At 53.1% G+C, this 50,443-nt stretch carries 37 protein-coding genes and 1 tRNA gene; 12 read left to right on the top strand and 26 right to left on the bottom strand.

The features are described from left to right. The 7 genes from IEY39_RS21810 to IEY39_RS21780 form a co-directional block, all read right to left on the bottom strand. Positions 1 to 3,337: non-ribosomal peptide synthetase (locus IEY39_RS21810; protein WP_188935627.1), on the bottom strand; the 3,337-nt coding region annotated here is incomplete at its 3' end. A gap of 9 nt (positions 3,338 to 3,346) precedes the next feature. After that, entirely contained in the window at positions 3,347 to 4,705 is a 1,359-nt protein-coding gene (gene hemW, locus IEY39_RS21805; RefSeq protein WP_188935625.1) for a radical SAM family heme chaperone HemW, read from the bottom strand. A gap of 24 nt (positions 4,706 to 4,729) precedes the next feature. Further along, positions 4,730 to 5,479: a class I SAM-dependent methyltransferase gene (locus tag IEY39_RS21800; protein ID WP_188935620.1), complete on the bottom strand. Its 750-nt coding sequence runs from the start codon at positions 5,477 to 5,479 to the stop codon at positions 4,730 to 4,732. A gap of 5 nt (positions 5,480 to 5,484) precedes the next feature. Beyond that, positions 5,485 to 9,684: a non-ribosomal peptide synthetase gene (locus tag IEY39_RS21795; RefSeq protein ID WP_188935618.1), complete on the bottom strand. Its 4,200-nt coding sequence runs from the start codon at positions 9,682 to 9,684 to the stop codon at positions 5,485 to 5,487. A gap of 4 nt (positions 9,685 to 9,688) precedes the next feature. Next, the gene (locus tag IEY39_RS21790) at positions 9,689 to 9,958 is read right to left on the bottom strand and encodes an acyl carrier protein (protein ID WP_188935616.1); all 270 of its coding nucleotides are present in this window, start codon (positions 9,956 to 9,958) and stop codon (positions 9,689 to 9,691) included. Positions 9,959 to 9,971: 13 nt separating this feature from the next. Then, positions 9,972 to 11,324 carry a class I adenylate-forming enzyme family protein gene (locus IEY39_RS21785; protein WP_188935614.1) on the bottom strand — a complete coding sequence of 451 codons (1,353 nt, stop codon included), beginning with the start codon at positions 11,322 to 11,324 and terminating at the stop codon, positions 9,972 to 9,974. Continuing rightward, positions 11,321 to 11,803: a hypothetical protein gene (locus IEY39_RS21780; RefSeq protein ID WP_188935612.1), complete on the bottom strand. Its 483-nt coding sequence runs from the start codon at positions 11,801 to 11,803 to the stop codon at positions 11,321 to 11,323. Before IEY39_RS21780 ends, IEY39_RS21785 begins: the two co-directional genes overlap by 4 nt. Positions 11,804 to 12,151: 348 nt before the next feature. On the opposite strand from IEY39_RS21780, the gene IEY39_RS21775 reads away from it, so the two are divergent. From IEY39_RS21775 to IEY39_RS21765, 3 genes are all read left to right on the top strand, one after another. Next, complete coding sequence (locus IEY39_RS21775; RefSeq protein WP_188935610.1) at positions 12,152 to 12,667, top strand: UpxY family transcription antiterminator; 516 nt, start codon at positions 12,152 to 12,154, stop codon at positions 12,665 to 12,667. Positions 12,668 to 12,669: 2 nt separating this feature from the next. Continuing rightward, positions 12,670 to 15,054, top strand: a complete 2,385-nt coding sequence (locus IEY39_RS21770; RefSeq protein WP_188935608.1) for an ABC transporter permease — start codon at positions 12,670 to 12,672, stop codon at positions 15,052 to 15,054. 76 nt (positions 15,055 to 15,130) lie between these two features. Continuing rightward, positions 15,131 to 15,697, top strand: a complete 567-nt coding sequence (locus IEY39_RS21765) for a hypothetical protein (protein ID WP_188935602.1) — start codon at positions 15,131 to 15,133, stop codon at positions 15,695 to 15,697. A 991-nt stretch (positions 15,698 to 16,688) separates the two neighbouring features. On the opposite strand, the gene IEY39_RS21760 is transcribed toward IEY39_RS21765, so the two are convergent. Further along, positions 16,689 to 17,030 (bottom strand): hypothetical protein, encoded by a 342-nt coding sequence (locus IEY39_RS21760; RefSeq protein WP_188935600.1) that lies wholly within the window; start codon positions 17,028 to 17,030, stop codon positions 16,689 to 16,691. Between the two features lie 87 nt (positions 17,031 to 17,117). Further along, the gene (locus IEY39_RS21755; protein WP_188935598.1) at positions 17,118 to 17,318 is read right to left on the bottom strand and encodes a hypothetical protein; all 201 of its coding nucleotides are present in this window, start codon (positions 17,316 to 17,318) and stop codon (positions 17,118 to 17,120) included. Between the two features lie 152 nt (positions 17,319 to 17,470). Here IEY39_RS21755 and IEY39_RS21750 point away from each other — a divergent pair, with 152 nt between their 5' ends. Then, a complete protein-coding gene (locus IEY39_RS21750; protein WP_188935596.1) occupies positions 17,471 to 17,917 on the top strand; it encodes a hypothetical protein in 447 nt (148 codons plus the stop codon). 20 nt (positions 17,918 to 17,937) lie between these two features. Here IEY39_RS21750 and IEY39_RS21745 read toward each other — a convergent pair whose 3' ends face one another. The 5 genes from IEY39_RS21745 to IEY39_RS21725 all read right to left on the bottom strand — a co-directional run bounded on the left by IEY39_RS21745 (position 17,938) and on the right by IEY39_RS21725 (position 21,937). Continuing rightward, positions 17,938 to 18,633 carry a hypothetical protein gene (locus tag IEY39_RS21745; protein WP_188935594.1) on the bottom strand — a complete coding sequence of 232 codons (696 nt, stop codon included), beginning with the start codon at positions 18,631 to 18,633 and terminating at the stop codon, positions 17,938 to 17,940. A gap of 313 nt (positions 18,634 to 18,946) precedes the next feature. After that, positions 18,947 to 19,033 (bottom strand) — tRNA-Ser (locus IEY39_RS21740). Positions 19,034 to 19,132: 99 nt separating this feature from the next. Then, a complete protein-coding gene (locus tag IEY39_RS21735; protein WP_229689022.1) occupies positions 19,133 to 19,924 on the bottom strand; it encodes a TatD family hydrolase in 792 nt (263 codons plus the stop codon). A gap of 370 nt (positions 19,925 to 20,294) precedes the next feature. Beyond that, positions 20,295 to 20,933 carry a polysaccharide deacetylase family protein gene (locus IEY39_RS21730; RefSeq protein ID WP_188935592.1) on the bottom strand — a complete coding sequence of 213 codons (639 nt, stop codon included), beginning with the start codon at positions 20,931 to 20,933 and terminating at the stop codon, positions 20,295 to 20,297. A 62-nt stretch (positions 20,934 to 20,995) separates the two neighbouring features. Next, the gene (locus IEY39_RS21725; RefSeq protein WP_188935590.1) at positions 20,996 to 21,937 is read right to left on the bottom strand and encodes an ARPP-1 family domain-containing protein; all 942 of its coding nucleotides are present in this window, start codon (positions 21,935 to 21,937) and stop codon (positions 20,996 to 20,998) included. Positions 21,938 to 22,018: 81 nt separating this feature from the next. Between IEY39_RS21725 and gltX the strand changes: the two genes are divergently transcribed. From gltX to IEY39_RS21710, 3 genes are read left to right on the top strand one after another with little or no spacing between them, the layout of a single operon-like run. Continuing rightward, entirely contained in the window at positions 22,019 to 23,707 is a 1,689-nt protein-coding gene (gltX, locus tag IEY39_RS21720; protein WP_188935588.1) for a glutamate--tRNA ligase, read from the top strand. A gap of 10 nt (positions 23,708 to 23,717) precedes the next feature. Next, entirely contained in the window at positions 23,718 to 24,137 is a 420-nt protein-coding gene (locus tag IEY39_RS21715) for a cobalamin B12-binding domain-containing protein (protein WP_188935586.1), read from the top strand. A 12-nt stretch (positions 24,138 to 24,149) separates the two neighbouring features. Next, a complete protein-coding gene (locus IEY39_RS21710; protein ID WP_188935585.1) occupies positions 24,150 to 25,019 on the top strand; it encodes an enoyl-CoA hydratase/isomerase family protein in 870 nt (289 codons plus the stop codon). Positions 25,020 to 25,104: 85 nt separating this feature from the next. Here the strand turns inward: IEY39_RS21710 and IEY39_RS21705 are convergent, their stop codons facing one another. The 3 genes from IEY39_RS21705 to IEY39_RS21695 form a co-directional block, all read right to left on the bottom strand. Next, complete coding sequence (locus IEY39_RS21705) at positions 25,105 to 25,398, bottom strand: hypothetical protein (protein WP_188935583.1); 294 nt, start codon at positions 25,396 to 25,398, stop codon at positions 25,105 to 25,107. Positions 25,399 to 25,516: 118 nt separating this feature from the next. Continuing rightward, complete coding sequence (locus IEY39_RS21700; RefSeq protein ID WP_188935581.1) at positions 25,517 to 25,912, bottom strand: Hsp20/alpha crystallin family protein; 396 nt, start codon at positions 25,910 to 25,912, stop codon at positions 25,517 to 25,519. A 117-nt stretch (positions 25,913 to 26,029) separates the two neighbouring features. Next, positions 26,030 to 28,990, bottom strand: a complete 2,961-nt coding sequence (locus IEY39_RS21695) for a M16 family metallopeptidase (protein ID WP_188935579.1) — start codon at positions 28,988 to 28,990, stop codon at positions 26,030 to 26,032. Between the two features lie 204 nt (positions 28,991 to 29,194). On the opposite strand from IEY39_RS21695, the gene fumC reads away from it, so the two are divergent. Both fumC and IEY39_RS21685 read left to right on the top strand, forming a co-directional pair. Next, complete coding sequence (gene fumC / locus IEY39_RS21690; RefSeq protein ID WP_188935577.1) at positions 29,195 to 30,595, top strand: class II fumarate hydratase; 1,401 nt, start codon at positions 29,195 to 29,197, stop codon at positions 30,593 to 30,595. 75 nt (positions 30,596 to 30,670) lie between these two features. Then, a complete protein-coding gene (locus IEY39_RS21685; protein WP_188935575.1) occupies positions 30,671 to 31,357 on the top strand; it encodes a TapB family protein in 687 nt (228 codons plus the stop codon). Positions 31,358 to 31,379: 22 nt separating this feature from the next. On the opposite strand, the gene IEY39_RS21680 is transcribed toward IEY39_RS21685, so the two are convergent. Together IEY39_RS21680 and IEY39_RS21675 are read right to left on the bottom strand one after the other, a co-directional pair. Then, the gene (locus IEY39_RS21680; protein WP_188935573.1) at positions 31,380 to 32,588 is read right to left on the bottom strand and encodes a glycoside hydrolase family 27 protein; all 1,209 of its coding nucleotides are present in this window, start codon (positions 32,586 to 32,588) and stop codon (positions 31,380 to 31,382) included. Positions 32,589 to 32,596: 8 nt separating this feature from the next. Beyond that, positions 32,597 to 32,977, bottom strand: a complete 381-nt coding sequence (locus tag IEY39_RS21675) for a SnoaL-like domain-containing protein (protein WP_229689021.1) — start codon at positions 32,975 to 32,977, stop codon at positions 32,597 to 32,599. A gap of 157 nt (positions 32,978 to 33,134) precedes the next feature. Between IEY39_RS21675 and IEY39_RS21670 the strand changes: the two genes are divergently transcribed. Both IEY39_RS21670 and IEY39_RS21665 read left to right on the top strand, forming a co-directional pair. After that, complete coding sequence (locus tag IEY39_RS21670) at positions 33,135 to 35,546, top strand: ABC transporter permease (protein ID WP_188935571.1); 2,412 nt, start codon at positions 33,135 to 33,137, stop codon at positions 35,544 to 35,546. A gap of 23 nt (positions 35,547 to 35,569) precedes the next feature. Next, a complete protein-coding gene (locus IEY39_RS21665; RefSeq protein ID WP_188935569.1) occupies positions 35,570 to 36,979 on the top strand; it encodes a serine hydrolase in 1,410 nt (469 codons plus the stop codon). 21 nt (positions 36,980 to 37,000) lie between these two features. On the opposite strand, the gene lepB is transcribed toward IEY39_RS21665, so the two are convergent. The 3 genes from lepB to IEY39_RS21650 form a co-directional block, all read right to left on the bottom strand. After that, positions 37,001 to 38,662: a signal peptidase I gene (gene lepB / locus IEY39_RS21660; protein ID WP_229689020.1), complete on the bottom strand. Its 1,662-nt coding sequence runs from the start codon at positions 38,660 to 38,662 to the stop codon at positions 37,001 to 37,003. 144 nt (positions 38,663 to 38,806) lie between these two features. After that, complete coding sequence (locus tag IEY39_RS21655; RefSeq protein WP_188935567.1) at positions 38,807 to 39,040, bottom strand: hypothetical protein; 234 nt, start codon at positions 39,038 to 39,040, stop codon at positions 38,807 to 38,809. A 116-nt stretch (positions 39,041 to 39,156) separates the two neighbouring features. Beyond that, the gene (locus tag IEY39_RS21650) at positions 39,157 to 40,923 is read right to left on the bottom strand and encodes a PQQ-dependent sugar dehydrogenase (protein ID WP_188935565.1); all 1,767 of its coding nucleotides are present in this window, start codon (positions 40,921 to 40,923) and stop codon (positions 39,157 to 39,159) included. 206 nt (positions 40,924 to 41,129) lie between these two features. On the opposite strand from IEY39_RS21650, the gene IEY39_RS21645 reads away from it, so the two are divergent. Next, positions 41,130 to 43,490, top strand: coding sequence for a T9SS type A sorting domain-containing protein (locus tag IEY39_RS21645; RefSeq protein WP_188935563.1), 2,361 nt, complete (start codon positions 41,130 to 41,132; stop codon positions 43,488 to 43,490). Between the two features lie 48 nt (positions 43,491 to 43,538). On the opposite strand, the gene IEY39_RS21640 is transcribed toward IEY39_RS21645, so the two are convergent. The 4 genes from IEY39_RS21640 to gldG all read right to left on the bottom strand — a co-directional run bounded on the left by IEY39_RS21640 (position 43,539) and on the right by gldG (position 50,219). Continuing rightward, entirely contained in the window at positions 43,539 to 44,240 is a 702-nt protein-coding gene (locus IEY39_RS21640; RefSeq protein WP_188935561.1) for a lipoprotein signal peptidase, read from the bottom strand. Between the two features lie 78 nt (positions 44,241 to 44,318). Continuing rightward, the gene (locus IEY39_RS21635) at positions 44,319 to 46,778 is read right to left on the bottom strand and encodes a bifunctional UDP-N-acetylmuramoyl-tripeptide:D-alanyl-D-alanine ligase/alanine racemase (protein ID WP_188935559.1); all 2,460 of its coding nucleotides are present in this window, start codon (positions 46,776 to 46,778) and stop codon (positions 44,319 to 44,321) included. Next, a complete protein-coding gene (locus tag IEY39_RS21630) occupies positions 46,768 to 47,706 on the bottom strand; it encodes a TerC/Alx family metal homeostasis membrane protein (protein WP_188935557.1) in 939 nt (312 codons plus the stop codon). Before IEY39_RS21630 ends, IEY39_RS21635 begins: the two co-directional genes overlap by 11 nt. Before the next feature lie 14 nt (positions 47,707 to 47,720). Beyond that, on the bottom strand, positions 47,721 to 50,219 hold the full coding sequence (gene gldG / locus IEY39_RS21625; protein ID WP_188935550.1) for a gliding motility-associated ABC transporter substrate-binding protein GldG: 2,499 nt from the start codon (positions 50,217 to 50,219) through the stop codon (positions 47,721 to 47,723). Between the last annotated feature and the right edge of the window lie 224 nt (positions 50,220 to 50,443).

Below are 50,443 nucleotides of genomic sequence, written 5' to 3'. Positions count from 1 at the left end.
CGTGACGGTGGATCACTGCACGGAATGACCGCTCCAACAATGCTTCATCCGGCAAGCCCTTCAACCGGACGACCCATGGTATATGATAATGCCGGCTTCCTTCCAGCCGGTCTACGAACCACAATCGTTCCTGGTTGAATGACAATGGCGGTCGTTCCATCTGCTGCCGTTGCCTTACGATCCCCACCCAGTCCACCTCCGCAGCCGCCTCCCGCTGCCGTAAGAGGATGGACAAGCCCGTTATCGTCGGATAAGAAAAAATATCCTTGATCGACAACTCCAAGCGCCACTGCCGACGTATGGCCGCTATCAATTGCGCTGCGAGCAGGGAGTGCCCTCCCAGGGAGAAGAAGTTGTCGTTGATGCCGATGCTGTCAATCCCCAGCAACCTGGAGAAGGTCTCCGACAGAGATTGTTCCAGCATATCGCGGGGCGCCTCGTAAGAGACGCCCTCCGTCGCTGCGGCCGCCGGTTCCGGCAGGGCACGTTTATCCGCTTTACCGTGCACCGTCAGCGGGATGGTGTCCAACTCCATCCAAAGTGCGGGGATCATGTGATCCGGTAGCCGGTTTCGCAGGTAGTCCGCTATTTCTCCTCTGTTATACTCCGGCCCGGGCACTACATAGGCCACCAGCCTGTGCTGCCCGTTGTGGTCCTCTTTGGCCGTCACCACTGCCTGCCGGACGAGGCCGCTTCGGCGGATGGTGCTCTCGATCTCCCCTGGTTCTATCCGGTAACCCCGGATCTTCACCTGGTCGTCCAGTCTTCCCAGGTATTCGATGTTGCCGTCCGGCAGCCATCGACCCAGGTCTCCTGTCTTGTAAAAACGCAGTCCTTCTTCAAAACCGAATGGATCAGGGATAAACTTTTCCGCTGTCAGTTCCGGTTTGTGCAGGTAACCCTGTGCGACGCCCTCACCGCCCAGCCAGATCTCACCGGCGATGCCAACGGCGCATTGCCGGCCGGCAGGATCGACTATGACGATCCGGGTGTTGGAAAATGGGGCACCGATGGGAACAGTATGGTATTGTTTGCCGGGATCTATCCGGCAAATGGTTTTGCCGATGGTGGCCTCCGTCGGACCGTAGTGATTATACACCGCTCCCACGTACCCGGCCCGGAATACATGGTCCAGTACGAAGGGGGGGAGGGCCTCTCCTCCAAAGATGAGAACCTTACGGGGCAATGGCGTCTCTCCGGCCGATACATAAGACATCCACAGGGAAGGAACAATCTTTATACAGTCGATGGCATGGGCATCCAGGTAAGCGGACATTGCCCTGCCATCGGTCACCAGCGCTTCCGGCAGAATATGGACCACGCCACCTATGGCCAGTGAGGCAAAAAGGATGGAATACCCGGCATCCGCCACCAGTGAGGCGATAAGGCCGAATGAACGGCAATTGTCAAACCTGGCGCTCCGGATCATCCCGGCGAGATGATCGGCCAGGGCCCGGTGTTGTATCATCACTCCTTTGGGTCTTCCCGTGGATCCGGAGGTATAGATCACATAGGCGAGATCTTCCGGATGCAGGGGCTCAGGCGTCCCGGGTCTTGTCTGCACAGCAGGACCGTCTTCACGGATATCCAGCCATTCCACCTTTTCCCCTTCCGCGGTCATCTTTTCCCGCAGCGCGGGATTCGAAAGACAGACGCGGCAATCAATATCTTCTATCAAATAGCGAAGATGCTCCACCGGATATTCGGGATGGATGGGCACGAAGGCGGCGCCTGCCTTCCATATGCCCAACAATCCTACGACCATGTCCAGACTACGTTCTACGCAAACCCCTACCAGGTCGCCCTTGCCTATTCCTCTTGCGCGTAGATTATCTCCCACGCGGACTGCTTGTTGGTCCAGTTCCCGATAGGTCAACCGATGCGTTCCGCAGATAAGCGCGACATCATCTCCGGCCTTCTCCGTCCGAGTCTCGAAAAGTTGCAGCACTGACGAAGACCGGGGATAGTCGACGATCGAATGGCCAAACCCCTCGAGCAAACCGTACTCTGTTGCGGGAATGGGATCTATGGCGCCAACACGATCGAGGGGTTGGTGCACACAGGCTTCGAGCACTTTGCAATACCCCTGGAGGAAAAGATCTACCAGTGTCTGAAACACCTCGTCACACTTCAGGTCCAGGCGCACCCGTACGCAGCGGCCGTCGTCGACGATGGAAAGGCCGATGTCGAATTGAGTGTTGCCTACTTGGGCATTCTCCAACAGTATGTCGGGATATATGGACAGGTCCGTGAAGCCTGTGTCGCCGGCACCTGTTTTGATCATATTGAATACGGCCTGACATAAGGGGACCAGCCCTGTCCTGTCCCTTTGGTTCGCCGCCCGTACCATTTCCTCGTAGGGAAAGTCGCTGTTCCTGAAGCTGCTTATCATATCCGCATTGACCTTGTCGAGGAGGCCGCCGGCGGTATCTTCATCGCTGATATCCTGTATATGGAGCAGCCGTTTTGCAAACAACCCGATGACGTTTCCGTATTGTCTTTTTCCAAACCCGCGCCCGTTCACGACATTGCCGATCGCCAACCGTCCCTGGCGAGAATACTTGTATAAGAAGAGGAAATAGGCAGTCAGGAAAACCGAAGAGTACAACACTTTTTTCTTCAAGGACATGGTGCGGATCGCTTCCGCCAACCCGGCCGGCAGCTGTATCTCCCTGTAGTACATGCGGGGCTGGGCGGTTTTATTATACAACGAAAGGTCCAGGGCCGGCCACCGGCCGGACATGCGATCCATCCAATACTGCCGTTGCCGCTCCCATCCAGGGGATCCGGTCAACGTATGTTGCGCCGAAGCGTATTCCTGGTAGCGTTCGTCCGGGGACAGTAACGGCCCCATATCGCCGGACAGTATCCTGTTATAGCAATGGGCGAGCTGGTTCCAGAACACTTCCATAGACGTTACATCGGTGGCGATGTGATGGATCGTCAGGATAAAAAAATGGACATCGCCGAAATCGAGTACCTTGAATCGCACCAGCGGTCCGTTCTCCAGGTCGAAAGCCTGTAGTTCTTCGCGCGTCGATTCCTCCCGCATGATGTCCAGCATATAAGCGTCACCGTTGCCCTGTAACCGGACATAACGATAGATGTCGTCAAGGCGGGTCGAAGGATGGATCACCTGGTATAAAACGCCCTCCCTGAGCAGGAAGCTCGTCCGCAATGACGGGTTTCCGGCGACCACTGCTTCCAGGGCGCTTTGCAGCGCCTCTTTCCGGAGCAAGCCTTTATAGGCCCGTTTTTGTGTAAAGTTCCAATAGGCAGCGGCTCCCACGGCGGAATGGAACCATATGCCTTGTTGTTGTATCGATGCCGGGATCATATGTATATTTCAATAGGTGAACCCAATGGTATCTTTGGCCAACGCTTCTTTGACTGCAGCTGCCAGTGTCTTGCTCACGAAGTCCCCGAACAACACGCCTTGCCGGGTCAATACCAATTCTTCCTTGTCCGGAGTGATATACCCTTTGCACCGAAGTTCCTCAATGATCTCCGGGACCAACTGGAAATAATCGAATCCGAATTTGTCCACGAACTCTTTTTTGCTGTAGGAGAACAGCCGCACGGCACAAAGCAGGATCTCTTTTACGATCATATCCTTATACGACATGGGAAAGGTGCGGTAGACCGGGATGATCCCTGCCTTCACTTTCTGCACATATTGAGGAACATTATTCAGGTTCTGGTAGTTGAGGTTTCCGAGCTTTCCAAAGGAAGAGGCGCCGTACGCGACCATATCCTGTCCCCTCCAGGTATATTCGATGTATTTGCTTTGGGCGTCGTTCCGGGTGAATGCAAAGGTGCTCCACAGGGTGTATCCTGCACCCAGTATCGCCTGTATCGCTCTTTCCATGAGGTCGATCTCAAAGACATCCGAGGGCAATTGGATCTCGTTGCCATGTACTCCTTTTCTGAAAAAGTTGGTATTGGCGTAGGTCTTCATTTTGTAGACGGTGAGCATGTCCGTTTCCTGCTCTATTGCCGTCGCGACCGACCGTTCCCAGGTGGATACCGATTCACCGGCCAGGCCGCTCAGGAGGTCAATGTTGATCTCGAACCCACCCGTCTCCTTTACGATCTTTATAGATTGGATCGCCTGTGCCGCAGTGTGTTTCCTGCTGCTCAGCCGGATCACCTCATCGTCGAAGGATTGTACGCCCATGCTGAGGCGGTTGACCCCTCCTGCTTTCCACCACTCCAGCTTGCTCCGGTTGAACGTACCCGGTTCGGCCTCGAAGGCAAATTCCGCATCTTGTATACGGTGATACCGGTGAAGCGCTTCGATCAACTTGTTGAATTGCTTTTCCGTCAACACGGACGGAGTTCCTCCCCCTATATAAATGGAGTTTACTTTCCGGTTTTGCAGTCCAAACGTTTCGCTGACCAATTGTATCTCCTGGCACAGGCTGTCCACGTATTCGTCGACCTGTTCTCTGGATTTGATGATCTCCTTCATGTAGAAGCAGTAGTCGCAAATCTGGATGCAAAAGGGAATGTGGATATAGATATTCACCCCTTCTCCCGACAGCAGCCGGTCGTTATGGCTGTTGTTCCAGTATTTGTAGAATGGATAGTTGGTATAGAACTCTTCCCGCGTTGGCAGGCTGCGGTTGCCGTTGAGGTGCAGGGCGATCGCATCGAGATCGGTGGAAGGGCCCGTGATGCGGGCGGAATAGTCAAAGGTTGCCATCTGTTGGGATATTTTTTGATGAGATTACTTCTCTGCGATCATGATCATCGATTTGGCCACGTTATCGTAGGGAGAACCGGCAAAATCGCCGTATATACGGATGCGGGAAAAGCCGGTGTCCTCCAGGTAGCCCTTTAGTTCGGTGGCGGAGTACAAACGGTGATAGGCCACCATTTCCTGTTGCATTCCATTTCGGGTAATCGTCCGGCGGCATTCGAGGCGGTTCCAGTTGTCGAGTATCCTGCTCTTTGCGATGACCTTGCAGTCTTCGAATTCAAGGTGTTCCTCTTCCCGGAAAGTAGCGGCAATCACTTCCTTTCCGAGGATCTCGATCGCGAATTTTCCTCCTTCGCCCAGGGAACGGTATATGTTCCGGAGTACACGCAGGTCGTCCTCTATGTCTTCGAAATAACCGAAGGAGGTGCATAAGTTGACCACCAGATCGTAGGCTCCTTCCCTGTAATATTCCCGCATATCGCTTTGCACGAAGTTGACGGGGAGATCTTCCTTCCGTGCGTTTTCGGCGGCAATGTCCAGGAAGGGCTGAGTGATATCCACGCCGGTGACCTGGAAACCATGTCGGGCAAAATGCAGGGAGTGGCGGCCTATCCCGCAGCATAGGTCGAGTACGCGGCCGCCGGCCGGCAGATCGCCCAGCAGCTTGATCAGTCTGCCTACCTCTAAAAAGGTCAACCGGACGAGATTCTTGTTAAAGATGACCGGACGCCTCAGCACCCAATCGTCCTCCCGTTCGAACCAGGAATCGTTGTTCATACATGCTATATGTTAGTGTTAGGAAAGAGAATAGCTGCGCTTTGGTCTGGCAGACCGGTTTTTGTTCCGTCTTCATGGGCAAGCCGGTGCAGGGTGTCGAAATACATTTTCGTCAGATGCCTGAGCTCCGCTTCCCCGAGTCCGCCGGGTCTGGAGGAAATCCTCAGAGTAAGATCGCCGGGCGTCTCGAAGACTGCCGCCGATAAGATGAGGTTTTCTTTATAGCGAATGGGTATATGCAGGTCGAGGCGTGCTTCCCCGAAGGTGTACGTTTTTCTGTTTTGATGATATCCGAAGAAAACCTGCGCCAGATGGTTGCCGGCATAGCCATTGCCTCTCCAGATTCTTCGCATGTCCTCGAAAGGATACCGTTGATGGCGAAAAGCTTCGAGGACAGCGGTTTTTAGCGCCTCCATCCAAACATCCAGTGGTTGACCGGATATTCTATTCATCCGGACCGGGACCACGTTAGACAATAATCCGACGATGCGGTCCATGCCATTTTCAAACCGATTGTGCACGGGTAGCAGCACACAGAGATCGGTGGCGGCGCTGACATGGTATAGGACCTGGAAATACCCTGCGAGTAACAGTTGAAATCGGGTCAACCTTCGGGTGCGAAGGTATCTGTTCATGTCCGGAAGCAAACCGAAGGGAAAGGGCGTCACGACATAGGTGGCCTCCCGGCCGGTCTCCAGTACCCCCAAAGAAATGGGCGGGATATCCCGGGACAGTTGCTTGGTCCAAAATGATCCGTCTGCGGTGTATGCCGCGGAATGTGTGTAGGCATATACCCGGCGTTGAAAATCGGCAAACTGGGGTTTGGCGGTCTCCTGGCCATCGGTATTATAGGCTGACTCGAGTTCGTCCATCATGATCTTAATCGATTCGCCGTCCGAATTGATATGGGGCAAATCGAGATGCAAATACTGATCGCCGTTGGGGAGCAAAAGGACGAAAGCCCTTAGAAGGGGCGGGCAGCCAAAGTCGAACGGACGGGTGACCTTGCGGATCTCTTCATCGATGTCATCAGAGTTGCATGGTATCCATTCCGGTGTAAATTGAACGTCTTCGGCGGTGCGCTGGCATACCTTTCCCCGGGTGAGATAGTATCCGGTTCGGAGGCTTTCGTTGGCGCGGATGATCCTGGCAAAGGCGGTCGTCAGTCGATCGGGATCGAGTGCCCCTGCTATCTGCAATGTTATGGAGGAATTGGGAAACGTCTCACCGGGATGTAGCTTCTTTTGCAGGAACAGGTCCCGTTGGGTGGGCGAAGCCAGCTGAGGGTCAAAACCTTCCGGTTCCGGCGCTTTTTTTGCAGGGCCTTCCGTCCTGTCGTCAATAAACCGGGCCAGCCGGCCGATGGTTAGCGGCGTCATCAATTCGGCGGATAGCCATTCCAGTGAGAATTGTCTGCTCAGGTCATAGTTCAGCTGCATAAGCTTTAAGGAGTCCCCACCCAGCGTAAAGAAATCGTCATCCGGGTCTATGTGCGCCGTCCCCAGCAGCCTGCACCAGATGTGCCGGAGGATACCGGCGGTGCCTTCTTCCGGGCCGGGTTCCCGGCGATCGTCGCCGGGCTCAGGCAAGGCCTGCCGGTCTATCTTGTTGTTGACCGTCAAGGGCCACTTGTCCAATAGTACCCATCTTGAAGGGATCATATATTCCGGCAGGCGACCGCGTACTGCCTTTAGAAGACCTTCCTTATCAAAGTCCTCCGCAGGCACGATATATCCAGCCAGGTATATCGTGTCGTGAGCGTCTTTCTTTGCCAGCACGAGGCACTGGCGGACCTGGGAATAGGAAAGCAGGGCATGTTCGACCTCTTTCAATTCTATTCTGTGTCCCCGTATCTTCACCTGGTCGTCGTTCCTTCCCAGAAAGGAGATGTGGCCATCCGGATGGCGTTTCACAAGGTCGCCTGTCCGGTATACCCGCTGCGATCCCCATGTGAGAAAGCGCTGGGCTGTAAGATCTTCTTTGTGCAGATAGCCTCTGGCTACGAGGGGCCCTTCTATATACAGCTCTCCTATCGCCCCTTCCGGCACAGGTTCTCCATTCGCGTCGAGGATATGAGACATCACGGAAGGCAGCGGCCCTCCGAGGGGCACGACGTGGAGGAAGTCTTCCACCTGAGATGGGAAGGTATACGTGAGTACCCCTACGGTCGTTTCTGTGGGCCCATAGTGGTTGATGAGTTTGCAGGCAGGAGATAGCAAGGCCCGGACCCGTTTGGCCAGTCCTGCCGGGCAGGGCTCTCCTCCGAGGATCAGTCTCTTTTGTGGAAGTATGCCGGCGGCGCCGGTATTTCCCAGGAACAATTCCAGCAAAGAGGGCGTGATCTTATAGCAGTCTACCGGGTTTGCTTCGAACTGTTTCCATAGACTGGTGAAATCCGTGTAGCGTTTGACGTCGACAATGTGCAATACCGCTCCGGTACACAAAGCCGCGAATACGGCTGTAAGGCCGGCGTCGGCCGAGAAGGTGCCCAGTATTGCGTAGCTTTTGCAGGGGGTAAGATCTAACTCTCCGATGACGTCCATGATATAGGTGTGGATCTGGGCGTGCTCCACCATCACTCCTTTGGGTTTGCCCGTCGACCCGGATGTATAGATGACGTAGGCCAATTCGTCGGGGGCCGGCAAGGGCATCGGAGATATCTCCCCATCGCCGAACATAGGTATGTCCCGGAGCGCACCGGCATCAATCATCCATTTGCAGGCGGTGTCCGACAGTATATAGCCGATCCGCTCGTCAGGGTTGGCAGGGTCCACGGGAACATAGGCCGCGCCTGCCCTCATGATCCCCATCATAGCTACCAGGATGTCTATTCCCGGACCAAGGATCACGGGAACCAGATCGCCTTTTCCTATACCCTTCTCTCTCAAGCAGTGGGCGATCGCTTCGATGCGCCGGACCAGCGCCGCATAGGTGAGGGTGTCGTCTCCACACCGAACGGCAATGGCGTCGGGGTTTTCTCCGGCCTGCCGGAGAAACCGACCGATGACTGTTCTCTCCCTGTCAAGAAAGTCGTTGATCAGTTGGCACGCCACCAATTGAGGCGGCATGGGCATGCTTTTGGACAATGCTTCGATGCGGCGAGCGAATCCTTCCCTTTCGGACAGTACCTGTTCGAGGGCGGCCCGCAGGTTTTCCCGGGTGAGCGTATCCTCAGATAAATGCAGACCGATGCCCAGTTCCGCGATCTTTTCCGCGGTCAGCTGCTGCTCGGGGATAATGGGAATGACGATCATCGGCGTTCGGGCACCAATCGCTTCATGCACACTGGCCATTCCCCCCCGTGTGATGAACACCGCCGCCTTTTCCAGTACTTCCTGCTGATTGGCGAAAGGGACAACGCGAACGTGCCCGGGTATCGGGCCGAGTTCAGCAGGATCAATTCCCGGACCGAGTGACATGATTGCGGGAAGCGGGCATTCTCTTAACACGTCGAGGCAGATATTATAGAGGGGTATGTCTTTGTTCACGATGGTTCCCATAGCCACATAGATCAACTCCCTGGCCGATCGGGTGTAGCTTGCGGAAGATCTTTCAACAGCCAGCGGGTAGCCGACAAACCGAAATTCTTTGCCGAAGAGGGCTCGCAAAGGTTGAAACGATTCGAGGATGAATGAAATATTCAACTGCCCTTTATTGATATAGACATCCCATAGGTCTGGTTTGCCTTCGAACCCAAGACGCGCGTAAAGGGTGTGATATTTCCGCTGAAAACCGACGGCTTCATGAACCTTATTCGTGCTATTCGACCTGCCGGCGTTGATCCGCCGGAAGAAGGGTAACATGATCCGCTGATCCAATACGAAAGTGGAATAGAGAGTAATGGCGGGCAAGCCAAGCCGCCGGGCCAGCAACTTTCCCCAGACGGCGAGGTGAGAATGCATGATGAAATCGGGCCGTTCGCGTCTGGCCTCTTCCAACAGAAAATCCAGGAGTCCGTCTGCGGCTCCCAGCAGTATCCCGCCGAATTGAAAGTAGGATGTATCCTTATCGATCCGGCCTGCGTAGAATCCGTCGAAATGGGAGGGATAAGGGACGACCCTATAAGGCACGGCTTCAGAAAACGCAAACTCCGCAGAATTGTAGTAGACAAGGTCGTGCCCGGAAGCAGCCAGGGCCCTGACAACCGGCGTCAATGTATTATGGACGCTGACAGATGGAAGACCGAAGAAAAAGCCTTTGGACATATGCTTATACCTGTATATTCACCTTGGAGGAGATGAACCTGGAAAGATGGTCGATGCTGCCGAAGATGTTCGAACTGATCTCATGTTCCTCAAAATTGATATCGAACTTCTTTTCGACGAGTACGATGAGATTGATGATGGCGATCGAATCCAGCCCCAGCCCATCGTCGTAAAGGGATATGTCATCCCGCAGATCACGGATGTCGATGTTTGCGTCCAAATCATCGACGATAACTCCTCTCAGCTTTTCCTTGATGCTGTCTAAGGTTTGCATTGCGCTATTTGTTTTAATGATTTTCGGTGTAACGTCTGCTTAGCAGGGCCCTATCGGCCTTGCCGTTGTTCAACCTGGGCATTTCCCGGATAAAGTGGAACTCGTCCGGTATCATTTGTTTGTTCAATTTATCCTTGCATATTTTGCGTACGGTATCCGCGTCGAAAGCACCTTCCTCTGTTACTTCGCAGACGGCAATCAGCTTTGTCGTCAATCCCTTTGTCACGCCGGCATCCAGGACGATCGCCTGGCGTATCCCCTGGAACAGGTTTTCCAGGCAGGATCCTACTTCATCCAATGACACGAGATAGCCCGATCGGTTGACACAATGATCCATTCTTCCGAGTACCCGGAAATTTCCGGCTTCTTCCGCCATCCCAATGTCTTTTGTAGGATACCATTCTTCCGTGGCCGCCGCCAGCAGACGGCCATGGGGGTCTACATAAGACGCAAAGGGTGCGTTGTGCCGGCAACGTACCTGACCATCCGCATCGATCTTCACCTCCACTCCGTCCAACGGCTTGAGCAGTCCATCCGACTTTTTGCCTTCGGTGGGAGAGGTCGCGATGGCGCCCAGTTCCGTACAACCATAAAGGTTGAACAACGGACCGTACGCCGATTCGAAATCCTGGAAGTCTTTAGTGGCGATCTTTTCTCCCGCCGTTATAAACATCCCGTGCCGTCCCTGCCCTTTTGGAAGCAGCAGCAGCATACGGATGACCGTTGGTGTGACCAGGGTGATGTCAGGCTGAAAAGAAGCCAGTTGTTCCTTTAGTTTGATGGCATTATTGCGATCGATCAGCCGGATACTGGCGCCGGCCATGAGGGCGGGTAACAATCCGACACCAAGGCCGTACATATGACCGATCGGGACGGGTATCAGCACCTTCGATGCAGCGGAATACCCAAATCTTTCCATGCAATTCCGGGCGTTGCGCAACAGGTTCTCACCGTCGAAACGGACGTATTTGGGCGTTCCTGTCGTTCCGGATGAGGCGAAGAACACCGCTCCCGATACCGGTGTATCACCGTTTCCCGCAAATTCAGCATGATCCCGGAGGATAGGACGGTCGGGGTGCTCTCCGTCCACGGATAGTATGCGGTCGCAGAAAGCCGGTATGCTCTTGTCGACGGGCGCCTGAGGCGGCAGAAGGAAAACGTTGATCCGCCGTGACAACAGGTAGAGGATCATCAATACTCCGGAGACCGTATTCTCCGTAGCCATCGCCAGACAGGCAATCTGACCCTGGCCGGCAAAAAAGACATCCAGGCGCTGCATGATGCCCTTGAGCTCGTCGTACGTAAGGCAGCTTGTTTGGTCCGCAATAGGGTTATTTCCTGTATGCGGGGGAATCATCTGGCTCATGATCTTCTCAAGGATTCTTCGTTGAAAAATTCGCAGATGTACCCGATCTCCCGATCTCCTACCCAGTAGTCATATTTCTTTTTGAAGATCAGTTCCGAGCTCACATTCAGTAAACGGGCAAGGTCCGGGTTAACCTCCTCCTTTATCTGTACATTGATCTTTTTGATCATATCGGGATGGTTATAGTGATGAAAGACTATCCCTATGGGCATCATGCCCTCTACTAAGGAAACGTATTCGCCCTTGGTCAGCATACTCTTATTCAGCAAACTTTCGCAGTACAACAAAGGAATGTCAGCGGAATCGAAAAAAAGCTTTACGACTCTTTTGATAAACCACTGGGCTTGGATTTGTACTTCTTCCTGTGATTCCAGGGCCACATGTAAGCGACCGCCCCGAATGGATTCCAGGAATAGCGTTGTGGAGCTATTCAGTTCGACGAGCTTATGCACTAAGCTGCGGGTGCTGTTAGACAACATCAGATAATCTTAATTAAGAAAAGGATGGGTGGGGAAATTGTATGAACAGGTTTGGATGTGCAGGATATAGCTACCGCTACACCCGCTCCATTTGACTATTACAAAAAGAGGGAAATCAATCTTTTAGAGGGAACGCAATCCATGACCTTCAATTCCGACTGTTCAAATTTAATAAAAAATGTTATACGACAAATTAAATCTCGTGCCTATCTGCCGCTGCGGCATAACCGCTGTGGACTAGATAGAATCACTTACGACACATAAATATAACCAGTTAAATAAATGGTGAATCGGAAAAATAATTTAGGTTGAAAAAGATCAATTACTCCAGAAATATCGACCTGTGCTATGCCACCATGTTGCCCATTCAATGCGGGATGGTATTTGATATATACCAAGCCCCGTCACGAAAAAAAGGTTCATAACCAATTAACAGATTTCCGCATCACTTCCTTCCTGCCCAGCAAAAAAGTACTGCGAACGTGGTGTGACAGGCGCAGGTACGTGGAGGAGCCTTTGTTCCCGTCCTACGTCTTTATTTACCTGAACGACCGTCAAACCTATACAAGAAGCCTGGACATGCAAGGCTCCTTGTCATATGTCCGGCTGGGCAAAGAGATTGCCCGCGTCAGCGACGCGGAGGTGAACAATATCCGCCTGGCCACCATCCAGCGCTCTGATATTACGGTATCCGACGGGTTTTTCGAGACTGGCAGGAAGGTGGTGATCAGCCGGGGGGCATTAAAAGGACTTTCCTGCGAGATCGTGGAATACGATCACAAAAAAAAGCTGCTGGTCAGAGTCAGCCTTTTACAGCGGAATATATTAATTTCCATACCTGAACACTACCTCATACCAATCTAGATATGTTTAAACACCTTGTAAAGGTCGCCTGGCGGAATTTCGCACGGAACAAGATCTATAGTTCCATCAACATCCTGGGGCTTTCCATGGGAATGGCCATCGCATTGCTCATAGGGTTGTGGATCCATGATGAATTGTCGTTCAACCAATACCACAAGAACTACGACCGACTGGCGCAGGTGATGTCGCATACGACCGCCAACCACGAAATATTTACCTACCCGTATAATCCCAGCCCGATGGGCGACGAGCTGCGGAACAACTACGGAGACGATTTCAAGACAGTGGTGCTATCCTCCTTTACAGAACGTCCTGTCCTGAGGTATCAGGATAAAAAAATCGTCGAAACCGGTGACTTCATGGAACCCGGAGCTCCCGACATGCTGAGCCTGGAGATGGTGGAAGGAAGCGGGCAAAGTCTGAATGACCCGATGTCTATTCTGCTGTCAGCCTCCACAGCCCGGGCATTTTTCGGCGAAGAGGATCCCCTGGGCAAAATCCTGACGGTAGATCAAAAAACGGAGGCCAAAGTAGCCGGCATATACAAGGACATCCCTTATAATTCCGACTTCAAAGATCTTGCCTTCGTGGCACCCTGGAAAATGTATCTGAGCCTGCACCCGGAAGTCAGGGACAATAAGACGCCCTGGGCCATCAACAACTACCAGGTGTTTGTTGTCCTCGCTGACCATGCAGATCTGGACAAGGTCTCGTCCAGTATCAGGGACGTACGGCTGAGACACATGCCGCCGGAGGCTGCCAGGTCGCGCAAGCCACAGGTTTTCCTACATCCTATGCCCAAGTGGCATCTGTATTCTGAATTCAAAAACGGAGTCAACACAGGCGGTAGGATCCAGTTTGTATGGTTATTTGGGATCATCGGCCTGTTCGTCCTGCTGCTGGCTTGTATCAATTTCATGAACCTGAGTACGGCCCGTTCAGAAATGAGGGCTAAGGAAGTGGGGGTTCGCAAGACTATCGGTTCACTTCGCATCCAGCTGATCCTGCAGTTTTTGACCGAATCCATCCTTTCGGTCCTGCTTGCTTTCATTTTCTCGATCTTATGGCTATGGCTTATACTGCCCTTATTTAACGGTCTTGCCGATAAGCGGTTGAATATCCTTTGGGGCGATCCATTGTTTTGGCTGTATTGTCTCGTCTTTTGCCTTTTCACCGGTTTGGGGGCGGGTTTGTATCCAGCTTTCTATCTGTCCTCGTTCAAACCTGTACGGGTACTGAAAGGTGTTTTCCGGAGCGGCCGGAATGCCGCGCTTCCCCGCAAGATACTCGTTGTGCTCCAGTTCACTGTTTCTGTGGTGCTGATCATCGGCACGATCGTCGTCTTTCGGCAGATCAGATATGCGAGTGACCGCCCGGTAGGCTACGACTGGGACGGTCTTATTTCCATAAACGCCAACTCCGACATCATGAACGGTTTCGAAGTTATCCGAAACGAGCTGAAGAGTTCGGGGGCGATCGTGGACATGGCCGAGGCTACCAGCCCCACGACGGATTATTATGCGGACGGCGGAGCATTCAACTGGCAGGGAAAGGACCCGACGATGTCAGTGGACTTTGCCATAAACATGGTATCCATGCAGTACGGCAAGACGGTGGGGTGGCAGATCAAAGAAGGGCGGGATTTTTCAACCGACTTCCCAAGCGATTCCACTGCGGTTATCCTCAACGAGTCCGCCATCAATTTTATGGGTTTAAAAGATCCCGTTGGGCAAACGATCGAATGGACCGGAAAGCCTTACAAAATTGTGGGTGTTATCAAGGACATCATTTATGAGTCGCCTTACCGCCAGGTGAAACCCTGCGTATTTTTCACCACCGGCTTCAGTACTCATGTCATTGCGGTGAGGATCAATACCCGTATAGGTACTACCCGGGCGCTCGAAGAGGTGGGTCGGGTATTCTCGACCTATGACAAGGGGCATCCTTTTGCCTATACTTTCGTGGACGATGTCTACGCCCAGAAATTCAGCAATGAACGTCGTATTGGCAAACTGGCCGGTATGTTTTCGGTGCTGGCTATTTTTATCAGTTGTCTGGGGCTTTTCGGCATGGCATCTTTTACGGCTGAGCAGCGCATCAAGGAGATCAGCGTCCGGAAAGTGCTGGGGGCTTCCGTTTTCATTCTCTGGCGCCTTTTGTCCAAGGACTTTGTTATCCTCGTGTGCTTTGCCCTACTGCTGGCCATACCACTTTCTTACTTCCTGATGTCCCGCTGGTTGCAAGGGTATGCCTATCGGTCTGGTATTTCCTGGTGGATCTTCGTTATGGCCGCTGCCGGAGCGCTCGTCATCACCTTGCTGACTGTCAGTTATCATATCCTGCGGGCGGCGACAACAAATCCTACGAAAAGTCTGAGAACGGAATAGATATGTGGGATTGCCTGCGGCGATTCCTGGGGGGCTTAAGAATTGACTATTTTGCAACAATTTTAAACTGTAGTCAATGGAACAATATCTTGACAGCTTTAACCCTACAATAGAGGAAGTCAGGCGGTGGGGATATGAGGAGGATATGTATTTTATAGAGCAAGACGAAGACCTGGTACTACACTCAGCGGAATATATTTCTATTTTAATGGAACTTTCCTCAGATGCTAATTGTCCAAAAAATATGTATTGTCTTTCCATCTTGACGCATTTCTCACAGATTCAGCTTGCTAACAGAAAACTATCAATGATAGAGGATATATACCATCACGTGAACCAATATATAAAGACAACATCAATCCCGGTTGAAAAGTGGAAATTTGATTTTTTGCAACTGCGTGAACTGATAATTGATCCTCGTTCGATAACAGAGGAGCAATCAGACGCCATTGCCTTTAAGCTCACCGTTGGCGATTATAATCACAGAGAGTTTAAAAAGTTACGAATCTTACCTTCTGGTTTTATAGAATATTTAGCCTCAACCTCCAGTTACAAGGAGTATTTTTATATCAACCCACACACCTCTTTTTGGAAGTCTTCCAGATACTTTCCATCAAGCGACATGGGGTTAGAAGATTTGTAAGCTCCCCTTGTTTGGAAGAATCCGGATTAAATCAGCCTAATTCTTCCCAATTCGGAACGCGCGGACCGGAGGGGCAACTTTCGAACATTTTTATCAGAGATTTATTGAAAATCAATGAATTTCTCTTTAGATCATTAGGTCCAGCAAAGGGCAGATTTTTTAAATAGAAAAATGCCTTCAGAATTTATCAAATCTGAAGGCACTTCTTTGGATTCCCGTGGATTTCGATGGATTCCATTGGATTCCCATGACGATGCGGAGAGAAGGGTACAGGTTTCGAACCTTTTTGTGAAAGATTTAATAAAAATAACTGAGTTTGTCGGCCGATATAAAATTTGCCCGTCTATTCCCTGACCGTAGATTTTAAACATGCTTAAAGATTGTGACAGCTTTTTGCTCAGATAGACCGATTTCAGTACGTGCTACCCTTCCCCGCCCGTAAGAATGCGGGGCTTTTTCGCGGAGTAAACTACCATTCTATGATACAAATAATACCCCTCATCGGCGGCTTGTTATGCTTGCTCGCCTGCTAAAAACAGAACGGACTAGCGCCCAACCAAACCGACACGCTTGGCTATATGGTGCTAGCTAACCCTCCGGCAGACATAAATTTCAGTATCGGTGGGGTGTATTACTTCTTTACGCAACCGGTCACCTACTAAAATTTTGAGAGCTGCATTCAGATTAACGCACTGGATGGGAACGGAGGAACGTTTACAATTTCCATTCCCTATGACAGCAGGACTACTGTAACCACAAAATACGGCTCCCTGCTCTACTCAAAGTCGGGGCTGAATTACTTCGATTACTACTGTAACAATGCGCTATACGCGACCGTGAATTTTAAAAACGATACGATAAGTGGGAGTATTTACGGTACAATTCACTATGATCGCACCTACGCTTATTATCCTCCTGTTCAGGGGGCGTTTTTTAATGTCCTGTTGGCGCAATAAAATATCAAACCCGTTCAAAATGATTTTAATGATTGCTACACTTCAGATCTGGCTTCGAGCAACTGATAATCTTGAAGAATTATTTGTTGAAGCCAAGTATTGAAAGCGGTTGCCGACGGAACAAACCGCTGATTTCGATATATCCCCGGTGTCCAATTAAGATCAATGAGCCTTATATAGATTTCACCATCTTCCGGCTTGTTCATAAAAGTAGCCTCGGTCTCTTCTACCTTGTGAAATTTGACATAAATCATATCGGCATCCCTTCCGAGTTCACTGCCATCGGCGGGCAATGAAGTAAAATTGCCATACACCGTGTATTTTTGACCTCTACGATCAATGTACTGGGATGTAAAATCGTCGTGCAAATGTTTCATGAATCTAAATTTTGAAAGTTCTCAATTTTTTTAGGATTGAGCCAGTTAGGTAGTCCGGCACTCCTATTACATGCGTTTACCGCCCAACTATTTTATGGCGTCAAAAGTCTTTCTGATCTCCTCCTCAGACACGCCTTGCGCTCGAGCGATCTTTGCCAGTAATTCCATTTGCGCCCATTCATATTTCGCTCGTAGGTTTGCTCTTGTCGCAGCGGTGATAATTAGATAAAGAACTGCACAATTAATCAATATTGCCCCAATAGCATAGAATATGATTTCCTGATCCATTGTAAAAGTGTTTTGATTTAGTGATCCGGGAGACAGAAAGCTACAAGAAAAAGGCTTCACAGGGAAACGAAGCGCGAGTTAATTGGAAAAAGGGTCTTTTCACGGTGCTAGGGGGGGCAATTATTTCTTAGTATTGCATTAAATAGCTCGCTATGACAGCGCAGGAATTATTTTCAGAATTTCACGGGAAATTGGTAGCCATCACAAAAACAGACGATGAAACATTGATCGGTATAGTTATGCTAGCTGCTGGGCTTGAAAAGGCTGGGACTTTGGTACCGCAGACATCGTTTCTTGAGGTTGACGTAATCGGCGACATAGTAGCATATAAAAAATACCCTACTAATTACAAATTCAAACATCGTCTTATTCACGAAGGCGATATTGAAGATATTCGCCTGTATGACTTATCGGGCAAGCCGGTATATTTAGACTACAGCGCTTTTCAAGATTTGACTTCTGGCCAAAACCCAACTGCCGTATGGGAAGTGATTCGAGAAATTAACGCCAATAAATTCTATATTGTCACTCAAGAGCGAGTGCAGTACAAACTGGTACTAGGAAAAGACGGTGAGTTAAAATTAGAAATTCTCCAATAACAGCCCCTTCGGTTTCACTCTTAATCGCTGCCCGTAGGAAGCAGCAATATTGTTTTGAAGACCTGCATGAACAATTCCCACAGTTGGCTACCACGGGCAGTATCCAACGATAGTGCGATAATTATACCGGCGATTATGCTTATAGCAATGCCTTTCCAGTCTGTCTTCGGTACTCGATTAGCTGCGGAGGCTAGATAATCTAACTTGTTCACTATCATTGCCATTTGATCCTCTGTAACCTTGAACCTTTGAGGAATGAGGGCTTTCAAGTCTTCAATGGCAAACCGAATCCGAACTATATCGTCATTGGAGAAATGTGTAAGGTCGGTTGTCTCAATTTCATCGATTCTCAAATATTCCACGCCGCTTTTGTATTCTTCCCACAAATCTACTGCGGCTTGATCGGCTACAAAGGGCTGTACTTCGTGATCCAACCAATAATCAATATGGGCTATTACCTGATCAATGGTGAGGGTTGATTTGGGGGACGGATTATGCAATCTGTAGCTTGGGCCGTATTGTGTGTAGCCTACAGAATAAGCATTATAATCACTCGAAAAGGGTTCGATGTGAAATACAAACTTTGAATTTTTGAACTCAATAATTGTTAATTCCGGTTCGTTTACGTTCAGATTATCAAACAATTCAAATCTATCGAAACCAAATCGAGATTGTATCAGATGTTCAGCAACTTTGTTTTTGTGTGTTAGTCTCATAAAACGCCCTTGGGAGTGGTGATTCTAAAATAAGCCAAAATTGTAGTTTTGAGACATTCCGCACCCCTCTTTGCACCCCCTGCCCCTTAAAAACGCTAAAACCCGCGTCAAATGCGGGTTATAAAATAATTCAGCGGAGAGGAAGGGATTAGCTTCGCTGATCCCTTTAGGGGAGGGGCTTAAGACTCCATCACTGAACCGGGCGGCCAGGGCCGCCTTTGTTTTTTGTTTTGCGCATCTGGTCCGAGTAAACTCGTCCCATCTGCTCCAAACAAAAACCCCAGCAGAGCTGGGGTTCAGTGATGAAGTCTTGCGGAGAGGAAGGGATTCGAACCCTTGATAGGATTTCTCCTATACACACTTTCCAGGCGTGCCAGTTCAACCACTCCTGCACCTCTCCGGTTGAATATTCGCACGTGCGGCGGGCTGCTCGCACGAGGGCTGCAAAAGTACAATATCCCGTCCTAGTTTCCGAATATTTTTTGGGCATTTTCGGTGGTCACCCAGCCAGCGGGCTGAATACCTTTAACGCATTTTCGGTGGTAATCCGCGCCACGGTTTCCACGGACACCTCCTTCACTTCGGCCAGCTTTTCAACGACATAGCGGAGGTAGCTGCTCTCGTTACGTTTGCCGCGGAAGGGAACGGGCGAAAGATATGGCGCATCCGTCTCCAGCACGAGCCATTCCAGCGGAATATCGCGGATCGCATCGGCAAGACCGGAATTCTTATAGGTCAGCACCCCGCCTATCCCCAGGTAAAGCCCGAGATCGACGATCTCCCGCGCCGCATCGGCACCGCCACTGAAACAATGGAAGATGCCCCGTAACGCCCCCTTCTGATACTCCTTTACCACTCCAATGCTCTCCTTCATCGACTCACGGGAATGGATCACAATCGGGATGTCATAATGCAACGCCCACTCCACCTGGCGGTGAAAGGCCACATATTGCTCTTTTTCAAACGTCCTGTCCCAATAAAAATCCAGCCCGATCTCCCCCACCGCCACCCAGGCCCGACGCTGCAACTCCCCTTCCACAAAGGCCAGCTCCGCCTCCCAATCCTGCTTCACATGACAGGGATGTAGCCCCGTCATCCCGATACACTTCCCGGGATAGCGAGCTTCCAGGGCCAACAAGGCCTCTTGGCAATGGCGGTCGATCGCCGGTAGATAAAACTGGCTAACTCCTTCTTTTCCAGCCCGCTGTATAACTTCTTCGATGTCCCGGGCAAATTCCTTGCCGTATAAGTGGCAGTGGGTATCTATTAGTCGCATAGTGAATTGATCCATCCTGAGCACAAATATCCCCAAAACCCATGATCGACCAGCCATCATTTTACAAAACGCCCTTTTCCTGTCACCCCCCCGGAAAGGCCGGAACAGTGATTGGACGCGGATTACAAGCGGCGAAAAAAGACAGCACACCAGCGGCGAAAATAGCGGCGGGAAACGGGGTTCCAGAAGATTCGTCAGGCCCGACTGACTAAATTACTTTGCATAAATAAAAAAAAGATTTACCTTTAAACCAGTTTTCATAGGGTACGGATTAAAAACGGGCCAGGGTGTCTACCCAGGCCCAATTATTTTTCGCAAAAACCAGTCCTCTCATTTCATTCCCACTTCGGGAAAATCCAGTCACATCCCGGCCGATTTTCATCCCTCACTCGTATAGCCGTACCGGTATCGCCTCAAACCGATAGCCTTCTTTTGAAAAATGTTCCAACACCATCGGCAGCGCCTCACTAAGTCGCGGCAACGCCTTCTCGCTGTCATGAAAGACGACGATCGATCCGGGCCGCGCATTGCGAATCACATGACGTGCACAACGCTCCGCCACCAACGCCGTGTCAAAATCGGCGCTAAGCACTTCCCACATCACGATCTTATAATTCAGCGGCGCCTGCCGCAGCAGCGCGGATTGTAAAACCCCTATGCGGCCATAGGGCGGACGAAAGAGATCGGAGTCTATCAGCCGCGCAGCATCACGGATATTCTCGAGGTATTTCCGGTCGTCCGTCTTCCACCCGTTGAGATGGTTCTGCGTGTGGTTGCCTACGCGGTGTCCTTCCAGCAGCACCCTGCGATATATCTGCGGATATTCTTCTACGTTCTTCCCAATGCAAAAGAAAGTGGCACGGGCCCCGTACTTCTTCAATTGCTCCAGCACCAACGGTGTGGCCACCGGATGAGGACCGTCATCAAAAGTCAGATAAAGCACCTTCTCTTTTACGGGAATGCTCCAGATGAGACGCGAATAGATCTTCTTCAGCCACCAGGGCGTTCGTACCAGGTAGAACATACGACAGCAAGATAGCGCATTTTATGGCACTGGCGTATTCCGGGTGGTCCGCGGCGGGCCCATCACTGCACCGGTGTCTCCTTCGTATACGTATTCACATGTATCACCCGCCCATCCTCACGGAATATCTTTCCCTTATCCTTCACAAAATTTTCCTGGCTCTGCTGATCCTTCAACAATTTATCCATGTATTTCTTCACCGGTGCATTCTTCAACGTCACTGGCGACCCCGACTCCATCGCATCGTCGACATATCCATGCAACAGCGGGTCAAGCTGCGGATAAAAAAGATCGGTGCCGTCAAAAACATCCGTACCGATGATCTTGTCTCCTGTTATGGCGACAAAACCTACTACATTGCTATCCGTCTTTGCAAATTTGTTCATAAAGAACCGGAAGTATTCATCGTGTGCGGCGAGGTACTTCTTATCCTCAAATCGCGACAAATAGGCCAGGCTCTTGTTCTTGAAGGCGCCTGCCTGCAGCTGCCGGTCTACTTCGCGCCAGATAGACACCTGGTTACCGGTGGAATCCAGCACCTTCCGCAAATGCGGATTGGCAAAATTACCATACCCGAATTTCTTCTCTTTCTCACTCCAGCGCCCTTCTTCCACACACATCACCGGCACATACTGGTCTTTTGTCGAGGGCTTCAAAATCGTATCGCGGACGATCATCCGGTCTTGCCTGCCACCGGAGATGATCTCGCCCCCGGAGATGTACACCGACTTGTCCGTATGCGTGTTAAATCGCAGCCAGTGGACATTCTCAAAGGACGTAGTCCCGCGTTCGGTCACCGTCACCAGCCCCTTGCTCAATGCCTGGTTGAGCGTTACCATCCCCGGGTGCATCATTCCGCCCCCAGCCTTGCGCCGGATGGGGATGATCTTTAAATTTTTGAATTGCCATGCGCTGTCATAATCTACGAAAACCTGGTCATATGTAATCTGTGCGGTGGCCGACAAGAGGGAAAACAGCAGGCAAAAAGTGAGCAAAAATTTCACGATCGGACGTTTTATGGTAACCTTATATAACGTTAGAACCAATGATATTATTGGAGCTGCAAGTCGTAACTTTGGCATCTTATGAGCAAAAAAGTCAGAGTACGCTTTGCCCCCAGTCCCACCGGGGGTTTACACCTAGGCGGCGTCCGGACCGTCCTTTACAACTACCTGTTCGCCAGACGCCACGGCGGCGACTTCATCTTGCGCATTGAAGATACAGATCAGGGGCGGTATGTTCCCGGGGCCGAGGAATACATTATCGAAAGTCTCAGATGGTGCGGCCTCGAACCCGACGAAGGCCCCCATAAAGGCGGCGCATATGGCCCCTACCGTCAGAGCGAACGCAAGGCCCGGGGCATCTATGAAAAATACGCCCGGCAACTCGTCGAACATGGCCACGCCTACTACGCCTTCGACACGCCCGAAGAGCTCGAGGCCATGCGCGAGAAATATAAGACGGCGGATAATCCTTCGCCCCAATATAATCATACGCTGCGCAAGAAAATGCGTAACTCCCTCCAGCTCGACCCGGCCGAGACCCAGCGCCTCCTGGCTGACGGTACCCCCTATGTCATCCGCATAAAACTCGAACCCGACGAAGAGGTCACCTTTACAGATATGATCCGTGGTGAGGTGACCTTTTCTACCACCGGTGTCGATGACAAAGTATTGCTCAAAGCCGATGGCATGCCCACTTATCATTTAGCCGTTGTCGTCGACGATCACCTGATGGAGATATCCCATGCCTTTCGCGGCGAAGAATGGCTGCCCAGCGCTCCGGTACACATCCTGCTCTGGCGCTATCTCTTTGGCGAAGACAAGATGCCCCAGTGGGCCCACTTGCCCCTCATCCTGAAGCCCGATGGCAACGGGAAATTGAGCAAGCGTGATGGCGATCGCCTGGGCTTCCCCGTCTTTGCGATGAACTGGACCGACCCCCGCACCGGTGAACCCGCAACAGGCTTCCGCGAAACGGGATTTCTGCCCCAGGCCTTTGTCAACCTCCTGGCTCTTCTGGGCTGGAATGACGGCTCCGGGCAGGAGATCTTTACACGCGAAGAACTCGTAGCAAAATTCTCTATGGACCGTGTCCATAAAGGCGGCGCCAAGTTCGACTTTGAAAAGGCGAAGTGGTTCAACCACGAATGGATAAAGCGACTGCCCGCATCTGCCTATGCCCCGCAGGTCGCTGCCCTCTTTGCCGAAAAAGGCATCCCGATTCCTGCACACGATCTTCTACGCCCGGCCGAAACCGAGATCCCGCTGCCGCCCGTCACCCCGCTGGTGCCGGAAACGATAACCGATATCAGTGGCGCCCCCCTACTCGACCTGGCCGCCCTCGAAGCCGGTCTCATCCCGCCGCCTCCCGCGCCCAATCGCTTTGAGCGCGTGCTCGATCTTGTCAAGGACCGCTGCACCCTCCTTCCCGAATTCATCCCGCAGGCGGCGTTCTTCTTCCAACCACCTGCGACCATCGATCTGGATGCCGTCAAACCAAAGTGGAACGAAGCCAAGGGCCTCTTCTTCGCCGAATTCATCCAGCAGCTGGAGCTTGCACCCAACCTCGTGGCACATGCCCTCGAGGCAGAATTCAAGGAAATGGCGGCCGCCAAGGCAATAAAGCCCGGCGAGCTGCTGATGCCCCTGCGTATCATGCTGGTCGGTGGAAAGTTCGGCCCGCATGTGTTCGATATTATCGCCTTGATCGGCAAAGACGAGACCATCCGGCGCATCCGTCATACGATACAACTCCTTAACTTTACGCCCTAACACGAATTGCATGCACAACGCCAGTGATCGTCCCATACGCGTCCTCGTCGGCAAAGTAGGCCTCGATGGCCACGATCGCGGAGCGAGGATCATCGCCACCGCCCTCCGCGACGCCGGTATGGAAGTCATCTATACCGGTCTGCGCCAGACACCGGAGATGGTCGTCAACGCTGCGCTGCAGGAAGACGTCGATGCTATCGGTATCAGCATCCTCAGCGGCGCCCATATGACCGTCTTCCCCAAGATCATTGCGCTAATGAAAGAAAAGGGAATGGATGACGTCCTGCTCACCGGCGGCGGCATCATCCCCGACGAAGACCGCGAGAAACTTCAGGCTATGGGTGTCGGCGAGCTGTTCCCGCCCGGCACTCCAACCAGCGACATCGCCGACTATATACGCAACTGGGTTCGCGCCCACCGGGATTTTTAAACCACTTCATTTATGTATAAAACCTTACACACCGACCTCACCGATGGAATCCTAACGGTCACGATAAATCGTCCCGACAAACTGAATGCGATCAATAAGGACGTCATGAACGATCTCGGCGAAGTCGTGGGAGAGATCTATAAAAACGAAGATATCCGCAGCGCTATCATCACCGGCGCCGGCCCGAAGGCGTTTGTCGCCGGCGCCGACATCTCCGAGTTTCTCGGTCTTACAAAAGAACAGGGCCAGGCGCTCTCCGCCAAAGGCCACGACATCTTCTTTCGCATCGCCTCCTGTCCCAAACCCATCGCCGCTGCCATCAACGGCTTTGCCCTGGGCGGCGGGCTCGAACTAGCCATGGCCTGTCACTTCCGTCTTTGCACCACCAATGCCCGCTTCGGCCAACCCGAAGTCAATCTCGGGCTGATCCCCGGTTATGGTGGAACCCAACGGTTGGTACAGCTTGTCGGCAAGGGCCGGGCTATCGAGATCATGCTCTCCGCGCGGATGGTCGACGCCACGGAAGCGCATACCATGGGGCTTGTGAATTATATCGTCACCGAACCCAACGAATTGCTCACCAAGACCCGCGAATTGTTATCTATCATCAACGAAAAGGCCCCCATCGCCGTAGCACGGATCATCGAATGTGCCAACATTGCGGCCGGGGACGGCGTCTTCTTTGGTTCATCCGCCGTATGGGAAGCCGATCCCTTTGGCGGGCAGTCTGCGGGCGAGATGCGGACCGACGACGGCGCCCTCGTGCGCAACGGCTTCCTCCGCGAGCAGGAGGCTTTTGGCGAATGCTTTGGCACGGCGGATATGAAGGAGGGGGCGAAGGCTTTTTTGGAAAAGCGGAAGGCGGTTTTTACGGGGAAGTAGGGGTCGCGGGAAAAAAGAAAAATGCCTGAGCGATCAGGCATTCTCTCATTATTGGGTTGAAATCAGTGGCAATGTCCGCCAGGGCTTAAACTGCTTGAGAGTAACGGAGATGGCTGTTGTCGATGGGTAGCCAGGGCTCGATGTTTAGCAGGCGTTGTTCGATGAGGTGCAGCCGCATGTCGATGATGGTCAACTGGGAGTTGATCCTTTTGAACCCGGTCTCCATCTGTTTGAACCCGGTCTCCATCCGTTGTTCGACGCCATCCAATCGCTTTTCAAACTGGTCCATTCGCTTTTCAGCCTGGTCCAATCGGCAGTTGATCTTGTTGAACCCGGCATCCATCATCTGAATGATCCTTGTTTCCTGTTCATGTGTCATAGTATTAGGTTTTTATTGCGGCGCAAAAATACCATTTTCGGCAATACCAAAAAATAAAAAGGGAATGACAAGCGTCATCCCCTTTTTGCATTCAATTCCTGTCTGATTTAATTCCTGTCTAACTAATCGGTATGGCGTGCGATACCCGTTCTTTGCCGGGCACCACCGGCAGGGTTACCTCCAACACCCCGTCTACGTACTTAGCCGAGATGAGCGAGGGGTCTACTGAATCATCGAGTGTAAAGCTGCGGACAAATCCGCCCCGGCTGTACTCGCGATGTACCCAATCGGGTCGGGGGAAGCCTTCCGGCGGGATGTAGGAAATAACGAGCTGATTTCCTTTGACCTCCAAGTTAAAATGCTCCCTGATGCGACCCGGCGCAAACAACAACATCTCAAAGCTGCTGTCGGTGCGGTAAATGTTTACGGCGGCTCTTTCCATGCTTCGGGCGTACAGGTGCCGTCCCCTGCCCTCGTGTTGGCCTTTTGCGGCCCATGACTGATCGTAGTTCATGTTTTTCGCTTTTTTTGCGGTGAAAAAATGGGTGATAAACGAAGGGGGCCTCCCGGGCGGGAGGCCCCCTTCCTGATAGACGGATGAGCCCCGAAAATATTTTAACCGATTCGCGGTTTAATAGCCAAAAATCTGATCCAGGCTTAACACCTGCACCGCTCCCACCTTTTGCAGATCGTCCACCTTTATCTTCTTCTCGCTTGCCACCACACAATACGTATACGCCTTGCCCGCCACCTGCTGCTGATGGAATTGCTTCACATCATTCATGGTCAGCTTATCCAGCGTCTCATATTCATTTTTCCGCTCGTCGTAATCCAGTCCCTTCTGCTTTGCTTCCAGATATGCAAAGACGATGCCATCCTCCGTAAACCGCTGCGTCTCGATATCCTTCTTCTCACTCGTCCGCGCGAGCTCAAAACCCTGGTCGGAGGTGGGCAGGTCGTTCAGCAGCGCATTCATCCCGCCGACGGCATCATTCATTTTATCCGCCTGGCAGCCGATATAAGCAAGAATATAGAAAGGGTCTTCCTTCTTTGCCGGTGTGCCATAGGTGGCATACGTCGCATACGCCAGCGCCTTCGACTCGCGCAGCGTCTGGAAGACTACCGAACCCATGCCGCCGCCAAAATAGTTATCGAATACATCCACAATAGGCTCCTTATTGACATCGTAGGGGATAGAATTATGTATCCAGCAGATCTCGCTCTGCACCATGTCATAGTTGGCAAACAACACCTGGTTGGCCGACTGCACTGCAAAGGGGTATTTCACTTTCTCGGGGTAAGGCGCCCATGCAGTGGGTAAGGAGTGCAAGGAAGTTATCGAGGAGATAAAGGCATCCTGCGCCAGTGGACCATAATAGATGATAGTATGCGGATAGTTCAGCAACCCATGCAGGATACCGGTGAGGTCTTCGGCCTTGATGGCGGCAATCTCGTCGGCGCTGAGCACGGTGTTGAAAGGATTTTTGGCGCCATAGCGGGCATAGTTGATCAATCCCTGCATGATCGCATTCTTATTGAGCTTATTATTCGCCCGCGCCTTCATCAGCCTATCCTTCAGTGACGCCAGCGCCACCGAATCCGGCAAACAGTTGTGCAGCACATCCTCGAACAGCGTCACCGCCTTGCTGAAATTCTCCTGCAGCCCCGTTACACTGATCGTCGTCACCTCGTTTGTAGCGTTGACGCTGAAGTTACAGGCGATGTCATAAAAGGCCTTGCTTATCTCCGCCGTCGGATGCTGGGCCGTGCCCAGGTATTGGAGATATTGTGCAGCCAGGGGCAGCAGGCGATTGTTGTAATTGCCCATCTCGAGCCGGTAGTAGAGATGAAAGAGTTCGTTGTCTTTGTTCTGGACATAGAGGACGTCTGCGATGCCAGCCTTGCCCCGACCGATGCCGGACGTAAAGTCCAGCCATTGCGGGCTCACCGGCGACACCTGCATTGCTTCTATCTTCTTCAGAAAAACCGACTGCTTATCCTTGTTGGTCTCCACCGGGGTAATGGGCGGCTTATCCACCTTTACGATGCTCTTGTCTTCACCCTTCCGTTTGTACAACAGCACATAATTGTTGCCCATATACTTATTTGCCACCCTGATGACCTCTTGTTTGGTCACCTGTGCTTCCTCATCCAGTTCGGCTACGTCTTCATCCCACTTCGTTGCCCGCGTCTGGATAAAGCTTTCCATCAGTGCCCCGACGCGCGCTTCGTTCTTCTGAAACCCTTCGAGCAACGACAATTTCCCGTTGGCAACGATAGCCTTTATCAGGCTCTCATCAAATTCCCCTTTCTTCAGCTTCTCTATCTGCTCCATCAGGAGGTCGCGTACCTGTTCAAGAGTCTGGCCCTGCTTTGGCGTCCCGTTGAGGATGAGCATCCCATAGTCCTTGTATTGCTGCAAACCGGCATTCGAAGACTGCACTTTCTGTTGCTTATTGAGGTTGAGGTCGAGCAACCCCGCCTTGCCATTGGAGAAGATGCTGGAAATAAGATCGAGGACTACAGCGTCATGGGTGTCGACCGCCGGAGTACGATAGGCAATGCGCATGTTCTCCGCACTGGGTCCAAAAATGTCTTTCGTCACGGGGGCCGCCAGGTCACGCTCCGGCGCCGGGTTGTACAACTGCACCGGCTTCGACTGCATATAGGCAAAAGACTTGTCTATTTTCTTTATGAGATCGTCAAAATCAAAATCCCCCGACATGATCACGGCCATGTTGTTGGGAACATAGTATGCATGATAATAAGCGCGGATAGCCTTCAACGAGGGGTTCTTAAGGTGTTCTATCGTCCCGATGGTCGTCTGCTGGCCATAGTTATGTGTGGGGAACAGATAGCGTTGGGTTGCTTCCTGCATCTTTGATCCGTCGTTGTCCAGGGTACGATTCTTCTCTTCATAAACGGCTTCGAGTTCGGTATGGAAAAGCCTGAAGATGGGATTACGGAAGCGTTCTGCCTGTACGGCGAGGAATTTGTCCATGGCATTGGATGGGACATCTTCTTCATATACCGTCTCTTCCACCCAGGTATGAGCATTGCTCCCTTGTGAGCCGATGTCCGCCATCAGCTTGTCATATTCATTGGCGATGGAATAGTGCGAGGCAAGACCGGAGACGCTGTCGATGCGGTGATAGATCAGCTTACGCGCTGCAGGGTCCTTTGTCGAATTGTACTGTTCGTACAACGCATCTATCTTGTCGAGATTGGGCTTTTCCTTTGCCCAGTCCAACGAGCCAAACTGGTCCGTACCCTTAAAGAGCAGGTGTTCGAGATAGTGCGCCAACCCGGTATGATCGCGCGGGTCGGTATTGCTGCCCGCCCTCACCGCGATGCGAACCGCTACGCGGGGCTCCTTGTGGTTAGCGCTCAGCAGAACGGTAAGTCCGTTGGACAACGTATACAACCGGGTCTGCAACGGATCGTTCGTCACATACTTGTACGTATAGCCACCCGATGTCGCCTGTTTCCAGACATATTTGTCATTGGAGTTGGCGTTCTGCGCGTCGATCTTCGCCGGCGCGGTGATGGCTCCGACGAGGAGCAGTAAGAAGAAGAATCTGGTAAATGTCATAGTGTTAATGCTTTTGGCAAGCCCCTAAGTCAGGGGGCAAGGCAAAACAAGTGAATTTTATCGATTTTGCCCAAACCGCTCGTACATTTCCGCCGTCGGACGGACTTACCGGTCCCTCAGCCCGACTAATTTGGCTTTCTCTCCGATGAACCCTTCAATCCCCGGTTTCAATCCCCTAACTTTGGGCCGGAAAAAATCAGCTTTATGGAATACCGCATAGAAAAAGACACGATGGGCGAGGTTCGCGTTCCCATCGACGCCTACTACGGAGCTCAGACCCAACGCAGTGTAGAGAACTTCCCCATCGCCCAGGATATCAACAAAATGCCGAAGGAAATCATCCGGGCCTTTGCTTATCTGAAAAAGGCCGCCGCCCTCACCAACCTGGAAGCCGGTGTCCTGCCAAAGGAGAAAGCCGAGCTCATCGGCAAGGTCTGTGACGAAATTCTCAGCGGAAGCCTCGATGCTTATTTCCCTCTTGTCGTCTGGCAGACCGGCAGCGGTACCCAAAGCAACATGAACGTCAATGAAGTCATCGCCTATCGCGGCCATGTCCTTTCCGGTGGGAAGCTCACCGACAAGGACAAGACACTCCATCCCAACGACGACGTCAACAAATCCCAGTCCTCCAACGACACCTTCCCCACGGCCATGCATATCGCCGCTTACAAGATACTGATGGAGACCACCATCCCCGGCATCGAGGCCCTGCGCAACACCCTGGCCGAGAAGAGCAGGCAGTATATGAAGGTGGTGAAGATCGGGCGTACTCACTTTATGGATGCCACTCCCCTCACCGTGGGCCAGGAGATCAGCGGCTATGTCGCGCAATTGGATCATGGTCTTCGGGCGATAAAGAATACACTTTCCCATCTCTCCGAACTGGCGCTTGGCGGCACGGCCGTCGGTACGGGCATCAACACCCCTCCCGGCTATTCCGAGAATGTGGCAAAGAAGATCGCCGAGCTCACCGGATTGCCTTTTATCACCGCCGCAAATAAATTCGAAGCCCTTGCCGCGCACGACGCTATCGTCGAAGCCCATGGCGCACTGAAGACCGTCGCTGTCAGCCTGATGAAGATCGCCAACGACATCCGGATGCTTTCTTCCGGCCCCCGCAGCGGCATCGGAGAATTGCATATTCCCGACAACGAACCCGGCTCTTCCATCATGCCCGGCAAGGTCAATCCCACCCAGTGCGAGGCCCTGACCATGATCGCCGCCCAGGTACTCGGCAACGACGTTGCCATAAATGTCGGTGGCGCTACCGGCCACTTCGAGCTCAACGTCTTCAAACCTGTGATGATCTATAACTTCCTCCACAGCGCCCGCCTCATCGGTGACGGCTGCCACAGCTTCAATGACCATTGCGCCAAGGGCATTGAACCCATCGAAGCCAACATCAAGAAGCATGTCGATAATTCCCTGATGCTCGTCACTGCGCTCAACACCAAGATCGGCTACTACAAGGCCGCCGAGATCGCGCAGAAGGCGCACAAGGAAGGCACTACCCTCAAAGAAATGGCTGTGAAGCTGGGTTATCTCACTCCGGAGCAGTTCGACGAGTGGGTGAGACCGGAGAATATGGTTGGCAAGCTGAGCTGAGTCTCCCATCACCTGTTTATGGTATTGCGCGCACGAGGAATACTCCCTACCTTGGCGCGCAAAACCATTGCTCATATGCTTAAAAGTCTAATGGCTACCGGCCTTATCTGCCTTTTTGTGGCCTTCTCCACCCATGCCCAGGAATGCGCTCATTTTCTCTTTCTCCAGAAAAACAAGGTGGTCGAAGAGACTATCTACAACAAAAAGGGTGAGCCCAACGGCAAAAAGGTGTATGAAGTGTCGGATGTCTCTACCAATGGCGGGACTACGACGGCCAAGCTGAATTCCGAGATTTTCGACAAAAAAGGAAAATCTATCGCCAAAAGCACCAGCTCTGTCCAGTGTACCGGTGGCGCCATCCTTATCGATATGAAGATGATGATGCCCGACCAGGACAACCAACAACAGACCTACGACGTCGATGCCTCCGCACAAGGTAACTACATCGACTATCCTTATTCGATGAAACCAGGCGACGACCTGAAAGACGGCAATTTCACGATGGATATGAAGAAAGGCACCATAGCGCAGACCGTGAACATGCAGATCACTCAACGGAAGGTGCTGGCTCAGGAATCGATTACGACCCCGGCGGGGACATGGGATTGCTTTAAGATTAGCTCTCACAACCACGTCGGCATCAAGACCGGCTTTATCACTATTCCCTTCAACGTCGATGTAACAGAATGGTACGCGCCCGGATTTGGCATCATCAAGACCGAGAGCAAACACGGCAGCACGCTTATCACGTCGATAAAGTGACCGGAGGATAACTTTTAGCCGATCAGCGGTGGCTCAGCCTCAGCAGGATGACCCCGTGTTTGGGGATCTCGCCGCGATAGGGGGTTGCCGTTGTCCCCTGTTGCTGGCCCTTCCAGACATCCCGGATAGCCAGTCCGCTGCCGATCTTATATTGCGACCATTGAAAATCCACCTTCTTCGGCTCGTCGCTTCGATTGAAGAGACAAACGGCAGTGTCTCCACCCGAAAGGGGTTTTATAAACACTTCCAGGTCGTGGTTAAACGCCACCTCATACCCCTGCCGGCCCAACGGGTCCTGATCTATCGCGATGACATCCCGATTGGTGAGGATGGCCTTTGTAGTTTCGGACATCGATCGCAGGTCGTTGCCGGTCATCAACGGCGCGGCAAGCATACACCAGAGCGTGAAGTGCGACTTGTCTTCTTCGGGCGTGAGGCCCCCGTTGCCGACTTCGAGCATGTCGGGGTCGTTCCAGTGGCCCGGTGCGGCATATTGCTCCAGGCCCTTTTGCAGATCGAGATTGGCGAGCACGCTTCCGCCATAACTGCTGCCGTTGCCCGCTTCGGTATAGCTCCACCTGTCCTGGATGTCGCCCGTTGTCCGCCACAGGTGGCCCACATTGGTGGCCCAATGCCAGGGTTTGTTCGACCCCCATTCGCAAAGGCTGAAGACGATGGGATGGCCTGCCGCATGCAAGGCGTCACGCATAAGGGTATACGATGCTTCGGCACTTTGTGCCGGCAGAACGTTGCACCAGTCTTCCTTTAAATAATCGACACCCCAGGCCGCATACTGGCGGGCGTCCTGGAATTCATAGCCCAGGCTGGCGGGTCTTCCGGCGCAGGTCTTTGTCCCCGCACAGGTGTAGATGCCGAATTTCAGCCCTTTGGAATGGATGTAATCCGCCAGCGCCTTGATACCATGTGGAAACTTCACCGCATCGGCAATGATATTCCCCGCACTGTCGCGGCCTACCTGCCAGCAGTCGTCGATGACGATGTATTGATAGCCTGCTTGTTGCATCCCATTGGCAGCCATGGCATCCGCCATTTGCCGGATAACGGTCTCGTTGATGCCGTCGCAGGCAAATTTGTTCCAGCTATTCCAACCCATCGGCGGGGTCATCGCCAGCCCATCGAATTTCTGGGCCTCAACGGTGGAGACACAAAAAAAGGCGATGCAGGAGAGCATCGCCAGAAAGATCACAGATTGACGCGTAATTTTTTTCATGCTCAAATTTACATGAAGAATTGTTCCGAAACTACCTTTCCGTCCTTGACATTGTAAACACACAGCTCGGTCATCCCCATGCGTCCTTGTCCTTTCATCGTCACATCCATGAACATCGTCACTGCGAAGGAATTTTCACCCACCAGCGGCTGGGACACTTTCATGCCGTGATACTCTTCCACCATCGAACCCCATTTACGCCCTTTTTCGATGATACCTTCCAATCCTTTTGTCTCCTGCTGAAAATCCGGCGTAGCATGTGCTTCGATGCTGACAGCATCATCTGCGTACAGCTCCTTCTGAGCACCTTCGAAGTTGCCTTGGGCACAGAGCTCGCACAGGCGGTTGGCGATCTCTGTCGTAGTCATGATCTCAGTTGTTGTTGACATAAAAAAGTGTTTTTAGATAAGAAAGTTACCGCTATTCCTGTTGCAAACCATAGAACCAAATGTTATTTTTTAGGTGTTCCAACCCCGTCATGCAACATCATTCGGTGGCCAAACGTCCTTGTCTTCGGGCCCGGTGACTTCATCAAACCAAATCGCTATGCTTATCAACTATATTAAGCTTTCCCTGCGCAACTTGCGGCGCAACAAAGCCTTTACGGCCATCAACATCCTCGGCCTCGCCACTGGCCTCGCCGCCTGTCTGCTCATTGTCGCCTGGGTAAAGGATGAGGCCAGCTATGACCGCTATGCCGCCCGGGCAAAAGATATCTACCGCGTCAACCTCGGTGTCACGGGCACAACCCACATGGACTATCCCATGGTGGACAACGCCGTTGGTCCCGGCATGGCTGCCGCTTATCCCGAGATCGAGTCGTTCACCCGGCTCTGTCACCTGGGCGACGCCTTTATTCAATTTGGTACGCGTCAGTTTAAAGAGTCGAACCTGGTCTTTGTCGACTCCAATTTCTTTAGCATCTTCACCCTTCCCTTTCTGGAAGGCGACTCCCGCACCGCATTGGTAAAACCCAACAGCCTTGTGGTCACAAAGGCCGTTGCCGAAAAATACTTTGGCCCGGAGCCGGCCCTTGGCAAGACCGTCGCGTTGTCGGACTATGGCCCCTGCACCATCACGGGTGTCATCGACAAGATCCCCGATGCCGGCCACTTCCATTTCGATGCCTTCCTCAGCTGGTCGTCCATCCACTTCCGCCGCCAATATACCTGGACCAACCTTGGCTATTATACCTATCTCCAGCTGCGGCCCGGGTCCGATGCACGGAGACTACAGAAGCAATTCCCGGGCCTCGTCGCCAAATATGCCGTTCCGGAAATCGCGCGCGATATGGGTATCCCGCTGGCCGAGGCAAGCAAAGCCACGTCCACCTTTGTCTTCACCCTGACCCCGCTGACCGATATCCATCTTCACTCCGACACGAAATACGAATTGGAAGCCAACGGCAGCAGCCGTTATGTCTTCATCTTCAGTGCCCTGGCCATTTTCATCTTATTGCTGGCCTGTGCTAACTTCACCAATCTTTCCACCGCCGGCGCCGCCGCAAGAGGCAAGGAGGTCGGCATCCGGAAGGTGATGGGCTCTGCCAAAAGAGAGCTCATCGCGCAATTCCTCACCGAGTCGGTGATCCTTACGGCCTTCTCTATGGTCCTGGCCATTGGATTTGTTTTCCTGTTGCTACCCTATTTCAACCAGGTGTCGGGAAAACATTTCACCTTTGGCAGCTTCCTCAACTTCCCCTCCCTGGCGGCAGCCCTCCTGCTGATCATTCTTGTTGGCGCCGCGGCGGGCATCTATCCGGCCTTCTTCCTGTCCTCCTTCAATCCTATCAAAGTATTAAAAGGCTCGCCGCAGGGCAGTCGCCGGAGCCTTCTGCGCAGCGGGCTTGTCGTCTTCCAGTTCTTTGTCTCCATCGCCCTCATCATCGCCACGCTTATCGTCTACCGGCAATTGCATTTTATGCAGGACATACGGCTGGGCTATGACAAGGACCAGGTGGTCTATATCCAGGATGCCTTTCTCCTTGCCGGGAACCAGGAAGCCTTCCGTCAGCAGCTTTTAGAAGACCGGCGCGTTGCCAATGCCAGCATAAGCTGGTGCGTACCGGGCAGCAGCGCGATGAACGGCACCGAGATCTATCCCAAATCCGATGGACCGGGCAACGGCCACGAACTGCATATCAACATTTTCAACGTCGATTACGACTATGTCACTACCCTTGGCCTCCAGGTAGTGAAGGGCAGAAGTTTTTCCCGCGACTTCCCTACCGACAGCGCTTCCGGCGTCCTTATCAATGAAACGGCTGCGACTGACCTGGGTTGGGACCATACTGACCCCATCGGGAAGGTCATCGTCCGAAGTGGCCGCCAGGAATTCAAAGTCGTCGGTGTGCTGCGGGATTTTCATTATCAGTCGGCAAAACTAAAGATCGCGCCGCTGATGCTGCTGCTTGGCCACAACGAGGGCGGCATCATCGCTAAGATCCATACCACCGATGTCAGCGGTTTCCTCGCCAACACCAAACAACGATGGGAAGGCTTCCATGCCTCCGGGCCCTTTAGCTATTATTTTCTCGACGAGCGTTTCGCGAATCTGTACACGGCCGAACAGCATACCGGCCGGCTGTTCACCGCCTTTACGGTGATCGCTATTCTTATCGCCGGGCTCGGGCTCTTTGGGCTGGCCGCCTATATGGCACAACAACGAACCAAGGAGATCGGCATCCGCCGGGTTCTTGGCGCTACCGTGGGTTCGGTGCTGGTGCTGGTATCAAAAGAATTCCTGTTGCTGGTGGGGCTTGCCTTCCTCATTGCGATACCCGTCACTTGGTGGGCCATGGATGAATGGTTGCGGGAGTTTGCCTATCGCACTCCGGTGAGCTGGTGGATCTTCCCGCTGGCAGGAGGTGCGGCGCTGATGATCGCTATCTTTACTATCAGTTTCCAGGCGATGCGGGCCGCGACCGCCAACCCAGTGAGGGCTTTGCGTAGTGAGTAAACCATTCTACATAAACACATCCCATGAATCGCATTCTTATTCCCGCTTTCTTATGTTTATCGATAGTTGTCACGGCGCAGGACAAGTCCGTACAGCTAAACCAGCTTCTTGGTACAGCCAACCTACCGGGCATCCAGCTCGCCTATACACACGGCAGCCATACGGAATTTTACAACATCGGCACCATCGGCGACGGCTCGGCAAAACCCATCACGTCAAACACCATCTTTGAAGCGGCTTCGCTGAGCAAATGCGTCTTCGCCTATGCCGTTTTGCGACTCTATGACCGTGGAATTCTCAACCTCGACACTCCGCTGCTTCCCATCCTTGGCAGCTATGACCGCTTCGATCCCCGGGACCCCGCCTATTCCCGCATCACGGCCCGGATGGTGCTGCATCATACTACCGGTCTGCCAAACTGGGGTGACTCCGCCGGTGCAAGGCTGCGCTTCCCGCCGGACAGCTGTTTTTCCTATTCCGGTGAAGGCTATTTATTCCTGCAGAAGGTGGTGGAGAAGATAACCGGCAAATCGCTCAATGATATCGCCCGGGAAGAAGTCTTTACACCCCTGGGCATGACGAGCAGCAGCTATTGCCGGACAGCTGCGCATGATTCCGTCTACGCCTTTGGCAACAGTCCCGATGCGATAAAATCCCACTCCGGCCAAAATGCGGCCTCCAGTCTGCTTACCAACGCGCATGACTATTCGTTATTTTTACAAGCTGTCGCCACAGGGAGGGGGCTAAAACCCGCGACGCACCGGATGATGCTGGGGCTCCCCCCGTACAGCGCCATCCCCGCCAACTGGTTTAATCACCCTCATACCGAAGCCACTGCACATATCACCTGGGGGCTAGGGGTGGGGTTGCAGGACGGCAAAGCCTTTTGGCACTGGGGGGACAACGGTGGGTTCAAGGCCTTTTATATCGATTATCCCTCCACCCATGAAAGCCTGGTGTATTTTGTCCATAACTGGCGGGGGCTCTTCATCACCCAGGAAGTGTTCGACCTTTTCTTTGGGCGTCAACCCTGCTGGGCTATCCGCTGGTCGGGAGAGGGATACGAATCGCCGTGGTCGATGGATGCTTTCAGGACGGCCCTGGAAAAACAAGGTTTCGACAAAGCCGCGGCCATCCACGAGCAGTTGCTGAAAGACCCAGGCGTCCAGCTTGCGGAGAACGATCTCAATGAATATGGTTTCCTTCTGCTGCAAACGGCAAGAAAAGAGCAAGCCCTCGCCATCTTCCGGCTAAACCTCGACCTGCACCCGCAGAGCGCCAATTGTTTCGACAGCATCGCCGAAGCTTATGAAGCCATGGATGAAAAAGAGAAGGCCCTGGACAACTTCCGTCGCAGTTTTCAGCTGAACCCAAAGAACGATTATGCCGCACAGCATATAAAGCAACTGGAAGCAAGCATCCAAACAAAATAAAACTGTTCTTATGTAGACGCCCTACCTGATCTTTCGGAACAACCGGCTCCACCGTACGCCATGCCCCCAGCTCATCCAGATGAGCGAGGCCTCGCCAACGATCATGGTCTCGGGGACAAAACCCCAAAACCGCGAATCCTGGCTGCCGTGGCGGTTGTCGCCCATCATCCAGTAGTAGTTGTAGTGGAAGGTGTAGTCGTGCACTTCATTGCCATTGAGGTAATACTTCCCGTCCCGCGTCTCGAATTCGTTGCCTTCGTATACGTGGATGGCGCGATTATAGATAGTATAGCTAGTGGGATTCAGCTGAATCGTCGCGCCGCGGCGAGGGATAAACAGCGGACCGTAATTATCCAGATGCCAATTCACCAGCTTAGAATAGGGCCACACCTGCGACGTGCTGTCGATGTCGGGCGTGATACTCACCGCAACACCGTTCTTCAGCATCTTGTCCTTTGCCCGCGCCGTCAGCAGCATGCGGTATTCGTTGGGGTTGTTCCTCGATGAGAGCTCGTCGCTATTGCTGATGTCAAGATCGTATTCATCCCGCATGACGTCTTCCTCCAGCGGCTGGCCTTTCGTCTTCACGATGTAATAGGTCTCCGACTCGGGCGGCAGCGGCTGGGCCTGACCGTTGATGTAGACCACCTGGTCCTTTAGCTGCAGGGTGTCTCCAGGTATTGCAATACAGCGTTTGATATAATTCTCCTGCTTGTCAGGGGGATGGAGTATAAGGGGATAGTCATCGGGGTCGTTCAGCACGATTTGCCGGCCGGAGTCGGAATTCCCGTTGCCCTGCTCCCTGATGACATCATAATAAGGATGCTCCGACTGGTAGCCCGACTTATTGATCAGCGTGTCGCCTGCGGGGAAGTTGAAGACCACCACATCATGGCGGTGCACCGGCTTTTCAAACCAGCGGGTATAGGGCAGCTTGATCCATTCGACATAAGACTTGCGGTCTACCAGCGGGAGGGTATTGTGAACAAAGGGAATAGACAAAGGCGTCATCGGGATCCGTGGCCCATAGGCGAATTTGCTTACGAAGAGATAGTCGTTTATCAGCAGCGTCTTCTCCATCGATCCGGTAGGAATGACATAGGCTTCGAAGATAAACGTTCGGATCAGGGTTGCGGCCACCACTGCAAATACGCCTGCATCTATCCATTCCCGGGTCTTGCTTTTCTTGTGTTTGCGGGCTTCGGCGGCGCCAATAAATTTCGCTCCGCGCTCGTCCGGCGCCGGAGTCCCCGGTTTTCCTGCGTTCTCCGCCTTCGGGGCCGGTTTTCCCTGGTTCGCTGGTTTGGAGGCTGGTCGTGCCGCTCCCTTTGCGCTTTTACCCCGTTTGGGTTCTACCTCGCCCCAGGCCAGATACGGGAAATATAACAGCGGCACCAGGGCAGCCAGCGCATGCTCCCAAAACTTAAAACGTCCGTAAACCTTTACAAACTCCACATCAATACCCATGGTAATAAACCATCCCATCACCGGCACAAACTGCCAAAACACCCAATGGCGCGGCCGCCCCGCAATGGTCAGCATCACCCAGGTGTTATAGAACGGCACAAAAGCCTTCCACCCGGGTACCCCGGCCTTTTCAAACAATTTATAGAGGCCAATGGAAGGAGAGAGAAGAAGAAAAAGCTGGATGTATATGAGAACGAGAATTTGGTGAGCCGACATTCTTTTACTTTTTTAGTCGCTAAGGCACCAAAAATATTACAATAGGTTGGTTTTTCCGCCCGGTCTGGCTGCTAAAAACCCCTACCCCATCGCCAGGTACGGGTTTTTAATTGATTTTTAACGGATTGTTAGTTTTTCAGCCCCTTAGCCCCTGTTCAGAAAGACCTCGCGAATCGATCGGTCCCAGTGTTCCTTAGCCTTATGCTGGGCAACAGTCCCCCGATCGAAATCCCAAAACCGGGCATCCGGCGAGCTGCAATGATAGGTGACTTCGCAATTTCCTTTGTCTGTTGGGTATAAAGCCTGGCCACATATGGCACAGGTAAGCGGCGTCATCGAAGACGGGAACTCGCCCGTCACTTCATTCAGAGATTGCATAGAAATAATTGGTTATAAAGGGTTACGGGTTATGCTTGATTCGGATACGGCAAGCAATCTCTACGCGTGTTAGTGTATATCCTACACAAAATTAAAAAATTTTTTCTTTTGTGCAACTACTCTACCAATACCTTGTTTATCAATGCAATAGCCCCGGCCCCATTAATCAATCGCATCACATACACTCCCGGCTGCAACCCATGGATATCCATCGCCCATTGATCGACATCGTGTTCTTCGGCCCGCATCAGTTGCCCCGTCACTGAATAAAGCTGTGCTAGCCAGGGCCTTTGTTGCCCCGGCGGAGCGCTCACGTTCAACACCCCATGAGCCGGGTTGGGCCAGGTGCGCGCTGCAGTCTGGCGGCCGGCAGGCTGCGGCGGCGGCAATCCATTCGCACTGTCCGGGAGCGCCAGGGTCGTGAGAGAGATCATTCTTAGGATAAAACCCGGGGCGGGCGTCGCCACTGAATTCCCGATCGTCCCGGTTTTCCCCAGGGTACAGCAGGAATTGTCCACGCCTATAAAAAGGGTGTCCCCTGTAGGCGAATACGTTATCGCCCGCAGGCGGTATCCCACGAGGTAATGCAGTGTATCATAGGGACTGACGGTGCTATCGATGCTGAGCCCATCGGATTTCAGCTTGAGGCGCCAAAGCCCGTCCTTCAGGGAAGTGATGAGCAGCGAATAATCCCAGCCGGGAATACCTTTCGCCCCGTAAAACCGGATGGAGGAAGGCGCAATCGTCGGCCAATTCATATTACCAAGGGAATTGATCGCCTTTATCTGTGGGCGCGTCCAATTGTAAAAGGAAAACATCGGTTCCTGTAGCGTTGTGTGGGTGGTATCGCAGAACCCCGTCTCGGAGATCACCGCCTTGCCCGCCAGGTAGAGGCTGTCGCCGCTGGTCGAGGTGTAATTGTCGTCGCAAAGCCCCGCAACCTTCGGCCACCCATAGTTGGTATGGGGGAGGATGATATTCACCTCGTCGTCGGATTTGTCGCCATGTTCGCTGCTATACAGAATATAGGAAGCCCCACCGTCTACCGACCCGAAATCGAGCCCCTGCGGATTGCGGTGGCCGAACGAATAAAGAGGAGTCTTGGCCGAAGCCGCTGCGCCCTGGGGAAAAGGATTGTCCCCGGGAATCCATTGCTGTGCCTTTGGCAGGGTGCCGTCGGGCTCCGTATTCAGTCGCAGCGTCTTACCCTCGATGATGGTCGTGTCCTGCGCATATTCGGGGCGGTTGATATTGGCTAGCTGACCCGCCCCCATATCCCCGATGGTATAATAAAGATGGTACTTGCCGTCGCTTTCCACGAGGGGGCTGATGCGGATCCGGCCGGAATTATGGTCGTTGCTGCCGTCCAGGCCCGTAATGACGGTATCCATCGGCGTTAGCTTGCCGTTGGCGTAATTAAACCGCACGATCTGGGTATTGTAGCTGCAAAAATTCCCCCCGCTGCTTGTCCCGCAGCTGATCTTGTGATACACATACGCGATGTAGACCCAGGGTTTGCCGCTCTTAAATTGCGGATGAATCGCCAGACCCATGAGTCCTCCCTGCGGCCACGCCGTCACCGAGGCAGCCGTAAAATCTTTGTAAGCATTCATGTCCAGAAGCAAGCGGCTCCCCTTGTTACCCGGATGTATTTTATACACCTTGTAATCATGGGAGGAGGTGACCCACAGAGAGTCATCGGGGCCGTAAACAATTTCCCAGGGCGAAGACATCCCTGTCGAACCCGAAGCAGGATACAAGGTATCGAGCTTGAAGGATTGATTGTAATAGGTCAGCGTTGTTTGGGCCTTACTGTTCAGAGATGCGCACAGGCACAAGTAGAGAAATAAATAACGAGGCAGCAGCTTAAAGCTGATTTCCATGGGATTGGATTTGAGGTTGCCGCGCACTCCAAAATAAGGATTTATTATCAATACAAAAAATAGTAGAATCCCTTTATTGACATGTAATTATACGATTGTGCGCCTCTCCAATTAATTCTACCTTTGTATGGCACTGTATTTGATCCGAAGTACTGACCTTTTAATCCGAACTACTGTCCGATAACCTCTGAAAATGACTCGTATCCATGAAAACAACTTTACCCGCTAGTCCTGTCCTGCGCAGGATAGGAGGGGCATTCATACTTATCCTGCTGTTCCACAGCTTCGCCCATGCCCAGGCGACAGCCATGATCAAATTTGGCAACAGCTACGTCAATCTCAGCAAAAAAACAGTTGGTGGTCCTGTAGGGCCCGGCGATACCCTCGAGATCCGGGTGGACTTCTATATTAATAGGAATTACAACAGCGCCACCGGTAACACCGGCAAGATCTTTAAAGTGCGCTACTACGACAGTCTGCCCACCCACACTGCCATTCTACCGGGCAGCAGCCTGATGATGATCAGCAATGAAGGCCTTATTATGCGTAGCTATACGCAAGCTTCCGACGGTGACCAGGGCACCTATAACGCGGCCCCGGGCTATCCCGGTGGCTATCAGATAAGGATCAACATGGGTGCAGGCTCCGGTGCGCCCGCGGGTATCCAGCCCATGGATACTACCAATACTACGGGCGCCGGCACTATCACCGCTGGTACGACCACTCCATTGTTCTCTGCCGGTTCTATCATCACCACTGCTTTCCGGGTCGTGGTCACCGGCGCCTATGGAGATACGATCACGCTCGGTCCGGGTAAGGTCTGTTACCGCCTCACCAGCACCGCGACGTCGGACACCATGCTCAACGCGATGCAGTACAAGATTCTCATCCAGAAGCCCAGTTCGCTCTGCGCCAACAGCAGCAGTACCAACTTCGCCGCGGAATTTGGGGGCACATTCGGCACGGGTGTAGGTCGCAACCGCAGCACCCCGCCCTCTTTCCTTATCCCTAACTATACCTATCTACCGAATTCCAGCACTTCGATCTCCATCAACGACGGCTACTATGCCATCGTCAATAATACCAGCCCTACGAGCAGTACCTTCCCCAACGCCAACCGACAACCGACCTGCGGCGGCGCAACGGGCGTACTGGCTTGTAGTAACCGTGAATTCGGGGGCTTCTGGTTCATCGGGGGCGACCACACCGGGACGACCACCGCCGCCGGCAACCCGCCGCCGGACTCCAACACGAATGCGGGTTATATGCTGCTCGTCAACTCGGATCTTGCCACCAGTGAAGCCTATCACCAGGTGATCTCCGGTCTCTGTCCCAATACGTATTACCAGTTCTCCGCGTGGTTTAAGAACGTCTGTCCCAATTGCGGCATCGATACGTCGGGTCACGCCGAGTATACCCCGGGTGTGCTGCCGAATAACACCCTGGTGGTGGACGGCATCGACCGTATCTCCACCGGTAACCTGGACACCGTTGGCTGGCAGCAACGTGGCTTTATACTGCTTACCGGTGCGACCCAGACCTCCATCACCATCTCCATCCGCAGCAATGCCTGCGGCGGTGGCGGCAACGACTGGGCTCTTGACGACATTGCGCTGTCCACCTGTCCGCCCGATCTGACCCTGACGCCCGACAAGCCTGATACGCTTTGCCAGGGCGCGGACGACTCGATAAAGTTCAAGATCTCGGCTTTCGTCAACAACTATACGCAGTGGATGATGCAGCAGAGCACTGATGGCGGCGTTACCTGGACCACGCCGGGCCTCGATACGCTGGGCCGGGCTGCGAGTGGAACAGTCACGCCCGTGTATGACGCGTCCTCCGGCTTCTATCTCGACACGGTGACCCGATACTACCGGGTCTCGTCTACAGCAACCGTTACCATATACCGGCTCATCGTCGCCAGCACTGTTGCCAATCTCACGGCCAACGGATGCTTCTATACCACCAACCAGCCCAAGTATGTAAATGGCACCAACTGCCAGGTCGCCCTACCGACCACCATCCTGTCCTTCCGTGGTCAGGTGCGTGAGGGACTCGGTAATCTCCAATGGACGACGTCGAATGAAGTGGAAAACCTGGTCTATAACGTCATGCGAAGTGATGACGGCGTGCATTTTACGGCTATTGCTACAGTCCCCGCGATAGCCGGCTCCGGTGGTGGGGCCGCGTATGTGTTCAACGATCCCAAGCCCGTCGGGCTCCAAACATATTATCGCATCGATATGGTCGCTGCATCGGTTCACCGGAGCAGTAATATCGTGCTTCTTAGCAACAGCAATCTTCAATTCGAGGTGCGGAGCATACTCAATCCTTTCACCGACCATATCAATATCGAGCTGACCGCGCCCGCTGATGGCGTCGCCAGCATCAGCCTGACGGATATGTACGGGCGTTACATCCGCCGCATCCGCCAGCCGGTGACCCAGGGTCTCAACAGCTTTACGATCTACGACCTTCGCTCGCTGCCTTCAGGCACCTATGCCCTGCAATTGCAAGTAGGCGATCAGATGATAAGTAAGAAATTGGTGAAGGTAATTAACTTATAAACCGCGCAGTAATTATCTGAACCAGAGGCCGCCCCGTGCGGCCTTTTTTTATGCCTGCACCGCGTCTACCTTGGTGTTGCCCTCAAGGGAATGACTGCCCGCGCCGGGCCGTTTGTGAAAAAATTTTTTCTGGAAAAGAAGGATGGCGATCACCCCTACCGAGATGGAGGCATCCGCCAGATTGAAGACAGGACTAAAGAATTCGAACTCCTCACCCCCGACAAAGGGGAACCAGGATGGATAGTGTGTCTTTATTATGGGGAAATATAGCATATCCACCACCCGCCCATGCAGAAAGGTCGTGTAACCATGTGCGGGGAAGATCTTTGCCACATGATCGTAGCTACTTCGCTCGAAGATGAGGCCATAGAACATACTGTCGAGCAGATTGCCCAACGCGCCTGCAAAGATGAGCCCCGCGCAGATGATGAATCCGCGGTGATATTTCTTTCGAATGATTGTCTGGATATAATAGATGCCAAAGACGACGGCCACCAGCCGGAAAAGCGTCAATGCCATCTTGCCCCAGCTGCCGCCAAACTTCCAACCCCAGGCCATTCCCTCATTTTCAACGAAATAGATCTGCGCCTTGTCGCCCAGCAACTTGATCCCATTGTCATAGGGAGTCACCGGGTCACGGTAGAAATCCGCCGGATGACTCAACGGCATATGTGTCTTTACCCAGATCTTCAGCGACTGATCTGCCACAATGATCAACAGTACGATTAAAAAGATGGTTCTGGCCTTCACGTACAACAAATTAAATTAGTCTTCTAAAATATAGGCTTCAAATATAGGCAATCCTGCCCATTGAATTTCTGTCATCGGTTATTCTTCGAAATAGATGCGCTTCACCCGCTGCGAGACGCTGGTGAGAATCTCATACGGTATCGTCTGCGACCAAATGGCTAACTGATTGACAGATAGTTCTTTGCCAAACACCACCACCTCGTCGCCTTCCTTTACATCCGGAATACCCGTGATATCGATCATTGTCATGTCCATGCTCACGATGCCGATGGTGGGTGCAAGCCGTCCGTTGACCCACATCTTACCCACTCCATTACCCAAACTCCGGGAGTAGCCGTCGGCATACCCGATGCGGACAGTAGCGGTGACGGTGCCCGCCGACGCGATGCCTCTGCGGTTATAGCCGATAGTGTCACCTGTCCGCAGGTGTTTTATCTGCGCAATCGTCGTCTTCAGCGTAGATACTTCCTGCAGATCGAGCCGGCCCGAACCCGCGGGGTCTATCCCATACAGCCCGATGCCCAGTCGAACCATGTCCAGCTGCAGTTCGGGATGCCGGGCGATGCCCGCCGAATTGGCGAGATGCTGTAGGATGGGATACCCCAGCGCATCCTGAAGACGTTGGGCGGTGGCCAGATATAGTTGTGCCTGCTTGTTGGTAAAAGCGTCCTGTTGCGCTTCCTCGCTTGCCGCAAAATGGCTGAATACGCTCAGCACTTTAAAAGCCGCGCCGGGCAACACCCGCAGCAGCTCGTCTATCTCTTCATTGGGAAACCCGAGGCGGTTCATCCCTGTCTCCAGTTCGATATGCACGGGGAAGGCCGGAATGCCTTCCTTCTTCAACCATCGATCGAACGTGCGCAACAGCGAAAAAGAATAGATCACCGGCTCTAAATTGTATTCCACCAGCGACTGGAAGCTGCTGTCTTCGGTATTCATCACCATGATGGGTATGCGGATACCGCCCTTGCGCAGCATCACTCCCTCGTCGGCATAGGCTACTCCCAGCCAGTCCACGCCATGAAACTGCAGGAGATTGGCTATCTCGAAGCTGCCGCTGCCATAACCAAAGGCCTTCACCATCGCCATCACCCTTGTCGCGGGTTGCAGCAGCTGGCGCCACTGCCGCAGATTCTCCGCCATGGCGTTGAGGTTTACTTCCATCACGGTCTGGTGGATCCGTTCGGTGAGCAGGCTATCGATCTCCTCGAACTCAAATACCCGCGCCCCTTTTATCAATATTGACTCATCGCGGAAATGCAGGCGGCCCAGGTCGCTGCGAAATGCCTCCACCGTAGGATAGAAGGCCGTCTCCCCCGGAAACCATTGTCCAAATGCCGCGGCATGCGCCCCGATGCGCGGACCGATGCCGATGAGGCGGTCAACCTGTTTCTGACCCAGGGTTTGGGCGATGGTTGCGTAGAGCTCGTTTTCCTCGCGGCCGCTTTCCAGGAAGTCGGAGAGGATCACCGTGCGGCGGTCGTGCTGTTGTTGTTGCGAGAGGAAGTCCAGCGCGATGGACAGGGAATTGAGGTCTGCGCTATAGCTGTCGTTGATGATCGAACAATGATTGATGCCGCTCTTGAGTTCCAGCCGCATCGCTATCGGTTGCAGCAGCGCCAGCGACGTCTGTATGCGTTGCACCGGCTGGCCCAGCAGCAGGAGTACCGCTACGCAGTGAAGGGCGTTCTCTATCGAGGCGGGGTCGGTAAAAGGAATGGAGACGGTAAATTCCGCTGCGCCATGAGTGAGGCCGATGACCGTCCAGCCGGCTTTTTTTTCGGTGGAGCGGATGCGTATCGCCGCGTTTTCGTCATGGCCCCAGGCGAAGAGGGTTGGTCCTGCCGGAAGCGCCTTCACCGTCTCCGGTTGGTCGCTACAATACACCAACGTCTCCGCATGCGCAAACAATTTCATTTTTTCCCGGGCCTTTTCTGCGCGGCTGGAGAACCCTTCGCTATGCGCTTCGCCGATGTTGGTGAACACCCCGAGCGTCGGGCGGATGACCGGCTCGAGCCGCTCCATCTCCCCCCGCAGCGAGACGCCCGCCTCGAAGATGGCCAGCTCGTGCTGCGGGCCCAGCTGCCAGACGCTGAGCGGTACTCCCGTCTGCGAGTTATAACTCTTGGGGCTACGGACTATCTCGTATTCTTCTTCGAGCAGCTGGTTCAACCACTCCTTTATGATGGTTTTGCCGTTGCTGCCGGTGATGCCGACGACGGGGAGCGTATACTGACGGCGATGGCCGGCAGCCAGTGCCTGCAGGGCGGCCAGGGTATCCTTTACGATCACCTGGTTGGCGCCGGGTAACTCCTGCGCTTCTTCAACTACGAAATTCCGCACGCCCCGTCGAAAGAGCTCTTTTATGAATTGGCCGCCGTAGCGCCGGGGGCCTTTCAATGCGAAGAAGAGTGAGGTTGTGGGGAAGATGAGCCGCCGGCTATCCAGCAGCAGGTGCTCGATCATTACCGATGTGGCATCCCCTTGCAGGAGGTGGCCACCGACGGCCCCGGCGATATATTGGATGCTATACCCCATCTTTTATCTTGTTTTGCCGGGTCAACCAAATGGAATAGGCGATACCCCCTGCGATGCAAATAAGGATCACCAGCAGGGAAACATATACCGGAATGATGATGTTGAAATATTCCACCAGCATTTTGACGCCCACGAAGACAAGGACGACGGCGATGCCCTGTTGCAGATGACTAAACTGGTCGACAGCACCGCGCAGCAGGAAGAACAGCGAGCGCAGGCCCAGCACCGCGAAAATATTCGAGGTATAGATGACGATGCGTTCCTGCGTGATGCCAAAGACGGCCGGGATGCTGTCCACGGCAAAGACGATATCCGTCGTCGCCAGCAGTACCACCACCGCAAAAAGCGTGGTGAACCGCCGTTTGCCATCGATGACCACCCGCATCTTGCCTCCGCCGTCGCTGCCCGTCAGCGGCAACAGTCTTTTCATGAACTTATATACCGCATTGTCCTCCACATCCATCTCCTCGTCTCCGCCGGCGAAGAACATCGTTATTCCTGTATAGATCAGGATGGCACCAAAGACGTAGAGCACCCAGTGAAACCGGGTCACCAGTGCGATGCCCACCGTGATAAAGATGATGCGGAGGAAGATAGCCATCAGAATACCGATGAGCAGCACCCGGGCGTAATACATCGGTTTGACACGGAAGAAGGAGAAGATGAGGATAAAGACAAAGATGTTGTCGATGCTGAGGCTCCACTCCATCAGGTAGGCGCTGAAATATTCCAGGGCCGTCTTATGACCGTCCTCATACCAGAGAAAACCAAAAAAGGCCATCGCCAGCCCCACCCAGAAGACGGTTTGAAAAAGCGCCTTTTTTATCGAGATGGTGGACTCCCTTCTGCTCAGCAGCCCCAGATCGAAGATGATAGCCAGTAAAAGAACAATGCCAAAGGTCAGATACGTGATAGACAATGGACTCATGCCGGGAATTATACTCAAAGATAAGCTTTGCCGGTAAACCGGCGGCGGCGCAACGCCTGGTAAATATAGCCGCCCAACACCACCAACACGATGGGCAGGCCGATGTTGATAAACTGCCACAACGATCGATCGGTCTCCACCTTTGCGGGGTCGAGCAGCCGTAGCGTGTAATCCTTCGACCTCGTCTCGAGGATACGCGAAGGATTGACCATATATTCGAAACAGTTCGCGATAAAATCTTCGTTGGCGAATTTGTAGCCGTTGTCCGCGCTAAAGCCCAGTTCAAGCGGACCTTCTTTGGTCACCTCATTCATAAAGATATCCCCATCCGCGACCACGATCACCCTTGAAGGCGTCGTTGCCTCCGCAAGAAAGGGGGTGTGATACACATTGGCCAGGCTATCCGCTTCCGACTTTGTGACGCGGTTGGCGAACAGCGATCGAAACTTTCCCTCTAGCAGTATTGCTACCGGAATATTCGACTCGGGAAACATCCTGGGGTCGTCCTTATATTTCAGAACGTCCAGCGTGATCAGCGCCGGCGTACTCACCCGCCGCGAATTGGCCGAGGTCTGGAGCAATACGGTCTTTTTGATCCCCGGCGCCTTTACCGTGTCGATGGAATTGGCGAATTGGGCGAGCACAAAGTCCAGGTTCTTGGAGATGGGATGGGTGAGGCTCCCGTTGAGCAGGGGATAATAGGGCCATTTCAGCGCTTCTATCTGCGGCTTGTCGCCTTGCATACCTACTACGATCGAGAGGTTAGCGCATTGTCCGGCGTCTTCGACGAGGTCCTGGTTGACGCGTACCCCATACCGAAAGAAGAGGTCTTCCAGCTCAAGTCCCCGGTCGTAGGCGATGGAGCCCTGTTCCTGGCGAAGGCTGTCTTTCTCGGCGTGCAGGACATCCACTGCCCAGATGATCTGTCCGCCGTGCAGGACATATTGGTCGAGGGTCAGCTTTTCGCGTTCGGTGAATTTTTCGGTAGGTTTTACAATCACCAGCGCCTTGTATTCGGCGGGGATCACCGGTACGCTGTCAAGCGCGACGATGCCAAGCCGGTAGTTGTGGCGGAGGTCTTCGATGAGATTGACTACGCGGTAGTCCAGTGGTTCGCCGTTGCCCATGACATACCCCACGACAGGCACGGTCTTTTGGGTGATCTTGTCTATTGCGCTGCCAAATTTGTATTCCAACAGGGTCTCGGCATTGGTATACAGCTGTTCTTCCGGCTGGCCCTCGCCCCTCTCTTGTACCCCCGAGAGCAGGTTGACGGCACGGTTGTGCCCTTTATAGCGGACGATCGCCGCGGGGATCACCACGCGCTGGCTCTCCTCTTCCCCGCGCTTTGCCTGGGCTACCTGGGTCATCGGCTGGATGCCCATCCGGCGCATCGAGTCCAGGAAGTTGACCTTGGCGCTGTCGTCAAGTGTTGCCAGCGGGTCGTAGGGATGGACGCGGATGCGGCCGTCGCAGTATTCGTTGAACTCGTGAAGAAGATCGTCGGTGCTTTTGGCCAATTTGCGGATGCCGGCCTTCAGGTCGCCCGCCAGGAAAAAGTCGATCTGGATATCATCATCCACACGGCCGAGCATCTCCTTTGTCGCGTCGCTGAGGGTATAGCGTTTCTCCTGGGTGAGATCGAGGCGGAAATGCAGGCGCGAGGCCAGCAGGTTCACCAGGGCCAGCACCACCACCAGTCCCAGGGGCTGCAACCAGGCCCCGCCAGCCCGACCCGCCTTGGGCTCGCCGCTCTGCTCCGCCGTGTGCCTGCTTCGCGAATGGCGGCCGGCCCTGCCCGCCAGATGTCTGCCGGTGAGGTAAAGGAAAAGGAAGATGACACTGGCTATATAAAGCAGATCGCGTCCATCCACCACCCCGCGGCTGATGCTGCGATAGTGGAAGTCGAGGCCAAGCATGCCGATGTAGTAATCGAGGCCTGCGCTGAATACGGGCAGCGCGCTGATGGCGGCAAATCCGCTGTACAACAGGAAACAGGCGAATGCCGCGACGATGAAGGCGACGACGGCGTTCGCTGTGAAGCTGCTGCACCAAATCCCGATCGCCGTAAAGACACCCGCCAGCAGCACCAGGCCCAGGTAGCTGCCCATCGTAGCGCCCGTGTCGATGCCGCCCTGGCCCGAAAGGCGTTGGATACAAAGGAAATACACCAGCGTCGGGAGCAGCGCGATCAACACCACGATGAGGCTTGCAAGGTATTTACCTATAATAAGGCGACCCCGCGTCAGCGGGACGGTCTGCAGTGTCTCGAATGTCCCCATGCGAAACTCATCGGAGAAGCTGCGCATCGTTATTGCCGGGGTCAGCAGCAGCAGGATCCACGGCGCCAGCTCGAAGAATTTGTCCAGGGTAGCGTAGCCAAAGCTCAGGATATCCGTGTCGGGAAACACGAAGAGCAAGAGCCCATTCAAGAGCAGGAAGACGATGATGGCGATATAACCGGTTAGACTGCTAAAAAACTGACGGAGTTCTTTTTTGCATACTGCCCACATAAACACGAAGGTATGGGATTTGGGCCTTTGGCCCACAAAAGAGCTGTTTGTGAGGCCGCATACGTATATTAAAATAAAGAAAATGTGAAAAAATACTTGAAATTTGATGTGAAGAAAAGTGGGTAGAATAAAAGATATCCCTATATTCGCATACTCTGCTGGTAACCGGATCCTTGGAATAAATATATTAATGGTAAGGTCACATACGACATTTAACCGAAACC

The organism is Puia dinghuensis (assembly GCF_014642875.1).
GTDB classification, from domain to species: domain Bacteria; phylum Bacteroidota; class Bacteroidia; order Chitinophagales; family Chitinophagaceae; genus Puia; species Puia dinghuensis.
The sequence above is the reverse complement of the archived record's forward strand: the minus strand, read 5'-3'. Positions and strand labels throughout refer to the sequence as shown.

Excerpts from the sequence above, each read along its gene's own strand:
- hemW (WP_188935625.1), bottom strand. The coding sequence starts at position 4,705 with ATGGCAACCTTTGACTATTCCGCCCGCATCACGGGCCCTTCCACCGAT.
- IEY39_RS21800 (WP_188935620.1), bottom strand. The coding sequence starts at position 5,479 with ATGAACAACGATTCCTGGTTCGAACGGGAGGACGATTGGGTGCTGAGG.
- IEY39_RS21795 (WP_188935618.1), bottom strand. The coding sequence starts at position 9,684 with ATGTCCAAAGGCTTTTTCTTCGGTCTTCCATCTGTCAGCGTCCATAAT.
- IEY39_RS21790 (WP_188935616.1), bottom strand. The coding sequence starts at position 9,958 with ATGCAAACCTTAGACAGCATCAAGGAAAAGCTGAGAGGAGTTATCGTC.
- IEY39_RS21785 (WP_188935614.1), bottom strand. The coding sequence starts at position 11,324 with ATGAGCCAGATGATTCCCCCGCATACAGGAAATAACCCTATTGCGGAC.
- IEY39_RS21780 (WP_188935612.1), bottom strand. The coding sequence starts at position 11,803 with ATGTTGTCTAACAGCACCCGCAGCTTAGTGCATAAGCTCGTCGAACTG.
- IEY39_RS21775 (WP_188935610.1), top strand. The coding sequence starts at position 12,152 with ATGCCACCATGTTGCCCATTCAATGCGGGATGGTATTTGATATATACC.
- IEY39_RS21770 (WP_188935608.1), top strand. The coding sequence starts at position 12,670 with ATGTTTAAACACCTTGTAAAGGTCGCCTGGCGGAATTTCGCACGGAAC.
- IEY39_RS21765 (WP_188935602.1), top strand. The coding sequence starts at position 15,131 with ATGGAACAATATCTTGACAGCTTTAACCCTACAATAGAGGAAGTCAGG.
- IEY39_RS21760 (WP_188935600.1), bottom strand. The coding sequence starts at position 17,030 with ATGAAACATTTGCACGACGATTTTACATCCCAGTACATTGATCGTAGA.
- IEY39_RS21755 (WP_188935598.1), bottom strand. The coding sequence starts at position 17,318 with ATGGATCAGGAAATCATATTCTATGCTATTGGGGCAATATTGATTAAT.
- IEY39_RS21750 (WP_188935596.1), top strand. The coding sequence starts at position 17,471 with ATGACAGCGCAGGAATTATTTTCAGAATTTCACGGGAAATTGGTAGCC.
- IEY39_RS21745 (WP_188935594.1), bottom strand. The coding sequence starts at position 18,633 with ATGAGACTAACACACAAAAACAAAGTTGCTGAACATCTGATACAATCT.
- IEY39_RS21735 (WP_229689022.1), bottom strand. The coding sequence starts at position 19,924 with ATGGATCAATTCACTATGCGACTAATAGATACCCACTGCCACTTATAC.
- IEY39_RS21730 (WP_188935592.1), bottom strand. The coding sequence starts at position 20,933 with ATGTTCTACCTGGTACGAACGCCCTGGTGGCTGAAGAAGATCTATTCG.
- gltX (WP_188935588.1), top strand. The coding sequence starts at position 22,019 with ATGAGCAAAAAAGTCAGAGTACGCTTTGCCCCCAGTCCCACCGGGGGT.
- IEY39_RS21715 (WP_188935586.1), top strand. The coding sequence starts at position 23,718 with ATGCACAACGCCAGTGATCGTCCCATACGCGTCCTCGTCGGCAAAGTA.
- IEY39_RS21710 (WP_188935585.1), top strand. The coding sequence starts at position 24,150 with ATGTATAAAACCTTACACACCGACCTCACCGATGGAATCCTAACGGTC.
- IEY39_RS21705 (WP_188935583.1), bottom strand. The coding sequence starts at position 25,398 with ATGACACATGAACAGGAAACAAGGATCATTCAGATGATGGATGCCGGG.
- IEY39_RS21700 (WP_188935581.1), bottom strand. The coding sequence starts at position 25,912 with ATGAACTACGATCAGTCATGGGCCGCAAAAGGCCAACACGAGGGCAGG.
- IEY39_RS21695 (WP_188935579.1), bottom strand. The coding sequence starts at position 28,990 with ATGACATTTACCAGATTCTTCTTCTTACTGCTCCTCGTCGGAGCCATC.
- fumC (WP_188935577.1), top strand. The coding sequence starts at position 29,195 with ATGGAATACCGCATAGAAAAAGACACGATGGGCGAGGTTCGCGTTCCC.
- IEY39_RS21685 (WP_188935575.1), top strand. The coding sequence starts at position 30,671 with ATGCTTAAAAGTCTAATGGCTACCGGCCTTATCTGCCTTTTTGTGGCC.
- IEY39_RS21680 (WP_188935573.1), bottom strand. The coding sequence starts at position 32,588 with ATGAAAAAAATTACGCGTCAATCTGTGATCTTTCTGGCGATGCTCTCC.
- IEY39_RS21675 (WP_229689021.1), bottom strand. The coding sequence starts at position 32,977 with ATGTCAACAACAACTGAGATCATGACTACGACAGAGATCGCCAACCGC.
- IEY39_RS21670 (WP_188935571.1), top strand. The coding sequence starts at position 33,135 with ATGCTTATCAACTATATTAAGCTTTCCCTGCGCAACTTGCGGCGCAAC.
- IEY39_RS21665 (WP_188935569.1), top strand. The coding sequence starts at position 35,570 with ATGAATCGCATTCTTATTCCCGCTTTCTTATGTTTATCGATAGTTGTC.
- lepB (WP_229689020.1), bottom strand. The coding sequence starts at position 38,662 with ATGTCGGCTCACCAAATTCTCGTTCTCATATACATCCAGCTTTTTCTT.
- IEY39_RS21655 (WP_188935567.1), bottom strand. The coding sequence starts at position 39,040 with ATGCAATCTCTGAATGAAGTGACGGGCGAGTTCCCGTCTTCGATGACG.
- IEY39_RS21650 (WP_188935565.1), bottom strand. The coding sequence starts at position 40,923 with ATGGAAATCAGCTTTAAGCTGCTGCCTCGTTATTTATTTCTCTACTTG.
- IEY39_RS21645 (WP_188935563.1), top strand. The coding sequence starts at position 41,130 with ATGAAAACAACTTTACCCGCTAGTCCTGTCCTGCGCAGGATAGGAGGG.
- IEY39_RS21635 (WP_188935559.1), bottom strand. The coding sequence starts at position 46,778 with ATGGGGTATAGCATCCAATATATCGCCGGGGCCGTCGGTGGCCACCTC.
- IEY39_RS21630 (WP_188935557.1), bottom strand. The coding sequence starts at position 47,706 with ATGAGTCCATTGTCTATCACGTATCTGACCTTTGGCATTGTTCTTTTA.
- gldG (WP_188935550.1), bottom strand. The coding sequence starts at position 50,219 with ATGTGGGCAGTATGCAAAAAAGAACTCCGTCAGTTTTTTAGCAGTCTA.